At 64.9% G+C, this 44296-nt stretch carries 51 protein-coding genes and 2 tRNA genes; 26 read left to right on the forward strand and 27 right to left on the reverse strand.

Going from position 1 to position 44296, the window contains the following annotated elements; genetic code table 11:
* From BMI87_RS19245 to BMI87_RS19255, 3 genes are all read left to right on the forward strand, one after another.
* Positions 1 to 77, forward strand: a tRNA-Asp gene (locus BMI87_RS19245).
* Between the two features lie 82 nt (positions 78 to 159).
* Positions 160 to 420 (forward strand): RND transporter, encoded by a 261-nt coding sequence (locus BMI87_RS19250; protein ID WP_078523129.1) that lies wholly within the window; start codon positions 160 to 162, stop codon positions 418 to 420.
* Entirely contained in the window at positions 417 to 1682 is a 1266-nt protein-coding gene (locus BMI87_RS19255) for a glutamate-5-semialdehyde dehydrogenase (RefSeq protein ID WP_078523130.1), read from the forward strand. The genes BMI87_RS19250 and BMI87_RS19255 overlap by 4 nt, the downstream gene beginning before the upstream one ends.
* 24 nt (positions 1683 to 1706) lie before the next feature.
* On the opposite strand, the gene BMI87_RS19260 is transcribed toward BMI87_RS19255, so the two are convergent.
* On the reverse strand, positions 1707 to 2321 hold the full coding sequence (locus BMI87_RS19260) for a histidine phosphotransferase family protein (RefSeq protein WP_078523131.1): 615 nt from the start codon (positions 2319 to 2321) through the stop codon (positions 1707 to 1709).
* A gap of 25 nt (positions 2322 to 2346) precedes the next feature.
* Between BMI87_RS19260 and BMI87_RS19265 the strand changes: the two genes are divergently transcribed.
* From BMI87_RS19265 to BMI87_RS19275, 3 genes are all read left to right on the forward strand, one after another.
* On the forward strand, positions 2347 to 2526 hold the full coding sequence (locus BMI87_RS19265) for a DUF3553 domain-containing protein (RefSeq protein WP_093477165.1): 180 nt from the start codon (positions 2347 to 2349) through the stop codon (positions 2524 to 2526).
* 165 nt (positions 2527 to 2691) lie between these two features.
* On the forward strand, positions 2692 to 3468 hold the full coding sequence (locus tag BMI87_RS19270) for a GNAT family N-acetyltransferase (RefSeq protein ID WP_246832746.1): 777 nt from the start codon (positions 2692 to 2694) through the stop codon (positions 3466 to 3468).
* The gene (locus tag BMI87_RS19275; RefSeq protein ID WP_246832747.1) at positions 3465 to 4292 is read left to right on the forward strand and encodes a 1-acyl-sn-glycerol-3-phosphate acyltransferase; all 828 of its coding nucleotides are present in this window, start codon (positions 3465 to 3467) and stop codon (positions 4290 to 4292) included. The genes BMI87_RS19270 and BMI87_RS19275 overlap by 4 nt, the downstream gene beginning before the upstream one ends.
* On the opposite strand, the gene BMI87_RS19280 is transcribed toward BMI87_RS19275, so the two are convergent.
* The 3 genes from BMI87_RS19280 to tyrS all read right to left on the reverse strand — a co-directional run bounded on the left by BMI87_RS19280 (position 4268) and on the right by tyrS (position 5996).
* On the reverse strand, positions 4268 to 4492 hold the full coding sequence (locus tag BMI87_RS19280; RefSeq protein ID WP_078523132.1) for a ribbon-helix-helix domain-containing protein: 225 nt from the start codon (positions 4490 to 4492) through the stop codon (positions 4268 to 4270). The two genes, BMI87_RS19275 and BMI87_RS19280, sit on opposite strands and share 25 nt — an antisense overlap.
* On the reverse strand, positions 4489 to 4623 hold the full coding sequence (locus BMI87_RS19285; RefSeq protein ID WP_371326894.1) for a DUF4169 family protein: 135 nt from the start codon (positions 4621 to 4623) through the stop codon (positions 4489 to 4491). Before BMI87_RS19285 ends, BMI87_RS19280 begins: the two co-directional genes overlap by 4 nt.
* A gap of 122 nt (positions 4624 to 4745) precedes the next feature.
* A complete protein-coding gene (tyrS, locus tag BMI87_RS19290; RefSeq protein ID WP_078523134.1) occupies positions 4746 to 5996 on the reverse strand; it encodes a tyrosine--tRNA ligase in 1251 nt (416 codons plus the stop codon).
* A gap of 59 nt (positions 5997 to 6055) precedes the next feature.
* Between tyrS and BMI87_RS19295 the strand changes: the two genes are divergently transcribed.
* Together BMI87_RS19295 and BMI87_RS19300 are read left to right on the forward strand one after the other, a co-directional pair.
* Entirely contained in the window at positions 6056 to 7165 is a 1110-nt protein-coding gene (locus BMI87_RS19295) for an anhydro-N-acetylmuramic acid kinase (RefSeq protein ID WP_078523135.1), read from the forward strand.
* Between the two features lie 78 nt (positions 7166 to 7243).
* A complete protein-coding gene (locus tag BMI87_RS19300) occupies positions 7244 to 7690 on the forward strand; it encodes a DUF4405 domain-containing protein (RefSeq protein ID WP_078523136.1) in 447 nt (148 codons plus the stop codon).
* Here BMI87_RS19300 and BMI87_RS19305 read toward each other — a convergent pair whose 3' ends face one another.
* The 7 genes from BMI87_RS19305 to BMI87_RS19335 all read right to left on the reverse strand — a co-directional run bounded on the left by BMI87_RS19305 (position 7691) and on the right by BMI87_RS19335 (position 14618).
* On the reverse strand, positions 7691 to 8119 hold the full coding sequence (locus tag BMI87_RS19305; protein WP_078523137.1) for a cupin domain-containing protein: 429 nt from the start codon (positions 8117 to 8119) through the stop codon (positions 7691 to 7693).
* Positions 8116 to 8847 (reverse strand): haloacid dehalogenase type II, encoded by a 732-nt coding sequence (locus tag BMI87_RS19310; RefSeq protein WP_246832748.1) that lies wholly within the window; start codon positions 8845 to 8847, stop codon positions 8116 to 8118. Before BMI87_RS19310 ends, BMI87_RS19305 begins: the two co-directional genes overlap by 4 nt.
* A gap of 83 nt (positions 8848 to 8930) precedes the next feature.
* Positions 8931 to 10205, reverse strand: a complete 1275-nt coding sequence (gene eno, locus BMI87_RS19315; RefSeq protein WP_078523138.1) for a phosphopyruvate hydratase — start codon at positions 10203 to 10205, stop codon at positions 8931 to 8933.
* 104 nt (positions 10206 to 10309) lie between these two features.
* On the reverse strand, positions 10310 to 11206 hold the full coding sequence (locus tag BMI87_RS19320) for a DMT family transporter (protein ID WP_078523139.1): 897 nt from the start codon (positions 11204 to 11206) through the stop codon (positions 10310 to 10312).
* Between the two features lie 64 nt (positions 11207 to 11270).
* Positions 11271 to 11990 (reverse strand): endonuclease/exonuclease/phosphatase family protein, encoded by a 720-nt coding sequence (locus BMI87_RS19325; protein WP_078523140.1) that lies wholly within the window; start codon positions 11988 to 11990, stop codon positions 11271 to 11273.
* A gap of 27 nt (positions 11991 to 12017) precedes the next feature.
* Entirely contained in the window at positions 12018 to 13448 is a 1431-nt protein-coding gene (locus BMI87_RS19330; RefSeq protein ID WP_078523141.1) for a YdiU family protein, read from the reverse strand.
* Positions 13449 to 13517: 69 nt separating this feature from the next.
* Positions 13518 to 14618 (reverse strand): AI-2E family transporter, encoded by a 1101-nt coding sequence (locus BMI87_RS19335; protein WP_078523178.1) that lies wholly within the window; start codon positions 14616 to 14618, stop codon positions 13518 to 13520.
* Between the two features lie 179 nt (positions 14619 to 14797).
* On the opposite strand from BMI87_RS19335, the gene BMI87_RS19340 reads away from it, so the two are divergent.
* Positions 14798 to 14887 (forward strand) — tRNA-Ser (locus BMI87_RS19340).
* A gap of 122 nt (positions 14888 to 15009) precedes the next feature.
* Here BMI87_RS19340 and BMI87_RS19345 read toward each other — a convergent pair.
* On the reverse strand, positions 15010 to 16212 hold the full coding sequence (locus BMI87_RS19345; RefSeq protein WP_078523142.1) for a M24 family metallopeptidase: 1203 nt from the start codon (positions 16210 to 16212) through the stop codon (positions 15010 to 15012).
* A 348-nt stretch (positions 16213 to 16560) separates the two neighbouring features.
* Here BMI87_RS19345 and BMI87_RS19350 point away from each other — a divergent pair, with 348 nt between their 5' ends.
* From BMI87_RS19350 to BMI87_RS19365, 4 genes are all read left to right on the forward strand, one after another.
* Positions 16561 to 18219: a BCCT family transporter gene (locus BMI87_RS19350; protein WP_078523143.1), complete on the forward strand. Its 1659-nt coding sequence runs from the start codon at positions 16561 to 16563 to the stop codon at positions 18217 to 18219.
* A gap of 143 nt (positions 18220 to 18362) precedes the next feature.
* Positions 18363 to 19187 (forward strand): glycosyltransferase family 2 protein, encoded by an 825-nt coding sequence (locus BMI87_RS19355; RefSeq protein WP_078523144.1) that lies wholly within the window; start codon positions 18363 to 18365, stop codon positions 19185 to 19187.
* A 64-nt stretch (positions 19188 to 19251) separates the two neighbouring features.
* The gene (gene aroQ / locus BMI87_RS19360) at positions 19252 to 19689 is read left to right on the forward strand and encodes a type II 3-dehydroquinate dehydratase (protein ID WP_078523145.1); all 438 of its coding nucleotides are present in this window, start codon (positions 19252 to 19254) and stop codon (positions 19687 to 19689) included.
* A 161-nt stretch (positions 19690 to 19850) separates the two neighbouring features.
* Positions 19851 to 20450: a DUF2927 domain-containing protein gene (locus BMI87_RS19365; RefSeq protein ID WP_078523146.1), complete on the forward strand. Its 600-nt coding sequence runs from the start codon at positions 19851 to 19853 to the stop codon at positions 20448 to 20450.
* Here BMI87_RS19365 and BMI87_RS19370 read toward each other — a convergent pair whose 3' ends face one another.
* The 3 genes from BMI87_RS19370 to BMI87_RS19380 form a co-directional block, all read right to left on the reverse strand.
* Positions 20451 to 21188, reverse strand: coding sequence for a sulfite exporter TauE/SafE family protein (locus BMI87_RS19370; RefSeq protein ID WP_078523147.1), 738 nt, complete (start codon positions 21186 to 21188; stop codon positions 20451 to 20453).
* Positions 21189 to 21254: 66 nt separating this feature from the next.
* Positions 21255 to 22208, reverse strand: coding sequence for an aldo/keto reductase (locus BMI87_RS19375; RefSeq protein ID WP_078523148.1), 954 nt, complete (start codon positions 22206 to 22208; stop codon positions 21255 to 21257).
* Between the two features lie 19 nt (positions 22209 to 22227).
* Positions 22228 to 22938, reverse strand: coding sequence for an SDR family oxidoreductase (locus BMI87_RS19380; protein ID WP_078523149.1), 711 nt, complete (start codon positions 22936 to 22938; stop codon positions 22228 to 22230).
* A gap of 227 nt (positions 22939 to 23165) precedes the next feature.
* Between BMI87_RS19380 and BMI87_RS19385 the strand changes: the two genes are divergently transcribed.
* A complete protein-coding gene (locus BMI87_RS19385) occupies positions 23166 to 23837 on the forward strand; it encodes a phosphoribosyltransferase (RefSeq protein WP_078523150.1) in 672 nt (223 codons plus the stop codon).
* A gap of 13 nt (positions 23838 to 23850) precedes the next feature.
* Here BMI87_RS19385 and BMI87_RS19390 read toward each other — a convergent pair whose 3' ends face one another.
* Together BMI87_RS19390 and BMI87_RS19395 are read right to left on the reverse strand one after the other, a co-directional pair.
* Complete coding sequence (locus BMI87_RS19390; RefSeq protein WP_078523151.1) at positions 23851 to 24276, reverse strand: DUF2267 domain-containing protein; 426 nt, start codon at positions 24274 to 24276, stop codon at positions 23851 to 23853.
* 38 nt (positions 24277 to 24314) lie between these two features.
* Complete coding sequence (locus tag BMI87_RS19395; RefSeq protein WP_078523152.1) at positions 24315 to 24737, reverse strand: cytochrome c; 423 nt, start codon at positions 24735 to 24737, stop codon at positions 24315 to 24317.
* 369 nt (positions 24738 to 25106) lie between these two features.
* Between BMI87_RS19395 and BMI87_RS19400 the strand changes: the two genes are divergently transcribed.
* The 9 genes from BMI87_RS19400 to BMI87_RS19440 all read left to right on the forward strand — a co-directional run bounded on the left by BMI87_RS19400 (position 25107) and on the right by BMI87_RS19440 (position 32400).
* Positions 25107 to 25946, forward strand: a complete 840-nt coding sequence (locus BMI87_RS19400; RefSeq protein ID WP_078541306.1) for a universal stress protein — start codon at positions 25107 to 25109, stop codon at positions 25944 to 25946.
* A gap of 8 nt (positions 25947 to 25954) precedes the next feature.
* Positions 25955 to 26389, forward strand: coding sequence for a host attachment protein (locus tag BMI87_RS19405; protein WP_078523154.1), 435 nt, complete (start codon positions 25955 to 25957; stop codon positions 26387 to 26389).
* A gap of 108 nt (positions 26390 to 26497) precedes the next feature.
* A complete protein-coding gene (locus BMI87_RS19410) occupies positions 26498 to 26863 on the forward strand; it encodes a hypothetical protein (RefSeq protein ID WP_078523155.1) in 366 nt (121 codons plus the stop codon).
* Between the two features lie 743 nt (positions 26864 to 27606).
* The gene (locus tag BMI87_RS19415; RefSeq protein ID WP_078523156.1) at positions 27607 to 27963 is read left to right on the forward strand and encodes a hypothetical protein; all 357 of its coding nucleotides are present in this window, start codon (positions 27607 to 27609) and stop codon (positions 27961 to 27963) included.
* Between the two features lie 93 nt (positions 27964 to 28056).
* Positions 28057 to 28470: a hypothetical protein gene (locus BMI87_RS19420; protein WP_078523157.1), complete on the forward strand. Its 414-nt coding sequence runs from the start codon at positions 28057 to 28059 to the stop codon at positions 28468 to 28470.
* Positions 28471 to 28543: 73 nt separating this feature from the next.
* Positions 28544 to 28945 (forward strand): curli-like amyloid fiber formation chaperone CsgH, encoded by a 402-nt coding sequence (csgH, locus tag BMI87_RS19425; RefSeq protein WP_078541297.1) that lies wholly within the window; start codon positions 28544 to 28546, stop codon positions 28943 to 28945.
* 136 nt (positions 28946 to 29081) lie between these two features.
* Complete coding sequence (locus BMI87_RS19430; protein ID WP_078523159.1) at positions 29082 to 30221, forward strand: helix-turn-helix transcriptional regulator; 1140 nt, start codon at positions 29082 to 29084, stop codon at positions 30219 to 30221.
* Positions 30208 to 31554: a hypothetical protein gene (locus BMI87_RS19435; RefSeq protein WP_078523160.1), complete on the forward strand. Its 1347-nt coding sequence runs from the start codon at positions 30208 to 30210 to the stop codon at positions 31552 to 31554. The genes BMI87_RS19430 and BMI87_RS19435 overlap by 14 nt, the downstream gene beginning before the upstream one ends.
* Before the next feature lie 132 nt (positions 31555 to 31686).
* Positions 31687 to 32400: a response regulator transcription factor gene (locus BMI87_RS19440; protein ID WP_078523161.1), complete on the forward strand. Its 714-nt coding sequence runs from the start codon at positions 31687 to 31689 to the stop codon at positions 32398 to 32400.
* Here the strand turns inward: BMI87_RS19440 and BMI87_RS19445 are convergent.
* From BMI87_RS19445 to BMI87_RS19455, 3 genes are all read right to left on the reverse strand, one after another.
* Positions 32375 to 34333: a PAS domain-containing sensor histidine kinase gene (locus BMI87_RS19445; protein WP_078523162.1), complete on the reverse strand. Its 1959-nt coding sequence runs from the start codon at positions 34331 to 34333 to the stop codon at positions 32375 to 32377. The two genes, BMI87_RS19440 and BMI87_RS19445, sit on opposite strands and share 26 nt — an antisense overlap.
* Positions 34334 to 34492: 159 nt before the next feature.
* Entirely contained in the window at positions 34493 to 34927 is a 435-nt protein-coding gene (locus BMI87_RS19450; RefSeq protein WP_078523163.1) for a hypothetical protein, read from the reverse strand.
* Positions 34928 to 35059: 132 nt separating this feature from the next.
* Positions 35060 to 35935 (reverse strand): Crp/Fnr family transcriptional regulator, encoded by an 876-nt coding sequence (locus BMI87_RS19455; RefSeq protein WP_168175242.1) that lies wholly within the window; start codon positions 35933 to 35935, stop codon positions 35060 to 35062.
* Positions 35936 to 36585: 650 nt separating this feature from the next.
* Here BMI87_RS19455 and BMI87_RS19460 point away from each other — a divergent pair.
* Positions 36586 to 36909, forward strand: a complete 324-nt coding sequence (locus tag BMI87_RS19460; protein WP_078523165.1) for a hypothetical protein — start codon at positions 36586 to 36588, stop codon at positions 36907 to 36909.
* A gap of 16 nt (positions 36910 to 36925) precedes the next feature.
* Here the strand turns inward: BMI87_RS19460 and speB are convergent, their stop codons facing one another.
* The 6 genes from speB to BMI87_RS19490 are packed head-to-tail and all read right to left on the reverse strand — an operon-like array spanning position 36926 to position 42118.
* A complete protein-coding gene (speB, locus tag BMI87_RS19465) occupies positions 36926 to 37894 on the reverse strand; it encodes an agmatinase (protein WP_078523166.1) in 969 nt (322 codons plus the stop codon).
* A gap of 13 nt (positions 37895 to 37907) precedes the next feature.
* Entirely contained in the window at positions 37908 to 38639 is a 732-nt protein-coding gene (locus BMI87_RS19470) for an SDR family NAD(P)-dependent oxidoreductase (RefSeq protein ID WP_078523167.1), read from the reverse strand.
* Positions 38636 to 39403: an SDR family NAD(P)-dependent oxidoreductase gene (locus BMI87_RS19475; RefSeq protein WP_210402497.1), complete on the reverse strand. Its 768-nt coding sequence runs from the start codon at positions 39401 to 39403 to the stop codon at positions 38636 to 38638. The genes BMI87_RS19470 and BMI87_RS19475 overlap by 4 nt, the downstream gene beginning before the upstream one ends.
* Positions 39400 to 40194: an ABC transporter ATP-binding protein gene (locus BMI87_RS19480; protein ID WP_078523168.1), complete on the reverse strand. Its 795-nt coding sequence runs from the start codon at positions 40192 to 40194 to the stop codon at positions 39400 to 39402. The genes BMI87_RS19475 and BMI87_RS19480 overlap by 4 nt, the downstream gene beginning before the upstream one ends.
* Positions 40191 to 40997, reverse strand: a complete 807-nt coding sequence (locus BMI87_RS19485; protein WP_078523169.1) for an ABC transporter permease — start codon at positions 40995 to 40997, stop codon at positions 40191 to 40193. The genes BMI87_RS19480 and BMI87_RS19485 overlap by 4 nt, the downstream gene beginning before the upstream one ends.
* Before the next feature lie 59 nt (positions 40998 to 41056).
* Positions 41057 to 42118 (reverse strand): ABC transporter substrate-binding protein, encoded by a 1062-nt coding sequence (locus BMI87_RS19490; RefSeq protein WP_078523170.1) that lies wholly within the window; start codon positions 42116 to 42118, stop codon positions 41057 to 41059.
* Between the two features lie 137 nt (positions 42119 to 42255).
* Between BMI87_RS19490 and BMI87_RS19495 the strand changes: the two genes are divergently transcribed.
* Together BMI87_RS19495 and BMI87_RS19500 are read left to right on the forward strand one after the other, a co-directional pair.
* On the forward strand, positions 42256 to 42888 hold the full coding sequence (locus BMI87_RS19495) for a TetR/AcrR family transcriptional regulator (RefSeq protein ID WP_078523171.1): 633 nt from the start codon (positions 42256 to 42258) through the stop codon (positions 42886 to 42888).
* A 12-nt stretch (positions 42889 to 42900) separates the two neighbouring features.
* The gene (locus BMI87_RS19500; protein WP_078523172.1) at positions 42901 to 43761 is read left to right on the forward strand and encodes a polysaccharide deacetylase; all 861 of its coding nucleotides are present in this window, start codon (positions 42901 to 42903) and stop codon (positions 43759 to 43761) included.
* 112 nt (positions 43762 to 43873) lie between these two features.
* Here BMI87_RS19500 and BMI87_RS19505 read toward each other — a convergent pair.
* Positions 43874 to 44296 (reverse strand): autotransporter outer membrane beta-barrel domain-containing protein (locus tag BMI87_RS19505; RefSeq protein ID WP_146681685.1); only part of this gene is annotated, 423 nt, incomplete at its 5' end.

Consider the following 44296-nt stretch of genomic DNA (forward strand, 5'->3'; position numbering starts at 1 on the left):
GCGGTTGTAGCTCAGTTGGTTAGAGTACCGGCCTGTCACGCCGGGGGTCGCGGGTTCGAGCCCCGTCAACCGCGCCACTTTCCCCTCCTTTACGGTAAAGTTGCGTTTGTGAAACGCGCATCTGTCGCTTATATCCGGGCGAAGTTTCGGGAGGAGCGTATGCGCTGGATCAAACAGGTTTTCGACCACATCACCCTGCTGCAGGCGGTGCTTTTCGCAGCACTGCTCGGTCTCGCACCATTCACCCCAGAGCCACATATCTGGGAAAAGCTGAAGATGTTGATGGCGGGTACGCTGGTGCGTCCGATCGACTGGTTCGATCTGGTGATGCACGGGCTGCCGTGGATCGTGCTGGCGGTGAAGCTGGCGCAATGGGTGAAGACGGGACAGACCGGGAAATCCGGTAGAGGTGCGCAATGAAAGACGACATGGACGCCAAAGGGCTGATCGAGACGATGGGCGCGGCCGCGCGTGCGGCGGCGGCGGAGCTGGCCTTCGCCAGCGCTGAGGTGAAGAAAAAGGCGCTGGAAGCGGCCGCCGATGCGGTGCTCGCGCGCAAGGGCGAGATCATTACCGCCAATGGCGAGGATATGGCCTACGGCGCGGAGAAGGGGCTGAGCCCCGCGATGATGGACCGGCTGATGCTGGACGACGCGCGGATCGAGGCGATCGCCAAGGGTCTGCGGGCGGTGGCTGCGCAGCGCGATCCGGTGGGCGACACGATCGCGGAATGGGACATGCCCTCGGGGCTGCATATCAAGCGCGTGCGCACGCCGCTTGGCGTGATCGGCGTGATCTATGAATCACGGCCCAATGTGACCGCGGATGCGGGCGCGCTGTGTCTGAAATCGGGCAATGCGGTGATCCTGCGCGGCGGCTCGGAGAGCTTCCATTCCAGCCGCGCGATCCATGCCTGCCTGCTCGAAGGTCTGCGCGCCGCGGGGCTGCCCGAAGCGGCGGTCCAGCTTGTGCCCACCCGCGACCGCGCCGCCGTGGCCGAGATGCTGCGCGCGACCGAATACATAGACGTGATCGTGCCGCGCGGGGGCAAGGGGCTCGTCGGGCTGGTGCAGGCCGAGGCGCGCGTGCCGGTCTTCGCGCATCTCGAAGGCATCTGCCATATCTATGCCGACGGGGCTGCCGATCTGGAGCGGGCGCGGGCCGTGGTGGTGAACGCCAAGACCCGGCGCACCGCGATTTGCGGTGCGATGGAATGTCTGCTGATCGACCGCGCCTTCTGGGAGAAACATGGAGGCGTGCTGATCGAAGATTTGCTCAAGGCTGGCGTCGAAGTGCGCGGCACGGGCGATCTGCTGCAAATCGAGGGCGTCATCGAGGCGAGCGCGGAAGATTTCGGGCGCGAGTTCCTCGATATGATCTGCGCGGCGAAGATAGTCGATGGCGTGGATGGCGCGATCGAACATATCCGCCGCTATGGCAGCCAGCATACGGAATCGATCCTGACCGAGAATGACGCCGCTGCCGACCGCTTCTTCGAGCGGCTCGACAGCGCGATCCTGATGCGCAACGCCTCGACCCAGTTCGCCGATGGCGGCGAGTTTGGGATGGGCGCAGAGATCGGGATCGCGACTGGCAAGATGCATGCGCGCGGCCCGGTGGGTGCCGAGCAACTGACGTCGTTCAAATATCTAGTGACGGGGCATGGCACGGTGCGCCCTTAAGGCGCACCGAACATCCCTGAGACCTCAGAACGCGATCGTGCCGCCGTCGGCGTCGACCGACCAGTCGAGCCTGCGGCCCTGCCGCGATGCCTCGCGCGGTAGAATCGCGAATTGCACCCGCGCGGGCGTCAGTTCCATCTGGGCCCCGTCGAGCACGGCGAAAAACTCCCGGTCAGGCCGCGCTTTCTCGGACCGCGCGGTGATCATCCAGCCATCGCCGCAGGGCAGCGCGCGTAGCGTGCCGCCGAAGGGCAGCGCGGTCTCCAGGCAGAGCATCGCGAGAAACGCCAGCTTCACCTCGGCGCGCGGTGCATCGCCCGGCACTTTCCACTCGTAGTCCAGACGGCTCTGCGCCGATAATTCGCCCAACATTCCGGCGACTTCCGCCTCGCCAAGCTGTTGTTCCGCGCCGGCTCGCCCGAAGGCCACCCGGAAGAACTTGACGCGCGCATTCGCCGCCGCCACGCTTTGGGCGATCAACTCGACCTCGGGCCCGGGCGCATCGCTCGTCATGGTGAGCAATTCGACCCCATTGCCGATCGCCCCGATCGGGCTGATAAGGTCATGACACAGGCGCGAGCCCACAAGGGCCGTCAAATCATCGTCGTCCGTACCGGCATTGGCGGTCTCGAATGGCATTAAACTCTCCAATAGGTGAAATGTGATCTATGAAATTCTCGAACCCGGCATGCTGGTCAGAAACCCGGCCCAGCCCGACTGGGGCACCGGACAGGTTCAATCGCGTATCGGCGAAAAAGTGACGGTAAATTTTGAGCATCAAGGCAAGCTTGTCCTGGACGGGCGGCGGGTCGCGCTGGAATTGGTTTTCTCTGAACAAAGTTGACGAATGGTTAACAGCTTCGTGAGGTCGTGTGGGAAACCTTCAACCTTGGGATGTGGCGATTGAACCCTCCGTGATGCGCCGATGACACGGCGCGCACCGCGCGATATTGCCAATCCGGGCGCGGCTTTCTAAACCGGGCCAGCGAAGATCGGCAGGAGGACGCCCGTGATCGACAGCGCCGCATTCGAAATCAGGCTGGCCCGTGATGCCGCCGATCTCGTGGCGTCGCAGCGGCTCCGCTACCGCGTTTTCGTCGAAGAGCTCGGCGGCGGCGGTGAGACGGTCGATCACGAAAATCGTCTGGAAAGCGACCGGCTCGACCCGGTCTACGATCACCTGCTGCTGGTCGATCCCGCACGCGCGGAAGGCGAGCATGTGGTGGGCGCCTATCGGCTTCTGCCCTCGGATCGGCTGGAGCGCGCGGGGCAATTCTATTGCGACAGCGAATACGATCTCTCGCCGCTGATCGGCACGGGCCGCAAGCTCTTGGAACTTGGCCGCTCCTGCGTCGATCCGGACTATCGCGGCGGGGCGGCGATGCTGCTGCTGTGGAACGCGCTCGCCGATTATGTGCTGGCCCATGACATCGAGATTCTCTTCGGCGTGGCCTCCTTCCACGGCACCGATGCCGAGATACTGAAAGCGCCGCTCTCCTGGCTGCATCACCATCATCTTGCGCCTGAACATATGCGCCCACGCGCACGGCCCGAAGCCTATCAGCCGATGGACCTCGTGCCCGAGGAGGCGCTGGATCGGCGCGCGGCTCTGGCTCAGATGCCCAATCTGATCAAGGCCTATCTGCGGCTTGGCGGTTTCGTGGGCGAGGGAGCTTTCATCGACCGTCCCTTCAACACCACCGATGTCCTTTTGCTGATGGATACCAAAGCGATGAGCGACAAGCATCGCAGCTTCTACACCCGTCGTTTCGAGGGCCGCGCGTGAGCTGGATCGAGGACGAGCCCGATCCCAAACCGCTTGGCGCGCTCGATTGGACGCGGGCTGTGTTGCGCGGTCTGATCTGGGGGCTGATGCTGCTGATCGGGCTGATCGTGCTGCTGCTGGTGCGGCTGGTGGAGCGCCCGGTTCACGGGCTGGCGCGGCCCTGGACGCCGTGGATCACGCAGGCGGTGTGCCGGATGAGCTTCCCGATCCTCGGGCTCTCATACAGCGTCACCGGGCGTCCGATGACCAAGATCGGCGCGGTGGTCGCCAATCACGGGTCGTGGCTCGATATCTTTGCGCTCAACGCCTGCCAGCGGGTTTATTTCGTCTCCAAGGCCGAGGTCGCCAATTGGCCCTTCGTCGGCTGGCTCGCCCGCGCAACGGGCACCGTCTTCATCAAGCGCGACCCGCGCGAGGCCAAGACGCAGCAGGAGCTGTTCGAGGAACGCATCCGCGCGGGCCATCACCTGCTGTTCTTCCCCGAGGGCACCTCGACCGATGCGCGCCGAGTGCTGCCCTTCAAGCCGACGCTGTTTCAGGCCTTCTACAGCCACGGGCTGGAGCGCGTGATGCAGATCCAGCCGGTCACCGTCGTCTACACGCCCCCCGCGGGCGAGGACGTGCGGTTCTATGGCTGGTGGGGCGATATGGGCTTCGGGCCGCATCTGATAAAAGTGCTGGCCCAGAAGCGGCAGGGCGCGGTCGAGGTGGTGTTTCACACGCCGCTCTCCGTCTCCGACTATCGCTCGCGCAAGGAGCTTGCTTGGGCGGCGGAAAGTGCGGTGCGTCGGGGCCTGCCTTACGAGATCGCGCGCGCCCGGTAATAGGCCAGAACGTAGAGGCGGATGGCCGTGGCAAGGCCCGTCTCGGTGCCGCGATCCACATCAATTTCGGCTGCCAACTCGTTGAGGCCAAGGTTCTTTTCGGTCGCGATGTCGCGGAAGGCACGCCAGAATTCATCCTCCAGCGTGACCGAGGTGCGATGCCCGCCCAGCGTCAGGGAGCGTTTCTTCGGTCGGCTCATTCGTCGTGCTCGCGCTGATGCCCGTCGAGATCGCGCCGCTCTTTCGTGGCGCGGCTTTCCTGAAGCGTCTTCTCTGCCTTGCTACGTCCGAATTTCTCAGCGTTCACAGAGCCTTGCTCACGTTTCTTCACGCGGGCCTGCTGTTTGCGAAACTGATTGAGATTGGTGACCTTGCTCATAAGCAAAGAGTGCCACAGCCGATCGGATCGGGAAAGGGGCTTGGGCGCGCCTGCATGAGGCGCGCCCGAAGGGTTTATTCGACTTCGACCAGCGCGTGGCGCTTCTTACCCGCGCTCAGCTTCACCGGGGTCTCCAGATCGGCGGCGGTGAACATACGGCCCGGATCGGCGCAGGTCTCGTCATCGACCTTGAGCGCGCCTTCCGCGATCAGCCGCTTGCCGTCCTTGCCCGATTTCGCAAGGCCCGAGCGCACGACGAGCTGTGCAAGGCTGATCCCGTCGCCCAGTTCCTCGACCGTCAGCGTGAGCGTCGGCAGGTCGTCGCCCACGCCACCTTTCTCGAAGACTTCGCGCGCGGTCGCCTCGGCGGCATGCGCCGCGTCCCAGCCGTGGCAGAGCGCTGTGACCTCGTTGGCCAGACGCACCTTCGCCGCGTTGATCTCGGAGCCTTCCAGCGCGCCCAGACGCTCGCATTCTTCGACCGGAAGCTCGGTGTAAAGCTTCAGGAAACGGCCCACATCGGCATCGGTCGTGTTGCGCCAGAACTGCCAGAACTCGTAAGGGCTCAGCATGTCCGAGTTCAGCCAGATCGCGCCGCCCTGGCTCTTGCCCATCTTGCGGCCGTCCGAGGTGGTCAGAAGCGGCGAGGTCAACCCGTAGATCTCGTGATCGAGCACACGGCGCGTCAGGTCGATCCCGTTGACGATATTGCCCCACTGGTCCGAGCCGCCCATCTGCAGCAGGCAGCCGTAGCGGCGGTTCAGTTCGAGGAAGTCATAGGCCTGCAGGATCATGTAGTTGAATTCGAGGAAGGACAGCGATTGCTCGCGATCCAGCCGCGATTTCACGCTCTCGAAGGACAGCATCCGGTTGACCGAGAAATGCCGCCCGATATCGCGTAGAAATTCGAGGTAGTTCAGCCCGTCGAGCCATTCCGCGTTGTTCAGCATGAGCGCATCGGTCGGTCCGTCGCCGTAATCGAGGTATTTCGCGAAGACCTGCTTCATCCCGGCGATGTTTTCGTCGATCGCTTCGGGCGTCAGCAGCGGGCGCTCATCGGAGCGGAACGACGGATCGCCGACCTTCGTGGTGCCGCCGCCCATCAAGGTAATCGGCTTGTGGCCGGTCTTTTGCAGCCAGCGCAGCATCATGATGTTCAGCAGGTGGCCGACATGCAACGACTTCGCCGTCGCATCATAGCCGATATAAGTCGGCACGACCCCCTTCGCCAAAGCCTCGTCCAGCCCCTGATAATCCGTGCAGTCGGCCAGAAAGCCCCGCTCGATCATCACGCGCATGAAGTCTGATTTCGGATGGTAGGTCATCGTGCTTGTTCCTTTCGTCTGAGCGTGCGTATATCGGGGCAGGCGACGAGAGGGAAGCCATGTTGAAATCCGGGCCGGTCTGGGCAGTTGGCGCCATGTCGGGCACGTCCTTGGACGGGGTGGACGCGGCGCTCGTTTTGACCGACGGAACCCGCATTCTCGATTTCGGCCGCAGCGACTACCGCCCCTATACCGAGGCCGAGCGTGCGACGCTCCACGCAGCTCTCGGGCATTGGCCCGGAGAGGCGGGTGTGGAAGAGGCCTGCGAGGTGGTCGAGACCGCCCATGCGGAACTGCTCAGCGGATTGGGAGAGGCGCAGGTCGTGGGGTTTCACGGCCAGACGCTCGCCCATGATCCCTACGGGATGCAGGGCCCGCGCCGCACCCATCAGGCAGGCGACGGCTCGGTTCTGGCCGAGGTGCTGTCGCGCCCGGTGGTCTGGGATTTCCGCTCCACCGATGTGGAGATGGGCGGGCAGGGCGCGCCGCTCGCGCCGTTCTTCCATTTCGCCTGCGCGAAATACGCCAAGCTCGATGCGCCGGCGGTGTTTCTGAACCTCGGCGGCGTCGGCAATGTCACCTGGGTCGATCCGCGCCAACCTTCGGCAGAGGTGCCCGGTGCGGTTCTGGCGTTTGATACCGGCCCTGCCAACGCGCCGATCAACGACTTGATGCGGCTCCGGCGCAAGGCCGAGTTCGATGCGGGCGGCGAACTGGCGCTGGCGGGCACGGTCGACAAGGCCATGGTCGAGGCCTTCCTGACGCATCCCTATTTCCTGAAAATGCCGCCGAAATCGCTCGACCGGAACGATTTCCATGACATCCTGACCCGCGTGGCGGAGCTGGATGATGCGGATGCGGCAGCCACGCTGACAGCCTGTGCGGCTGCTTCGGTCGCGCGCGCGGGCGAGCATTACCCGACGCCGCCCAAGGCGATCTATGTCTGCGGCGGCGGGCGGCTCAACACCGCGCTGATGGTGGCGTTGCAGCGGCGCATGAACGTGCCGGTGCAGCCGGTGGAGGATATCGGGCTCGACGGCGACATGCTCGAGGCGCAGGCCTTCGCCTATCTCGCGGTGCGGGTCGCGCGCGGCATGGCGACCTCGGGACCCTCCACGACCGGGGTTCCGGCGCTGATCGGCGGCGGCAAGGTCTCGCGGCCCGGCTAATTTCGCATCACTTGACGCCGATCATGCCGCGCCGCGGCGGACGGCGCTAGGATCCGCCTCAACGCAGAGGGTAATTCGATGTCTCAAACTCCAACCGATCCCTGTCCCACGCCGCAGGCGCGCAAGCAGGCCCCGTTCTCGAACCGGGCCGCGGCGGTCTTCCTCGCGGGGCTCAGCTTCGTCGTCATGGTCGTCTCCGGCCTCGTCGTCAGCATCGCGCCCTCGGGCCGGGTGGCGCGGGATATCGACTGGTCGCTCCTCGCGCTGAACCGCGCCGATTGGGAGCTGTTGCACCTCGCGATGGGGGTGCTCTTCATCTTCGCCGGGGTCTGGCACATCAAGCTGCATTGGCCGGTGATCCGCAACCTGCTCTGGTCGGCGGCGGCGCAGACGCTGTGCCACCGGCGTGAACTGGCGCTGGCGGTCGGGCTGGTCGTCGCGGTGATCGTGCTGACGCTGCTCTGGTGGCCGCCGATCAGCTGGCTCGATCAGCTCTCGCGTTGGGCGAGCATCGGGCTCTGGTGATCAGCGGGGGATGTCGAAGCCTCTCGGGGCCAGTTCGAACCCCTCGAAGCGAAAGCCCGGCGAGACGGTGCAGCTGACGAGGCTCCACGCCCCGGTCGAGCGCGCCGATTGCCACTGGCCCGCGGGCACGATCCCCTGCGGTTGATCGCCGCCAAGCACGTCGGGCCCCAACAGCAGTTCCAGCACCGGCCCCGCCTCCTGCGGCGCGATATCGAGCTGCACCGGCGCGCCTGCGTGGAAATGCCAAATCTCGGTCGCGTCCACCCGGTGCCAATGGCTGCGCTCGCCCGCCTTGAGCAGGAAGTAGATGCAGGTGCCCGCCGGGCGCGCGCCATCTGCGGCCTCGGCTTCCCAGGTCTGGCGGAAATGCCCGCCCTCGGGATGGGGCGCGAGGCCGAGGGCTTCGATGATCGCGTCGGCCTCACTCATGCGAAAAGCTCCTTCGCCAGCGTCTCGAAATCGGGCGCGATCGCATCCCATTCCTCGCTCGGCACAAGGTCCTTGTCCTGAGCGGGCCCGTATTCGGTGGGGCGCGGCACGAAAGCGGTCTGTAGCCCCAGCGCCCGGGCCGCTGCGAGGTCGTCGTTATGCGCGGCCACCATCATCACCTCTTCGGGCGGCAGGCGCAGCGCGGCGCAGGAGGCAAGATAGACCTCAGGCTTGGGCTTGTAGTCGCGCGCGATATCCGCGCCCAGGATGCAATCCCACGGCAGCCCCGCATGGCGCGCAAGCCGCGTCATCAGCGCGATGGACCCGTTGGAGCAGGGCGCGATGATCGCATGGCGCTTGAGCGCGTGAAGACCGCTGACCACATCGGGCCAAGGGTTGAGCCGCTCCCAGACATGCGAGAGGCTATCGGGCGCCGAAACCGCGAAGCGCTTGGCCACCCGGTGTAGGTTCTCGCGATGCAGATCATCGAGCGCCACGTAGCCGCGCCCGCCGTCGCGAATGCGCCGCATCGCAGGATCGTATTCGGCGCGCCACGCATCGGCGAAGGCAAGGGAATCGATCCCGGGAAAGGCGATCTCCACCTCATGCGCGACCGAGTTGCGCCAATCGACACAGGTGCCGAACACATCGAAAATCAGAGCCTTGATCATGGCCCGACAGTGACGCGGATCGCGGCGCGGCGCAATCGCCCCTTCGGCTTGGCTCAAATATCCTCGCCGAAGGCGAAACGAAAACCCCCGGCGAAGCGCGTGCTCCGCCGGGGGCTTGGGTGTCTCAATTCAAGGTACGCTTAGCGCAGGATCGAACGCCCCGCATATTCCGCGGTCTCGCCCAGCGATTCCTCGATACGGATCAGCTGGTTGTACTTCGCGAGCCGGTCCGAACGTGCCAGCGAGCCGGTCTTGATCTGACCGCAGTTGGTGGCCACCGCGAGATCGGCGATGGTCGCGTCCTCGGTCTCGCCCGAACGGTGGCTCATCACATTGGTGAAGCCCGCGCGGTGCGCCATATCGACGGCCTGCAGCGTTTCGGTCAGCGTGCCGATCTGGTTGACCTTAACCAGCATCGAATTCGCGACGCCCTGCTTGATGCCATCGGCCAGACGCGTCGGGTTGGTCACGAAGAGATCGTCGCCCACCAGCTGCACCTTGTCGCCCAGACGCTCGGTCAGGAGCTTCCAGCCTTCCCAGTCGTCTTCGGCCATGCCGTCTTCGATCGAGATGATCGGATAGGCGCCCAGCAGCTTCTCGAGATAGTCGACATTCTCTTCCGAGGTCAGCGACAGGCCTTCGCCCTTCATCTCGTATTTGCCGTTCTTGTAATACTCGGTCGAGGCGCAATCCATCGCGAGGTAGATGTCCTCGCCCGGCTTGTAGCCCGCTTTCTCGATCGACTTCAGGATGATGTCGAGCGCGGCGGTGGTCGAGCTGAGTTCCGGAGCAAACCCGCCCTCATCGCCCAGACCCGTCGTCATGCCCGCCGCCGAAAGCTCTTTCTTCAGCGTGTGGAACACTTCCGAACCCATGCGCACCGCGTCGCGGATATTGCCCGCCGAGACCGGCATGATCATGAATTCCTGGATGTCGATCGGGTTGTCGGCATGCTCGCCGCCATTGATGATGTTCATCATCGGCACCGGCAGGACGCGGGCCGAGGTGCCGCCGACATAGCGATAAAGCGGCAGCGTCGAGAAATCGGCCGCCGCTTTCGCGCAGGCGAGCGAGACGCCGAGGATCGCGTTGGCGCCGAGGCGGCCCTTGTTCTCGGTGCCGTCGAGCTCGATCATCGCGCGGTCGATCTCGACCTGCTCGGTGACGTCCTCGCCGACGAGGTTTTCCGCGATCTCGCCGTTCACGGCCATCACCGCTTCCAGAACGCCTTTGCCCATGTAGCGGGCCTTGTCGCCGTCACGGCGCTCGACCGCCTCATGCGCGCCGGTGGAGGCGCCCGACGGCACGGCCGCACGGCCCATCGTGCCGTCTTCGAGGATCACGTCGACTTCGACGGTGGGGTTGCCACGGCTGTCGAGAATCTCGCGGGCGTGGATGTCGATGATGGTGCTCATGGGGGCGCTCTCCTCGGGCTCCGGTTGATGCTTGGCTAGGTGCATACACCCGTGCTGCGCCTGCGAAAAGGCCGTAAGGGCGATTTCTGGAAGAAATGTTACCGCTAACGGCGGTCTTCACGACGCAATTTGGCCTGCCGCCACAGCGCGTAGAGGCCAGAGCCCACGATCACCGCCCCGCCGATCAGCGTCCAGCGATCCGGCGGCTCGGCGAAAACGACGGTCGAAATCACCACGGCGAAGGCGAGGCGCGAATAGCGAAACGGCATGATGACCGCGATCTCGCCCAGCCGCACCGAGGCGATCAGCGCGTAATAACCCACCGGCCCGATCGCGAGCGCGCCCAGCAGATAGAGCCAATCCATCGGCGCGGGCGTGACGATCGGCTCGGGGAGCACGGCCAGCAGCACCAACCCCAGCGGCAACACGCAGAAGAAGCCCAGCGTCGCCACCTGCAGCGAGGTCACGTCGCGCGGCACGCGTCGCGTGGTGACGTCGCGCATCGACAGGCCGATGACCGCGCCGACCGCGAGAAGCGAGAGCATCGAGAATTCCTCGGTGCCGGGTCGGATCACGACCAGCACACCCAGAAAGCCGATCAGAATGGCCGAGAGCCTGCGCCAGCCGACCCGCTCCTTAAGGAAGATCGCCGCGCCAAGTGTGGTCGCAAGCGGCGTCGCCTGATGGATCGCAGTCGCCTGGGCCAGCGGGGTGAAGGCCACGGCGGACACGAAGAAGCCGGTGCCGACGATCTCGCCAACGTTGCGCAGCCAGAGCGCCGAGGACAGCAGCGAGCGGGTGAAGATCCGTTCGCCTTTGAGCTTGGCGATCACCGCGAAGATCGTCGCGCCGCCAAGCCCCACGGCGGCGAGAATTTGCCCTACCGGCCAGTCGCCCGCGAGCATCTTGATGAACATGTCCTCCAGCGCAAACCCCGCCATCGCAAGGATCATCAGCATCGAGCCGCGCAGGTTGTCGTGGTCGGTGGGTTCGGGTGTCATGGGGCGCTCCTGACCGGATGGTCAAGGCCCACCTAGCGCGGGCGTGATCGGCCTTCAAGGCGCGTCACGAACTGGGATGCGCGCGGGTGACGATGCCGCCGATATCGGCCCAGATCGGCAGATGATCCGAGGCCACCCGCGCCAGCGGCGTATCCAGTACGCCCTTGCGCACCACCCGCAACCCCGGCGAGGTCACGATCCGGTCGAGTTGGCCGATCGGCGCGCGCGAGGGGTAGGTCGCGCCCGGCGCGTGGATGTGAAACCCGGTCAGCGCCTCGAACCCGTGCCGCGCGCGCCATTCGTTGAAATCGCCGATGGCGAGCGCGGGGTGCGGCTTCACCCCGGCCATGATCTCCGCGATCCGCGCCCATTGCGCGCGCCGATCCGTGCGCCGCAGCCCCAGATGTGCCGCGATCAGCAGGAAGGGCGCGCCGCTGTCGGGGGCGATATTCACCGCGATGGCGCCGCGTGGCTCGAGGCCGGGCAGGGTGACCGGCTCGACCCCCAGCACCCGCGAGCCGCGCCGCACCAGCACGACCTGCCCATGCCAGCCCAACGAAGCGGCGGTGGTGCGGGGCATGTCGTGGCGGATGAAGTCGGTTTCTTCCTCGATCAGCTTTTGCGGCAGCGCCGCCGGTCGCTCGCCCATGCGCTTGTCGACCTCCTGCAAGGCGATCACATCCGCGTGCAGCGCATTGATGACATTCACGACCCGCGCCGGATCGTGCTTGCGGTCGGTCCCCACGCATTTGTGCAGATTGTAGGAAGCGATCCGAAGTGTCATTTTTATGAGTGCCTTACAGGGTGATCTTCATGTGCCGCAGAAGGTCCGATACACCCGTTCATCGGATTTCGGCGCGGCTTCATACTCGGCGTAACGCGGATCTTCCGCATAGGGGTCCGCAAGCGCGTCCATGAGAGTGTGAAGCGGGCCGTCATCGCCCTCGACAGCCGCCGCGATCATTTCCTCGATCCGGTGATTGCGCGGGATGCGCAGCGGGTTCGCGGCGGCCATGACGGAGTGCGGATCATCCTCGCTGGCGATCCGCTTTTCCCAGCCCTCGCGCCAGAGATCAAAGGCCATCGGCTCGGTGAATTCCTTGCTCGCTGCCTTAGGATCGCGCCGCAACGCACTGAACACGCGCGTGAAATCGGCTTTCTCGGTCGACATGCGGTTCAGCAGATCCTCGATCAGTGGCAGATCGTCCTCGGTCGCTTCCGCGATGCCGATCTTGCGGCCCATCAGTCGCAGCCACTCGCGCTGATAGACGCCGATGAAGCTGTCGACCGCGGCGCTCGCCTGTTCGATGGCGGCATCATCGTCACCGATGAGCGGCATCAGGCAGGTCGCGAATTGCGCGAGGTTCCAGACCGCCACTTGCGGCTGGCGCGCATAGGCATAACGCCCTTGTTGGTCGATGGAAGAGAAGACGCGCCCCGGATGGTAGTGGTCCATGAAAGCGCAGGGGCCATAGTCGATCGTTTCTCCCGACAGCGCCATGTTGTCGGTGTTCATCACGCCATGGATGAAGCCGATCGCCATCCATTTCGCGACCAGCTCGCCTTGCTTTGCTGCGACCGCTCGCAGCACCTCAAGTGGTGTTTCGCAATCGGGATAGTGGCGCTCTATCAATGTGTTGAGGAGCGTTCTTAATCCTTCTCGGTCATTGCGCGCCGCGAAATACTGGAAGGTGCCGACGCGGATATGGCTGCGCGCGACGCGGGTCAGGATCGCACCGGGGCGGCCCGAGGCATCGCGCACCACCGTCTCTCCCGTGCGCACGGCGGCCAGCGCGCGCGTCGTCGGAACGCCCAGCGTCGCCATCGCTTCGCTGAGCACATATTCGCGCAGCACCGGGCCGATCCACGCCCGCCCGTCAGAGCGGCCGCGCGAAAACGGCGTCCGGCCCGCGCCTTTCAGCTGAAGATCGAACCGCGCGCCGTCCGGCGCCACGATCTCGCCCAGCAGCACCGCGCGCCCGTCGCCCAGACGCGGCACGAAGCCGCCGAACTGATGGCCCGCATAGGCCTGCGCGATCGGCTCGGCGCCTTCGGGCATCGTATTGCCCGCGAGCATCGCGAGACCTTCGGGGCTTTCCAGCCAATCGGCATCGAGCCCCAAACGGTCGGCAAGGTCACGGTTCAGCAGAACCAGTTCCGGCGCTTTCACCGGTTGGGGCGGCTGACGCTCGAAGAAGCTGTCGGGCAGGCGGGCATAGCTGTTGTCGAAGGGAATGGTCATGGGGTCTCCTTGCCTCCCTATCTAAGCCATGTGCCGGTCAATCCAATCCCCGCGCGCGACCCGCAGCCCTCAATGGTCCATATCGGGCAGACCTTCGCGCGATAGCAGCACCGCCAGGGGCCTCAGGCGCGGGCTTTGCGCGCAGATGATCATCAGCGCCACCATGATCGGCACGGCGAGGAACATCCCCGGCAGCCCCCAGACCGCGCCCCAGAAGGCGAGCGAGATGATGATCCCGAAGCTCGACAGCCGCAGTGCATGGCCCATCAGCATCGGGTCGATCACGTTGCCGATCACGAATTGCAGGATGCCGACCGCGACCAGCACCGTGCCCGCGGTATAGGGGTTCTGGGTCAGCACATAGACCGCGAGCGTCGCGATGACGGTTGCGATGATCGAGCCGATCGAAGGGATGAAGTTCAGCGCGAAGGTGATGATCGCGACGGGCAGCGCCAGATCGAACCCGCCCACGGTGAAGACGCCATAGACCGCGACGGCGGTGACCGCGCTGACGATGGCTTTCACGAGAAGGTAGTGGTTCACCCGGCGCATGATCGTGCCGACCATTCGCGCGATCCGCTCGGCGCTCTCGGAATCACCCATCAGCGAGTTGAGCTTGGCATCGAACCAGATCCGCTCGGCAAAGAGGAAGCCCACGAAGAGGATGATCAGGATTGTGGCCGACAGCAGGTTCGAGGCCTGACCCGCCAAGGTGGTCAGATAGCCCGCCACCTGAATACTCTGCATCGATTCCAGCACCGATTGCTCGACCTCAGGGCCCATCCAGCCGAAGAGCTGCGCGATCGCCTGCTGCGCGGGGCCCGCATAGTTCAGCACCATCGTCACGACTGTGTTCACCTGAGAGATGAGCACCGCGCTCAGCGTCAGCAGCCCGCCCGCGATCAGCGCCAGCGCCACCAGCGAGGCCAGACGCGGCGGAATCGAGACCGGCCCGATGCGCAGCCGCCCGACCGCGTTGATCGCCTCGGAGGTCAGCGAGAACAAGATGATCGCGATGGCCAGAGAGATCAGGATGAACTTCGCCTGCACCATCAGGAACAGCGCCAGCGCGAAGGCGATGATGCCCAGAAGCACATTGGTGAGCGCACGCGGCTCGAACGCGCGCCCATCGATCAGGGCAGGGTGGCCCTCATCGGGAGTGTCCTTCATCTTCATCATCTTCCTGTGCCTGACCCTGACGGGGTCGTAACCGGTTTTTCTTATGCTAGGAGCCGCCGCGCAGGCGCGCAAGCGCCGAACCCGCGTGATTTAAGGGCTTTTTCATGACCTGCGCATTATTCCGGATCGGGTCTTGCATCCCGCCCGGATTTGCGGATAAACCCGCCGGCGGAGCGGTGGCCGAGTGGTCGAAGGCGCACGCCTGGAAAGTGTGTAGGCGGGGAACCGTCTCGAGGGTTCGAATCCCTTCCGCTCCGCCATTACCCCCAGTATTCGCCAATAATACCCGCTTTGCGCAGGCCGCGCGCGATCTCTTTTCGGTCATGTCCACGCGGTCTCGTAGTCACGCGGGCAGGCGGGCCGCCCGCGTGTTCGGGTCACCTCAGCCTACCACGTTGAACGCGGGGCCGTAGGGATAGCCGGTGATGTCCTCGCCGCCATCCTCGGTGATCACGAGGATGTCGTGCTCGCGGTAGCCGCCCGCGCCGGGCTGGCCCTCGGGGATCGTCAGCATCGGCTCCATCGAGATCACCATGCCGGGCTCCAGCACCGTGTCGATATCCTCGCGCAGCTCCAGCCCCGCTTCGCGCCCGTAGTAATGCGAGAGCACCCCGAAGCTGTGGCCATAGCCGAAGGTGCGGTATTGCAGCAGATCACGCTCGGCGAAGAAGGCGTTGATCTTCTCCGTCACCTCCGCGCAGCTCGCACCGGGCTTCAACAGGCTCATCCCGTATTCATGGGCGGCGACATTTGCCTCCCAGATCGTGCGCGAGGCGTCGTCGACCTCGCCCACGAAGAGCGTCCGTTCCAGCGCCGTGTAATAGCCCGAGATCATCGGGAAGGTGTTGAGCGACAGGATATCGCCGCGCTGCAACACGCGCCCCGTCACCGGGTTATGCGCGCCGTCGGTGTTAATCCCCGACTGGAACCAGACCCAGGTGTCGCGATACTCGGCCTCGGGAAAGCGCTTGGCGATCTCCAGCTCCATCGCGTCGCGGCCCGCCATCGCGACATCGATTTCGCGCACACCTTCGCGGATCGCCTCGCGGATCGCATAGCCGCCCACATCCGCGACGGCCGCCCCTTGCCGGATCAGGGCGATCTCGGCGGGCGATTTGTGCATCCGTTGCCGCATCGTGGCGGGGGCGATGTCATGCGTCTGCGAGGGCTCGAGGAAATCCTGCAGGAGCGCCGCCTGCGCAAGCGTCAGGTGATCGGATTCGACGCCCAGCACGCGGCGTTTGCCCGTGACCGACGCGATCGCGCGCCAGTAATTGTTCCGCGCCCAGTCGGTATAGGTGATGTTATCGCCACGGCAGCGCCGCCACGGCTGCGCGGCGTCGATCCCCGCCGAGATCGTCACGCTGTCGGTCGGCGTCACGACCAGCGCATAGGGCCGCCCGAAGGCGCAATACAGAAAGCCCGAGTAATAGGCGATGTTATGCATCGAGGTGAACAGGCAGGCATCAATGCCCGCCTCGGTCATCGCCGCGCGCAGACCCGCGAGCCGTGCGTCGTATTCGGTGGCGGCGAAGGGCAGGATGCGCTCGCCTTGGTGAAAGCGGTAAAAAGCAGGACGGTCCATCGGCACTCTTCCTTATCAGAGGCCACAGCGCGCCGAGGGACGATCTTCCCCCGTCGCGCGCTGCGACAAAGCAAGATCCCGGCGTGCAGGATGGGTGAGACAGGGCGGGCGCAAGCTGCGCCGGCGACGCCATCGCCTTCAGCCCTGCGCGGCAGATTGGGCGAAAATCTCCTCGCTGCCAAGCCCCTCCATTCCGTCGCGTGCGATTTGCTTTTTCACAAATCGGCGGAACCCGGCGCACGCATGGAACATTGATCGATCCGAGGGAACCCTGCCGAGACGTGCGGGGATTGGGCGCCCAGTCTCGTCAACCGACGCGATCCGGCGCACCAACAGAAAGGGAGACCAATGCACGATAAGATGCCGCAAGAACGGCTGTTCATATTCCCCAAGGTCCACAAGACGGTGTTCCTCGTCTCTGCGGTCCTCATCATTGGGTTCATCATCTTCGGCGCCATGTTCAGCGATCAGGCCAAGGCGCTCTTCACCGGCTTGCAGGACTGGCTCGCCACCAACCTCGGTTGGGCGCTGATCGTCGAGGTGAACCTATTCCTTGCCGCAACCGTCTTTCTCGCCTTCGGACCTTATGGCGATATCCGACTGGGTCGCATGACCGACAAGCCCGCTTACGGGCTTTTTTCATGGACGGCGATGCTGTTCTCGGCGGGGATCGGGATCGGTCTGATCTACTGGGGCGTGGCAGAGCCGCTCTATCACTTCTTCGCCCCGCCCGTCGGCGAGGCGGAAACCCAAGCCTCCGCCCGGCAAGCGATGACCATCGCCTTCATGCACTGGGGCTTCCAGGCCTGGGCGATCTATGCGGTCGTGGCGCTGGCGCTGGCCTATTTCCACTTCCGCAAGGGCCTGCCGCTGACGATCCGCTCGGCGCTCTATCCAATTCTGGGCGAGAAGATCTACGGGCCGTGGGGCTCCGCGGTCGATATTCTCGCGGTCTTCGGCACCATGTTCGGCATCGTGACCTCGCTGGGTCTGGGCGCGATGCAAATCAATTCGGGCCTCGGCACCGTCTTCGGCATCGACCAATCGCCCTTCGTGCAGATCATCATCATCGCCTGCATCACGGCGGCGGCGACCCTGTCGGTCGTGGCGGGCCTCGATGGCGGGATCAAGCGGCTGTCGAACCTCAATATCGGCCTTTCGATCGTGTTCCTCGCCTTCATGGTGATCGTCGGCCCGACCATCTTCATCTTCGACCTCTTCGTCCAAAGCTATGGCGATTACATTGCGGAGCTCGTCAGCTGGGGCTCCTGGACCGAGGCGTGGCAGAAGGACGGCTCGTGGCAGAATAGCTGGACCATCTTCTACTGGGCGTGGTGGATCTCCTGGTCGCCCTTCGTGGGCGTCTTCATCGCGCGCATCTCGAAAGGGCGCACGATCCGCGAATTCGTGGTGGGCGTGATGCTCTTGCCGACGACGATCATGTTCTTCTGGTTCTGCGCCTTTGGCGGCACCGCGCTCGACATCTCGCTGGGCGGTGACAGCACTATCGTGGATGCGACGAAGAATGCCTATGGCGATGCGATGTTCGCGCTGCTCGAACATTTCCCGGCGGCGAAGGTGATGTCGGGCTTCACGGTGATCCTGATCGTGATGTGGTTCGTGACCTCCTCGGATTCGGGCTCCTTCGTGATCGACATGCTGACCGCGGGCGGCGATGCCGATCCGCCGAAGGTTCAGCGGATCTTCTGGGCGATCACGGAAGGCGCGGTGGCCTCGGTGCTGCTGCTCGCAGGCGGTCTGAACGCGCTGCAGGCTGCGGCGGTCGTGGCGGGCTTCCCCTTCGCGATCGTGTGCTTCTTCATCCTCGTCGGATTGCTGAAGGCGCTGCGATGGGACCCCTTGATGCTCTATCGCCACAACCAGCGCTACCAGAGCGACGAGGAGGCCGATCACGCGATGCCCTCCGAATTGCCGGGCGATCTCTACGGGGCCGATCCGACCCCGCCGCCGGCACCGCAAGGGGCGCAAGCCAACCCTGCCGAGTGATTGCAAGATCGAAGACGAGAGAAGGCCGGGCCACAGCGCCCGGCCTTTTCATGCGGCGCGCTGGCGGGGCCAGAGTGGCGTTAGGGATTTCTTAATCGTGTTGACGCAGCGTTAGGTGAATTCCTAACGGATGGGTAAGGTCGATGAAGATTTCCCTGATTACTGCGGTCTATGACGCTGAGGACACCGTCGGCGATGCCATCGCCTCGGTCGCACGGCAGAACCACCGCGATCTCGAGCATCTTATCATCGAGGGGTGCTCGCGCGACGGCTCCCTCGCGGCGATCGAGGCTGCGCGCCATTCCCGGATGATAGCTTTTAGCGAGGCTGATGCGGGCCTCTACGATGCGCTCAACAAGGGTATCGCGCGGGCCACGGGCGAGGTCGTCGGCTTCGTTCATGCCGATGATATGCTGGCCCATCGTGATGCGCTGGCCCATGTCGCCGCCGCCTTTGCGGATCCACAGGTCGAGGCCGTCTTCGCCAATCTCGATTATGTCCTGCGCGGCGACCCTGATACGGTGATCCGTCACTGGGCCAATGGCGGCTTCACCCCGGCCAAGCTGCGCCGGGGCTGGGCGCCTGCACATCCCACGCTTTACCTGCGCCGCGCTACCTATGCGCGGCTGGGAGGCTTTAACACCTCTTACCGGATCGCGGCGGATTACGACTTCATGCTGCGTGTCTTCAGCGCGCTCCAAGGTCGCGCGGTCTATCTGCCCGAGCTTCTCTACAAGATGCGGCTGGGCGGCGTCAGCAACCGCTCGCTCGCGCATCTGCGGCGCAAGATGGTCGAGGATTATCGGGCGATCCGCGCCAATCATCTGGGTGGGCCAGTCTCGGCGCTCGGCGTGCTCGCGCGCAAGAACCTCTCCAAGCTGCGCCAGTTCGTCGAGCGTGACCAAGGCGCCACCACACCTGCCGATCACGCCCTTTTGCTGGACGTGAACCCGCGCAAGGTCCTATAGCTTGGGGAAATGATCCGCGCTGGGGGCAGGGCGCGCCCGTCCCACGCGCCATCCGGAGCGCAGAATGTCGAAGACCATCCATATCCTCAACGGCCCGAACCTGAACCTTCTGGGCAAGCGCCAGCCCGAGATTTACGGCTCGGACACGCTCGAGGACGTGGAGCGGATCTGCCGCGAGGAGGCGCAGCTCAGGGGCTTCGAGGTCGAGCTGTTCCAGTCGAATTTCGAAGGCGAAATCGTCGAGCAGATCCACCGTGCGCGCGACGCGGCCTGCGCGATCGTGATCAACGCCGGCGCCTATACCCACACCTCCGTCGCGATCCTCGATGCGCTCAACACGTTCGAGGGGCCGGTCTTCGAAGTGCATATTTCGAATGTTCACAAACGCGAAAGCTTCCGCCATCATTCCTTCATCTCGCAGCGGGCGGAGGGGGTTCTGGCGGGCTTCGGGATCGAGGGTTACGCCCTCGCCACCCGCCGCGCCTGTTCGGTTCTGAGTTAAGAGGGGGCTTTAAGATCGGTCTTCAACTGTTTGATAAATCAATAAGTATTGCCCGCGGCGTCGCCCCCGGCGCGACCTGCCTTGCGCTTGCACTCAGCCTCGCGCTCCCCGCGCAGGCGCGCGACACCGCCGCCGATCGCAACATCGCCAATTCCGGCAAGATGAGCGATCGGGACTTCTACCGGGCGATGGCCTGCGCCGCGCGACCCGGGGGCGCCTGCACCTTGCCCTATCGCCGATGGGCCGCGAGCAAGTGCAGCGATCTCACGGTGGGCATCGCCTTCCGCTCGAAGCACTTCCCCGCCAAGCGCGCCCATGCCATCGAAGAGGCCGCCCGCGCGGCTATCGACCAGATCAACAAGACCGGCGCCGCGCTGCATCTGAGCTATGCCGGGGCGCGTCCCGCCGACATCAATCTCTATCTGACCGATACGCCCGTGGGCGGCACCGTGCGAGGAACGCCGTCGATGCGCCTCAACGGCAGGCGGTTAGGACCGGGCACGGTCGCGAAAGTTACCTTCTACTGGCAGACGAATACGGGCCGGATCACCGATGCCGATATCGCCTTCAGTCGCGACATCCAGATGCGCGACATCCGCTCGGTCGTACTCGAGGAAATCGTGCAATCGCTGGGCTTCTCGACCGATCTGGAAGACCCGTACTATACGCAAAGCTCGATCTTCTCGGAAAACGGGAACTCGGTCACGCGGCTGATCGGGCAGGACGCGATGACGCTGCGCAGCCATTACCCGCCGCGCTGATCACATCACCTGCATCCCGCCGCGGATCAGCAGCAGAACCGACAGCACCGCCAGCATGATCTGGATGACCCGCATGTAGAGCTGCTGCGACAGCCGCGCGGTCAGCCAGCGCCCCGCAACGGTGCCCGCGATCCCCGCCACCGCAAGTCCCGCGACGAGCGACCAGTTCAGCCCGTCGAGTTGCCCGATCACCCAATAGGCAGGGAGTTTCACGATATTGCCGATCGCGAAGGCGATGGCGATGGTGCCCGCGAATTCGAGCTTCGGCAGCTTTTGCGGCAGGAGGTAAGCCTGCACCGGCGGCGCGCCGGAATGGGTGATGAAGCTCGCGATCCCGGTCAGTGTCCCCCAGAACAGCCCCGGCACGATACGGGCCTCGGCTTGGCTATCGTCATGCCGCTTTAACCACGCCCGCGCGACATGCCAGATCCCGATCAGCCCGGTGAAGATCAGCAGCGCCCATTCGGGTGTGTAGGGCGTGATGAGCGTCGCGATGGCGACGCCCGCGAGGATCGCAGGCACGAGGATGAACAGGTTCCGCTTCGAGAAATGGTGGCGGTAGAGCCAGACGCCCACCCAATCGGTCACGATATAGACCGGCAGCAGCGTCGCCGCCGCCTTCACCGGGTTCATGAACAGCGCCAGCATCGGCACCGCGATGGCCGCGGCGGTCGAAAGCCCACCCTTCGACATCCCGACGATCAGAGCCGCCACGATCAGCAATACGGTTTCATACATGTAAACGGCGTCCGGTCGGGAGGGGAGGATCGGGCGGCCCGGCGGCCACCCGAGTGTTAGGAAAGATTAAGCGCCCGCATCGGTCAAGCGGCGCATCTCTTCGTCGGTCAGGCTCATTTCGACGGCTTTCGCGAAGCTTTCCACTTGCGACAAGCTGGTGGCGCTCGCGATCGGGGCGCTGACGCCCTCGCGGTTGATCAACCATGCAGTCGCGACCTCGGCCGGTTTCGCGCCTTTTTGGCTGGCGACATCTTCGAGCACGCCGAGGATCGCCATGCCGCGATCGGTCAGGTATTTCTCGACCATCCCGCCGCGCTTGCGGCCCTCCAGATCGGCTTTCGAGCGGTATTTGCCCGACAGGAACCCGGCGGCGAGCGAGAAATAGGTGACGACGCCGATATTCTCGCGCAGGCACAGATCGCGCAGCGGCCCGTCGAAACCGTCACGGTCATAAAGGTTATATTCCGGCTGGATCACCTGATAGCGCGGCAAACCTTCTGCATCGGCGGTCTCCAGCGCCGCCGTCAGCAGATCGGCATCGTAATTCGACGCCCCGATCGCGCGCACCTTGCCTGCCTTCAGAAGCTTGTCATAGGCGGCCAACGTCTCGGCATGGCTGACGCTGTCATCGGGCCAATGCGAGAAATAGAGATCGACGTGATCGGTCTTGAGCCGCTCCAGCGAACGGTCGATGGCTTTGGAAATCCACTCCGCGCCGAGGCCCTTTTCGCCCGGCCCGCCCATATCCGAGCCGACCTTGGTGAACAGCTTCACCTTGTCACGCATGCCCGGTCGCGCCTCGAACCAGCGGCCCAGAACCGTCTCGGATTCGCCGCCCGAATTGCCCTCGGCCCATTTCGAATAGACATCGGCGGTGTCGATCGCATCGAACCCGTGGTCGATGAAGGCGTCGAGGATGCGAAAGCTCTCGGCCTCGTCCAGCGTCCAGCCGAACACGTTGCCGCCGAAAACGATGGGGGCGATCTCAAAGCCTGTCGTGCCCAAGGGGGTGCGTTTCATGGGAGGTCCTTTCGCTTGCTCAGACCAGCAACCCGCCGCCTTCGACAAAGACGGTGGAGCCGGTCATGTAAGGGTTGTCCATCAGGGCGAGCGCCTGAATGGCGATATGTTCGGGCAGGCCGACCTGACCCACGGGCAGACGCTCGGCCGCATTGTCGAACATCGCGCGGCGTCCATCGCCCTCGAGCGTGTCATACATCTCGGTTTTCACCAGCCCGGGAGAGATGCAGTTAACCCGCACCGGCGCGAATTCCAGCGCGAGGCCACGGGTCAGCCCTTCGAGGCTTGCATTGATCGCGCCCTGGATCGCCGCGCCGGATTTGGGCCGTTGCGACAGAAAACCCGAGGTGAAAGTGAGCGATCCGCCTTCCGCGACCTTGGCCGCGCGGGCGAGGCGGTAAGCGCCCCAGAATTTCGACTCGAAAGAGGCTTGTGCGTCTTCCAGCGGCAAATCCTTCACCGCGGCGACCTTGGTGCTGGCCGCCGAGCAATAGATGTGGTGCCACTCGGGGCGCTCGTCGAAGAATGCCTCCAGTGCGGCGGCATCGCCGGTGTCGAGCGTCACGCCCTCGACGGAACCGCCCAGCCGTTCGCAGGCCTCGTCGACCTTCTGCGCCGAGCGCGAGGCGATTGTGACCCGTGCGCCGCGCGCGAGCGCCGCCTGCGCCACGCCGAAGCCGATGCCCGAAGAGCCGCCCACGACGAGAATACGGTTATCTTTCAAACTCATGGCGAAGGTCTCCTGCTTTGGACCCGCAGCGTTCGAGCACGCCACAGCCGCTCCAAATCGACATAGGGCCGCGGGTGCGGCGGTCCCGAATTTCTTTTCACTTTGTGCGGAGCAAGGCGCAGTTAGGCGGCGATTGCGTCGGTGTCCCGTTGTTGAAGATCAATGCCGCGCCCTCGATGGCACGGCACTCTGGCTTCCGACCGCGTCCATGGGCAGGGGAGGCCCGCATGAGTGATCTCGAAGGCTATACCGACCGGACCGAGGCGGGGATCGTCCTCGCGCGTCAGCTTGAAGCTTATCGCGGGCGCGACGCGGTGGTGCTTGCGTTGCCGCGTGGCGGGGTGCCGGTCGCTTGGGAGGTGGCCGAGCGGCTGGATCTGCCGCTGGATCTTGTCTTCGTGTGCAAGCTCGGCGCGCCCAGCAATCCCGAAGTGGCGCTTGCGGCGATCGCGGGGCTGCGTGGCGAGGTGCTGGTGCGCAATGCCGATGTAATCCGCGCGAGTGGCTGCGATGCGGCCACGCTGGAGCGCCTCGCCGCCCGCGAGCGCGAGGTGATCGCGGACCGGATCAAGCGCTACGGCGCACCGGGGCTGCCGCTGGCCGGGCGGGTCGCGATCCTCGTGGATGACGGGGTGGCGACGGGGGCTACGATGCGCGCGGCGCTGCGGGCGGTGCGGGCCGCCGGTCCCGAAGAGCTGGTCTGCGCGATCCCGGTCGCGTCAGAGGACGCTCTGGAGGCGATCCGCACCGAGGCCGACCGGGTGATCTGCCCGCTGGTACCGTCGTATTTTGGGGCGGTCGGGGCCTATTACACCTATTTCGGGCAGGTTCCCGATGCGGAGGTCGCGCAAATCCTCGCCACGGCGCAGGCGCGACCGTTAGGCAAGGATCGGGCGTAGCAGCCCCTCTCGGTCAAGCGAGCAGGCTGCGCAGCGAGTGGCGCATCGCTTGCGTCACCTGCCGATATTCGCCCTCGGAAATCCGCTCATGCAGCAGATCGAACACCGCCGCCACTTCCGCTTCGGGATCGTCGAGCGGTCGGTCGGCAAACGCCTCCGCCACCCGGCCGACAAAAGCGTCGCGATTGCGCGGATGGGCGGGCTGGCGCGAGGGTACGAAGCCGTCGTAGTAAATCCCGCGCAGCAGCACCGGAAGCTGCGCCCCGAGATCGGCAGCTTCCGCGGTGGTCAGGAAATCGCGGATCGCGTGCAAGGTCGTGCGCAGCAGCAGATAGGCGTGGCTGCGGTCCTTGTTGTCCAAGCGATATTCCAGATCGTTGAGCCATTCCGCCACGATCTGCGGAGCGTGGTCGATGGCACTCAGGCCGGTCACTTTCATCGGTCAAACCTCCCGAATGGATGGCTGAGGACGCTGCCTCAGCTTTGGATGCTTGCGAGATATTCCGCGATCAGCAGAATCTGCCCGCGCGTGTAGACCTCCGCGTTGAGCGCACCGACCGTGCCTGCGGTCTCCTCCATCATCGTCGGGCCGAAGCTGGGCATCGCGCCCCGGTGGAAGGGCATCTGCTGGCCGCCGTCGATCAGATGCACGACCCGCGCGAGCGGGAATTCACCATTATTATTCGCCGAAAGCTGGGTCAGTGCCGGCACCTGAGTGGTGAAATATTCGCTGAGCGGCCCGTCGCCCGCAGCGCTCTTGCCATGGCAGGTGGCGCAGCAGTTCTGGTAAAGATCGGCCCCCATCTGCGCCGCGGTCATTGGGCTGCTGGAGGTCTCTTCCGCAGTCGCGGGCAGGGCCCATGCGAGGGCTGCGAGGGTTGCAAGAATGGCTCTGGTCATCGGACTGTCCTTCCGGTTCAGGGGGCGGCCCGTCGCGCTGACAGTTCGGGGCGCGAAGGGCCGCCCGGGTGATGCGCGCTCACCGCGCCTTGACGTCGTTGCGGCGATCTTTCTCGCGCGCTTCGGCGGCTTTCGGCAGGGTCACGGTCAGGACCCCGTCGCTCAGACATGCTGGATCTCCCGTGCGAAGTGTCTCGGTGGAACGAGTTCAAGCCTCTCACGACCGGCGCGGCACCCGCATTGACGGCGCGCATAGCGGCGGCCAGCGGCCCGAGGCGCATGAACCGCTTGGACGTTGCGCGTGATCAATGCCGCCGCGCGGGCAGCGGCGCAGTCTTGGCGCGATGCCACCCACTCAGGAGCCCCAAGATGATTCCGCGAACCCTCGCCGCAGCCTTTCTTGACACAGACGAAGCCCGCTGGCTCGCCCCGATGGCGGCCGCGCTGTGTCGCCGCTTCGAGGCGCATCTGATCGGGGCGCATGGCGTCGAGCCGTTGCCGCTGTTGGGCGGCGATCTGGCGAGCGATCCGATCGTCTATCCAGAATTCGTCGACTGGCAGCGCAAGGAGGCGGCTGAGATCCGCGAGACGTTTGAACATGCGCTCAAGGCCGAAGATGTGCAGGGCGAATTTCGAACCCCCAGTGGTGTGCGTGACGCGCTGATCGATTTTCTCGTCGATAGCTGCCGCGCCGCCGACCTCGTCATCTCTGCCCGGGTGCCGGCCCATTCCGGGCGCGCGGGCGATGTGCGTATGCAAGAGCAGCTGATCCGCCAGGCCGGGCGTCCGGTGCTGGTGGTGAGCGAGGCTGCGCAACTGAACAACCCCGCGCAGCATATCCTCGTCGGCGTTTCGTGCAGCCGCGAGGCGATGCGGGCGGTGCATGACATGCTCTATCTTGCGGCGCATGGTGCGCGGATCGATCTGCTTTCCGTGTCGCCGTCGGAAGGCGAGCGGGAGGCCGTGGACGATCTGCGCGACGACCTCGCGGCGGCGCTGGACCGGCGCGGCTTCGATGTAACCCTTCTGGATCGGATGAAGACGACCTCGGAAGCGGGCGATGCGTTGCTCCATACCGCGCGCGAACGCGGGGCCGAGATGATCGCCGTCGGCGCTTACGGTCATTCGCGGCTCTATGACTTCGTGATCGGCGCGGTGACCACGCGCCTGTTGGAAAAATCCCACCTGCCGGTGCTGTTCTCAAAATAGGTGAGCCGATGCGACAGCCGAAGAAAACCGAATGGATCGTGGTGATGAACGCCGCCAGCGCGCATGTGCTGGCCGATGCCGAGGGAAGCAAGGCGGTCTTCGAGCTGGAAGCGCCGCATGAGAGCCCGCGAGATAAGGCGGGTCGCAGCTTCTCGAGCGGGTCGCCCGGGCGGCGGGCCACGATGGCGCCGCATGGCGATCCGGACCACGCGCCGGAGATCGCTTTCGCGCATCAGCTGTGTGAACGTCTCGAAGAGAGCCTCGGGCGAGAGCAATTCGACACGCTCGTCCTCGTCGCGCCGCCGCGGATGCTGGGCGCAATGCGCGACGCCATGTCCGCGGCTCTGGCGGCGCGGGTGAGCCGGGAGATCCACTCCAACCTCGCGAGCCTCTCGCCGCGCCATTTCCGTGAGAAGCTGCAAGAGGCGCTGAAGGTCACGTGAGCCGCGCCTTTGCATTTTGCAGTGACGGCGATCAATGCGGAATGCCTTGCGGCTTTGCATCCTGCCTACCTGTCGCTCGGTTCAAAACCGGATCAGAGGAGAAACGCCATGGCCAAGACATCCAGCGACGCTGCACACGAACGCGCCGATATCGAGGATCGCGAGCGCCACGCCGTCGAGGCGATCCGCTCCGATCTGGAAGAGCTGCGCGACGATGTGACGGAGTTGGCGCAGGCGTTGCGACGTCATGGTCGGCTGCGGGCCAGCGACCTTGGTGCGGAGGCGACGCGGCGGGGTCACGATCTCGTGGAGGATACCCGCGACGCGGTGCTCGAAATGCGCCACTCGCTGGCAGAGGCGCAGCATGACTTGCGTCGAAGCGTTCGCAGCCACCCCGTGCCCTGGGCCGGGGTGCTTCTTGGTATGGTCGGAACCGGCCTGCTGGTCGCGCTGCTGATGGAGCGTCGCAATTGAGGGGAACTGGCATGTGTGTGGGGGCAGACCGCGCGGGCGGTAGGGGTCGATAAAGAGACACCGCTTGCAGAGTCTGTCAGGGGGGAGTGGCGCGCGTTTCCGTATCGGGAACGCGCGCTGCGCATTTCGGGGGCGCGTCGCCGCGTGGTCCTTGTAAGTTTTCCACAGTTCCCTCCGGCCTGAGTCGCGCGGTTCTCTCCATAAGCACGGCCAGAGCCGCCGGTATCAACCGAACAGCTCCGGGACATTCGCAATTTCCGGCTTCGCGTAGATTCAAGCGGTGGGCTTTTCCAACCGTGTCTTGTCGCGCGTCAATGCGCTGACATGCGGAGCCATCGTCGCCGCCGATCTGCCTCCGCTTGGCGGCCTGCGTCTCACGCAGATGGCCTTCCGTCATTGCGCGGGCGCAAGCGAGACCGCCATGGCTCGCGCCCCATCCGCCGCAGCCCGTCCTGCGCCCGCGTCACGCGCTGACCCGTTCGGGGCAACTGCGCGGCCATATGCGCGCAGTGGGCAAGGATATCGCGTCTGGCGCACCACTTGTGCCGGTGCGTGAACTATCGCGGGCGGTCCGCGGTCGGACGGTGCCGAAGGGGCAGCGTTCAGGCCGAAGCGCATGGCGATCGGGGCGTCTTCGATGATGTTTGCGTCCCCGATCCCGGCGCAGCTCCGGCGTAGCGTGGAGGAACGATCGGGACGCGGATCCGGATCGATCAACATTCTTTAGTCTGGAGACCATCACCATGAAACATCTGCTTCTCGCCGCCGCTGTCGTTCTCTCCGGCGCCGGAGCCGCCCTCGCAGGCGGTAACGTGTCGCTCACCGACCAGATGGGCTGGTTCAATGGGTCGAGCACGACGCAGCTTGGCATGAACAACTCGGCCATCACCGTGCAGCGCGACTACGGCAACACCAGCACCACGGTGCAACGTGGGATCGCCAACTTCTCGGGCACCGGTCAGACCGGCGCGTTCAACAACTCGATCACCGATCAGCTGGGCCTCGGGAACTACTCGTCCACCATTCAGGGCAATGTCGGCAACTCGTCGGCCACGGTCCAGACCGGTGTCGGCAACGTGTCGAGCACCGTTCAGAACTGACGTCCCATGGTTGATCGGGCGGGCTGCGATCCGCCCGATCAACGTCTTGAAGGCGGCTGCTGTGCCGTCGCGACAGCAACAAGGAGAAAGGTTATGAGTTTCGCAACACAGATGAGAGCCCCCACGGCGCCCCCCGCGATCCTCGCGACCGGGCTTTTGGCCGCTCTCGCATTCGGCGTTTTCGCGAAGGAAGCTGCGGCGCAGAGCCGGCCTTTCTATGATCCGAGTAGCGCCCCCATCGCATCCATCGCCCCGCAACCTTCACGCGGCAATGTGGCCGTCACGCAGCAGCAGGGCAGCTTTAATGACGCCTCAACCACGCAGAGCGGGCACAACAATGTCGCGGGCACCGTCCAATCGGGCTCTGGTTTCGGCAGCTCGATCTCTCAGCTCGGCAACTACCAGACGGAGACCCATTTCCAGGGTGAGACCCGGCTGGGTGTGACCCGCAGCGGGACCAGCGTTGGCGGAAACGGCTCGATCGGCATTCAGTTCGAGCTGAAATGAAACCGATAGCCGTCCGTTCAGCCCCGCCCGTCGCAACGCGTGCGGGGCAGGGGGACGAGAAAGGAGGCACACCATGCCTCGGAACCTGCAAATGCTCGACTACCTGCGTCGCGGAGGGCTGCTTGTCCTCATCGGAGGGATGCCATTCGGAATGGCGCTCGCGATGAGCGCGCAAAGCTCACAAGGCGCAGCCCCTCTCAGCTGCGAGATCGCAGAGCGCCCCGCAGCTCCGCATCTCGAGCTGACCGCGCGGGTGCAATCGGCGCGCGCAATGCGCGGGCGCTACTCCTTCACCGTGATCTCGAGCGGTGCGGGCGGCACCTCCAGCACCACGCAGGGCGGCGCTTTCGCCACCCGCGCGGACGAGGCGCAGACGCTGTCCAAGGTCTATGTCTCCGCCGGTCCACATGCCGTCGTCTCGGCGCGACTGGACGTCGAAGGCGAGGGTGGCGTGACCTGCAGTGCAAAAAAGTGATCGTCGGGACCCGCTGATTCCGCCTTTGCACGCGCCGCACATTGTCGGCGCGCATAGGCAGGCTTGATGACTGTCATTGTCGAAATTTCTCCGTGGCGGAGGATTTCCTTAATCAAAGGGTTAAGGGGATTTCGCCATGTCTTTGAGCATGCACGCTGAGAACGGCGCAGCGGTCGATCAAATTTTCACATCTGCCATCGAAGGGGATCTATTTCGCTCCGTGCTCGCGGTCGTCGCGATGAATTTTCCCGAAGCGACGCCGATGATTGTCGGGCTGGAACGGATGCAGGGCGCAGGGAACTTCCTGCTTCTCGATACGCCGAACCCGGAATTGCGCCGGGCCTTTGCCGAGGAGATGCGCGCCCCCGATGGCTGGGCGCACAGTCTGCACGGGCAGGAGATCGGCCGGGTCTATGACGACGGCGATCTCGGTGCGGATACGGTGAATGGCGGGCAGATGGGGCAGGTGCTGCGCCGGACGAGCCCGCCCAAAACCTGTCTCGCCGGTGTCCTGTTCGATCGTGGCGAGCGTCATCTTCTGGGGATCGAACTGCGCTATCCGCGCCATCTGGAGGCGGAGCTGCGGCGGCCTTTGAAGGACTTCCTGACCCGGCTCGCGCGGCAGCTCGATGTGGCGACGCGGATCATGGAGGTGCGCCAACGGCTCGACGCGGCCGAGCGTCTGAGCGGTAATCTTCTGGAAATTCTGCCCTTCTCGGTGGTGCTGTGCAACGAGCGGCGCAACGTTTCGCGGATGAACGGGCGGGCGCGGGCAATCCTGCGCAATGGCCGCGCGCTGCAGGTTTCGCCAGATGGAACATTGCGGCTGTCCGATCCCGTCGTAGACGACGAATTTGCGACCCAGATCCAATCGCTGCAAGGCAGCCTGCGTCAGCGCGTCGCGATCATGTCCGTGCCGCGAAATCGCGGTGAGCCGCGCGAGATCCTCACAATCATCCGGCTGGCCGCGGGCGAGGCGGTTGGCCTGCCGGGCGCCGGGCCGAATTTCGCGGTGATCTACGAAGACCTCGATATGCCGCTCGAACTGGATCAGGATTTTCTCTGGCGGCTCTTCGGCATGAACGCGAAGGAGGCCGATCTCGCCCTGGCGCTGCTGGCGGGGGAGTCGATCGGCGAGCTGGCCTCGCGCCGGCGGATGTCGAAGGAAACCTTGCGCAATCAACTCGCGGCGGTGATGCGCAAGACCGAAACGTCGCGCCAACAGGAGCTGGTGGCCCTTCTGAGCCGCCTTGCTACGATCAATGCGACGGCGTGAGCGCATATTCCACCCCCTCGGGTTCGCCCTCGGCGGGATGGTCGCGCTGGCCGCTCTGACGCCTCCGGTTCAGGCGCAGCCGCCCTCGATGTGGCAGGGCTGGTCGCTCGCGCCGCCCCAACGCGGACCGTTCGTGCCGGGGCTGGGCTCTCAGATCACCGGAGACGAGGGGCGCGGCGTGGAGTTCGGGCTGCAAGGCCCCATGCGCCCTCTGCAAATCCTTCCGCAGGCGGGCTGGACCCCGGATTTCTCGACCCGGCCTCAGCTCGGTCTGAGCTTCGGGCGCGGCTCCGGTTTCGCGCAGGCGCAAGCTGTCTCGGGGCTGCCGAGTTCCGGTACGCTCCTTCTGACGGGGCCGCGCACGGGGCAGGGCAATATCGCGATCGATCTGAACCCGATGCTTGGCGCGGGGGGCACGCTGTCGGGGGCAAATGCGACAGCCTCGCTGTCCCTTCCCGACGGGCAGGGCGGCACCGTTCATATCGAGCAACAGTCCTTCTCGCCCGCAGTCATCGGCAATCGCATCGAGACCTACGCGTTTTCGCCTGGCGCAGGCGGGGGCGGCTTCGCGGCGCTCAGTCTCGATGGCGCTACCGGAGAGGCCACAGCTCTGGCGGCGGTGTTCGATCCGGGCGGGTTTTCCGTTATCGGTCTCGGTGCGCCGGACAGCGTGAAGGTCGCGCAACGGGTCAGCGCCCATAGCCGGGTGCGCGAGCTGGGCGGCGTTATCGCGAGCCCGCTGGGGCACAGCCGCGACTGGAGCTGGGGCCCGCGTCTCGGCTTCGGGGATCTGTCGCGCCACACGGGCGAGACCTACACGACGACGGCCTCTCTCACGGCGAGCCGGGCCATCCCGGCCATCGAGAGCGCCCGCCGCACGCGCCTGCACGAGCGCAGCCAGAGCCTCACCGTGGGGCTGGGCGGGCGGCGTCTGGTGACCAGCGACCTGTCCTTCGGCCTCTATCTCGACCTCGGCGCAAAGGCGGTGTCGGCAAGCGGTCGCAGTGAGGAAACCCTCTCGATCCCGGGGCTCGCCTCGGCCAGCAACGCGCCCGAGCGGTCCCGATACTCCCGTGTGGAACCGGTCCTGCGTGCGGGCATGGTGTTCGAGCAGCAACTCGGTCGGAACAGCGCCTTCGCCGTCTCTCTGGGGGTGCAGGAAACGGGTCAGGCGTCGCTCATTTCGCGCTCTTCGGGGACGACGACGGTGGGCTCCGGGTCGGCCTCGGCGGCGGCGCTCTCGACTGCGGGCGAGACAATCCGGCACGACGAAATTCGGTGGCGGCACGGGTTTGAGGGAACGATCACGTTTAATTTCCTGTACCGTTTCTGACGCTTGATCACCATCAAAGACAGGGCGGACAGGGGGCGCCGATCATGACATAATTCGGGACAGGGGTTTGCGGTGCCATGAAAAGCGCCGCGACGCTCCCGATAGGTGCGGAGGGGATAGGAGGTCGCGCCTGTGGAACAGCAGACAATTCTCGTCGTCGAAGATGATCCTTCCGTGCGCGGAGCGCTGCGGGACTGCCTTGAGGCGGAAGGCTGGTCGGTGCGCGAGGCATCGGACGCCACTGGCATGATGCAAGAGATCGAAGCGGGCGACGTCGATCTCGTGACACTCGATCTGGGGCTGGGCGCGGATGACGGGCTCGCACTCGCGCGTGTCCTGCGCGGGCGCAGCAATATTCCCGTCATCTTCATCACCGGGCAAGGGCAACCGCTCGACCGGGTGCGCGGTCTGGAGGCGGGGGCGGATGACTACATCGTCAAACCCTTCGCCGCGCGCGAGGTCGCGATCCGCATCCGCAGGGTGCTCGATGGCTATCGGACCCGCAACGTGCCGCGCAAGCGGCTGCGCATCGATCACAGCAGTATCGACCTGCGTCACGGCGTGATCGAGCATAATGACGGTCGCCGTGAGGATCTGACCGGAACGGAGGCGAAACTGCTTGAGTTATTCCTCAGCCGCCCGGAGCAGGTCCTCTCGCGCGACGACATCAACCGGGTGCTCCACGGGCGCGACTGGTCGCCCTATGACCGGACCATCGATACCCATATTGCCCGGCTTCGGCGCAAGATCGAACCGGCGGATGATGCCAATCGGATGATCCGATCCGTGCGCGGCGTGGGCTATGTCTTCACCGGCCAGATCACGGGGGAGGTCCCTCCGGCTTGAGCGCACGCGCGACCGCCGCACTCAACGTCGAGAGAGAATAGGGCTTCGTGAGCAATTCCACCTCGCGTTCGGCTTCGGGGCGCCCGGAGAAATGCTCGGACGTATGGCCAGAGGTCAGAAGGACGGGCAATGCGGGATCGCGGGCGCGGGCGCGATCGACAAGGTCGAAGCCCGAAAAGGTGCCGGGCAAGACGACGTCGGAAAACAGCAGCTCGACCGGCTCGCCCGCCTCGATCTGTTCCAGCGCCTCGGATGCGTTCGCGGCCTCGATCACCGCGTAGCCAAGTGCTTCCAGCCGGTCGAGAACCGCCTCGCGCACGAGCGGATCGTCCTCGACCACCAGCACCAGCTGACCATCTCCCATTCGCAGTGCGTCGTGATGGTCGGCAGGCGCGGGTGTGGGCTCCCCCTCGGTCTCGGGCAGATAGAGCGTGATCGTGGTGCCTTTGTCGGGGGCCGTGTCGATATGCAGGAAGCCGCCCGCTCGCGCGACCGAACTCGCCACGCTGGTCAGGCCGAGCCCGTTCCCGACATGCGCATGTTTGGTGGTGAAAAACGGATCGATAGCCTGCCTGCGCACCTCGGGCGTCATGCCCTGTCCGGTATCGGTCACGCTCACCGTGAGGAAACAGCCCGGCCGCGCGCCGTCGATCTCGGCGGCCTGATGCGCGTCAAACCGTGCGCAGCCGGTCTGAATGGTGATCGTACCGGTGGCCGTCATCGCGTCGCGCGCATTGATGACGAGATTGAGCAGTGCGCCGTCCAACTCCCCGCGATCCATGTAGATCTGGCCATGATCGGCGCCGGGCAGGAGACGCAGATGCACCTGTTCTCCGAGCACCCGCTCGAGCAACGTCCAAGTCTCGGCGAGCTGCGCATCGAGGCCGAAGCGCACCGGTTTCGGCGTCCGCGCTCCGGCAAGCGCCAGAAGCCGCTGATTGAACCCCGCACCGATCTGCGTCGCGTCGATCGCGCGTTCCAGGTGGTCGCGCGCGATCTCGGCCATCTCGGCGCGCGATGCGAGCTCCAAATTGGACAGGATAACGGTCAGCAAGTTGTTGAAATCATGCGCAATAAGGCCCGCCATTCGGCCCACGGTTTCCAGCCGCTGCGCCTGTACCAACGCCTCCGATATCCGCGCGCGTTCCGTGCGATCGAGGATCGCGCCGACGACGCCCAGCGGACGGGGCGGATCGCAGGTCTCATCAAACCGGATATTGCCGCGCAACTCGATCACTTTGGGCTCGGCGCTATCGGCAAGCTTGAACTCGATCGAGAACTTTCGGCTGCCGGTGGGGTCCAGCGCCGCGCGATAGACCGCGTCGAACTGCGCACGATCCTCCGGCGCGGCGAGGGCGAGCCATTTCTCGTAGCTGTCGGGCACCTCCTGCGTTTCCAGAAGCTGCCGGGCGGATCCGGTCGCGAGGAACGCATCACGGTCGAAATCCACCTCGAACAGGGCGATCCCGGCGGCATCCATCGCCTCGGCGATCCGTTCCGCGCGCAGAGCGGTCGGAGGCTGCGAGTCCTTCCCGGCGCTGATATCCTCGATGATGAGGATAATCCCCGCGACGCCGCCGTCGCGGTGGATCGGTGCGGTAATCCAGCGGTTCCGGATCACACGCCCATCGGGGAGCGTCGTCCGGGTCTCGTCGCATTGCACGACTTCTCCGGTAAGCGCTTTATCGCGCGCGACGGGGTAGCCCTCCGGTAGCCAGGGCAGCAGGTCGCCGTCACCCGGTTCGCTCGCGCCGGAGAGATCGACGCCGTAGCTCTCCTGAAACGCCGCCGAGGTCGCAACCAGACGCGTCGCGGTGTCGAACACCGCGACCGGGATCGGCATCAGAGAGATCATGTCTCCCAGACCATCGGCAAGCGCCGCGCGCGAGGCACGCGTCTTCGGTCCGGTGTCTTCGCGTTTGGAATTTACCACTGGCGCCACCTCATTTCGCGCTTGGCACCACGCCCTGATCACTCATGAAATCATACTCGGTCTCGTGTCCCACCGTGGAGGAAAGACGAAAAATCGCACAAAACTATACCTGCCGGGCCCGCCGTTGAGAGGCAGATCCGACCTTCCCATTGCGGTCGCTCAGACCGGCGTCGCGTGGCGGTGCTCGCCGAAACCCGCCCCTTGCAGGGAGGTCATGAACAGGTCCCGCGCCTGTTTCTGGCTGTCGAACACCGCCTCCGTCATCTCCTCGGCATATTGCCCCCAGAGGCGGCGATAGAGCGCGGAGTAATCGTCGATCGCGCCGGAGAAGAACTCCGACCAGGCGGAGGCGAGCGCGGCGGGATCGCCGGGATTGGACAGGCTGGCGAGCAGGGCGCGGTCGCAGGTGATGCGATCGGTGGTGAAGCGCAGCCATTCCTGATTGCGCTGCAACATTCGATCGGCCGCTTGAGTTTGCATCGCGACGATCGGGCCAAGCAGTGCCGGGTCCGGCCCGTCGGGCGGAAGCAGGCGTTTCACGAGCTCAGCATAGCCCGCGCTGGTGCGGGCGGTCGCGTCGGATTTGCGTGGCATAGGGGCCTCCCGGGATGTGATCTGACACATCGCGAGCTTTGCCGCGCGTGAGGTCACGCGCATTGACCACGATCAATGCATGCCGGGCGATGTGTGATACACGGCCACACCCCGAAGCGATGCGTCCTCGTTCTATCGGCGCGCCCCGCGTGCGGCGAAGTCCGGCGTGCGTCCGGGCGCATATCCTTCGGACCCGACCCGCGAGACGGGTGCTTTTCCGCCCCTGGACCATCTCTCGCGTTGAGACAGGCGCGGTGCGGGATCGGGCTCGGCAAGGGCCGCGCCGATCCGCTCATTCTGGTATTTCGCAAGCCGACGCAGTCGTCCGAGATCCCTGACTTCGAGATGGTCGGGCGCAAGCAGGCGGATCGCGCCGCGCTCTTCGATCTGGTGCAGCGCCCGGCACAGGGTCTCCACCGTCATGTCCAACAGCGACGCCAGATCGCGCCGGGTCAGCACGATGCGAATTTGCGGTGTGCTGCCGTCGGGCGCACCGGGGAGCTGTTCGATCAGCCAAAGCGCGAGCCGCTGCACGGTGCTGCGCCCGCGCATTTTCACGACGCTCAACTGCAGCTCCTCGAACTGCCGGTTCAGCGCCGACAGACAGCCGCGGAAGATCTGCGGATGCGTTTGCAGGAAATTGTGCCATGTCTGGCGCGCCATCCAGCAGATCGCGGTGTCGGTGGCGGCCTCGCTGGAAAACCCGTTCACCTCGCGGTCCGGATCCCCGATCAGGTGCCCCGCGCGTAGGATTTGCAGAACGTATTCGTCCCCGCCTTCGGTCAGAACGACGACTTTCACCAGCCCGGAGGCGACGATGCCGACCCGTTCCGCCACTTCGCCCTGAGCCGCGATCTCGGCCCCCTGGTGATAGGTTTCACGGTAGCTGCGATGCGCAAAATCGAGGAGCGCTTCGCTCTCAAAGGCGCTACAAAGTCCTGTCTGGCGCGCGATGCAGTCCTCGCATTTCGCGTCGACTTGCGGCCGTATGGCCTGAGTATTGAACATATTCCCCCCCTTTATGCCCCCCGATCGATGGCAGTGGTCGGGCAACACGCGTCTTTTGTGACTGCAGGAATCTTGCCGCTTCAGGGGCCATCTGTCAGGCGAGAAATTGTAGAGAAATGTAGATTTCCGAAATATGAGAGGCATTTCGCGCAATAATATTGCGTAGCGTGGCGCACTCACTGACCTGCAGTGCGCCATCGGCGGAGTTTTGAAACGCGCATGAAAACGGCCCCGCCGGCCGAGCCTTGGGGACAGACGCGCGGTGGCCGGCGGGTTTCGCGAAAGGCTCTTCGAGCAGACTCGAACGGGTGAGGTAGCCCCAACCCTCCGCGAATATCCAAGTATACGCCCGCGCGGCGCGCGTGGCATTATTGGGCGTCAATCGCAGCCATGACCGCGCAGGCTGCGGCCCTTGTCGCAGGTTGCGCATCAGCGCTCGGGTTTCGGTCCGCGCTCCGACCCAATCCAGTGCCGGAACAGTGAAAAGACGTGTTGCCCCTCCGGGCGCCCTGCGTGGATTGGCAAAACCCCGCCCAGAGAGCGCACCGAACCGGGTCTGCGCGGTTCGCATTGACGGCGGTCAATGGCGCGGCGGGCACGATGCGGTTTAGCTGAACGGGCCTCATAGCCAAGCTCGAAGGAGTGTGCGGATGTTTCGTTGGATCACCCCAGAAAACAGCCCTGACCTTCTACCGCTGCCGCGTAAGCCACGGCAGGACAGCCGCGCGACGAAGACCATTCCCTGGCCTTTGTCGGGCGCGCGCGCTGAGGAAACGGGACCGGATCGCGCGCTGGAAGTCTCGGCGCTGAGCGATCTCGGGCTCTCGACGCAGGAAATCGCGCGCTATCTCGGCCTCGCCCTGCAGGAGGTCGCCCGGCTGCAAGAGTCGGATCTCGACCTCGGCGCAAGCCTCGACAACAACATGACCCCGGTCTATCGCACCCACGCGAAAGATATGCGCCGCGTGGGCTGAGCGGGCGGCGCGGCGATCACCCGCGGGTCATGCGCACCGCCATCTGGCAGAGGATCTCGAACATCACCGAGACGCCGAGGAAAGCGGTCGCGCCGGACGGGTCGAAGGGCGGGGAGACCTCGACCAGATCGGCGCCGACGATGTTGACCCCGTCGAGCAGGCGGATCACCTGCAGCGCCTGATAGGAATTGGGGCCGCCGACTTCGGGTGTGCCGGTGCCGGGGGCGAAGGCCGGGTCGATGAAGTCGATATCGTAGGAGAGATAGGTGGGCTTGGTGCCGACGATCTCGCGCGCTTCCGCCATCACATCCTCGACGCCGCGGGCATGGAATTCCTCGATCGGGATCACGCGCACGCCGACGCTATCGGCGAAATCGCGGTCCTCGCTGTCATAGGTCGAGCCGCGAATGCCGATCTGCACCACGCGTTTCGGGTCCAGGAGACCCTCTTCGATGGCGCGGCGGAACGGCGTGCCGTGGGTGTACATGTTGCCGCCGAAATAGCTGTGGAACAGGTCGGTATGGCTGTCGAAATGCACCAGGCCGAGCGGCTCGGGCGTGCCCAGCGCGCGCAGGATCGGCAGCGAGTTGAGGTGGTCGCCGCCTGCCGTGATCGGGCGGATGCCATGGGCGCGGACGGTCTCGAAGAACCGGGTGATCCGGTCCATCGCATCCTGAATGTCGGCGGGGTTCGGGGCCACGTCGCCGAGGTCGGCGCAGTTGACCATCTCGAAGGGGCGCACGCCGGTCGCGCCGTTCTGCGCCCGGATCATCGTCGAGAGATCGCGCAGCTGGCGCGGCCCGTGGCGCGGGCCGGGACGGTTGGTGGTGCCGGAATCCCAGGGGCTGCCGATGAACCCGACCTGCACATCCTTCAGGCGCGGATTGTCGAGTTCGACATGCGGCAGGCGCATGAAGGTCGGCACGCCCGCAAAGCGCGGCAGATCGAAGCCGGAAACCGGGTGGAAATAGGAATCGCTGGACATGGGGTCGCTCCTGTCAGGTCATGACACTGCCACCGTTCACGCCGAAGCATTGACCGGTGATGAAATTGCTCTGCGGGCCTGCGAGATAGCAGGCCATCGCGGCGATATCTTCGGGCTGACCGAACCGGGCGAGCGGCGTCGCCATGTCGATTGCCAGCTGTTCGGGGCTCATCGAGGCGGGGCTCGTCATATCGGTCTCGATCGAGCCCGGCGCGATGGCGTTGACGAGGATCTTCGGCGCCAGCTCGCGCGCCAGCGTCCGGGTCAGCGCGATGATCGCGCCTTTCGAGGCGGTATAGGCGGACATTTCCTCGCGACCCAGAAAGCCCAGATCGCTCGCGATATTGATGATCCGGCCGTCCTCGGTACGGCGCACGAAGGCGCGCGACGCAAGGAAAGTGCCGCGCAGGTTCACCGCGATCACCCGGTCGAATTCGTCGATCTTCGTCTCGGAAATCGGGCTTTCGCGCAGGATGCCCGCGTTGTTCACGAGGATGTCGATCCGCCCGAAGCGGGACATGACGGCGTCGAACATCCCCTCGACCTGCGCCTCGTCGGCGACATCGGCGGGCAGGGATTCCGCCTCGGTCAGCTTTTGAAGCTCGGCCAGCGTGTCGTGCGCCTGCGCGTCGTCGGGATGACAAAAGGCGACTTTCGCGCCCTGTTCGGCCAGCGCGAGCGCTATGGCGCGCCCGATCCCGCGCGAGCCGCCGGTGACCAGCGCGACTTTTCCCTGAAGGCTCATGACATTACCTCGCCGCGGTCGACGTTGAGCGCCTGACCGGTGATGTTCGCGCCCGCGTCGGACGCGAGAAACATGTAAGGATCGGCCATATCGGCGGGCACCATCAGCCCGTCGATCGCCTGCGCGGCCATGATCTCGGCTTCGACCTCGGCCTCGCTGCGCCCGCTGGATTCCGCCAGTTCCCGCAGCGAATTTGCCGCCGGGCCGGTTTTCACCCAGCCGGGGCAGATCGCGTTGACGCGGATGCCGCGGGGGCCCAGTTCCTGCGCCCATGTCCGGGTCAGGCCCAGAAGCGCGTGTTTGCTCGCGACATAGGCCGAGAAGCCCGGCACGGCGGTGCGCGCCCAGATCGAGGCGGTGTTCAGGATGCGCCCGCCCTCGGGGATGCGCGAGATCAGCGCGTCGGTCACGTTCTGCGTGCCGGTGATGTTGATCGCCACGATCCGCTCGAAGGTCGCGTTGCCCAACGGGTTCGCACCGTTGAGCGGGGTGGGGCGTTCGAGGCCTGCATTGTTCACCAGCACATCGACGCGTTCGATATCGGCCAGCACCTCGGTCACCATCGCGGCGTCTGCGATGTCGCAGCGGATCGCGCGGACCTTGCCGGGCAGGCTTTCGGCGGCGTCATAGATAGTCTCGGTCTCGGACAGGATGATCAGATCGGCGCCGGCGCGCGCGAAGCCTTCGGCAATGCCATAGCCGATCCCGCTCGAAGCGCCGGTGAGCAGAACGGTCTTGCCGGTGAAGTCGAATGTCACGCTCATTCCTTGCCGCGTCCTTCCTCTCGCATCAGCCGCATCAGATGGGCCTCCAGATCGGAGTAGCCGTCGAGTTTCACGGCCCTTTCCTTGTCGGCGATGCGGGTGCCTTTCTTGAATTCCGGCACGATCACCTCTTTCACGCGGCCCGGATGGCTCGAGAGAAAAACGATCTTGTCGGCGAGGAAGATCGCCTCCTCCAGATCGTGGGTGACGATCACCATCGTCGTGTTGGTCTTCTCGGCGACGTCGATCATCAGCTCCTGCATAAGCCAGCGGGTCTCGGCATCGAGCGCGCCGAAGGGCTCGTCCATCAGCAGCACTTCCGGGTCGTTGGCCAGCGTGCGCGCGATCGCCACGCGCTGGCGCATCCCGCCCGAGAGCTGCGACGGGTAGGCCTCGGCGAATTTCCCGAGCCCTACGAGATTGATGAAGCGTTCCGCGCGTTCGCGGCGCTCGGCGGCCGGGACGCCGTTGATCTGCATCCCGAACTCGACATTCTTGCGCACCGTCAGCCAGTCGAAGGAGGTATAGGCCTGAAAGACCATGCCCCGGTCGCGGCCCGGTCCCTCGACGCGGCGACCGCCGATGACGATCTCGCCGCCGCTCGGGGTCTCAAGCCCTGCGATCATGCGCAGGATAGTCGATTTCCCACAGCCCGACGGGCCGAGCAGGACACAGATCGAGTTGCGTTCGACTGTGAAGCCCGCGCCCTCGACGGCGACCAGCTTACGCCCGCCCGAGAGCTCGAATTCCTTCGAGATCTCGCGGATTTCCAATGCGGTTTCGGCACTCATGGTCTCGCCTTTCTCAGATAGGGGAAGGCCCAGCGGTGCAGGGCGGAGAAAGTGAGGTCGAAGAGCAGCCCCAGCACGCCGATCACGACGATCCCCGACAGGATTTCATCGGTGTTCAGGAAGCGTCGCGCGCGCATCATCATCGCGCCGATACCGGTGGTGGAGGCGACGATCTCGGCGATCACCAGATAGGTCCACGTCATCGCCAGCATCTGGCGCATCGCGGTGACGATATCGGGCAGCACGGCGGGGAAGATCACCCGGGCCACGACCTTGTGGCGCGGTGCGCCCAGCGTCAGGGCGGTCTCGACCAGTTCCTCGCGCACATTCTTGGTGTGGTCCATGATCAGGGTGATCAGGAAGAAGATCACGCCGAGGAACAGCAGCGCCAGTTTCGGCGCCTCGCCGGTCCCGAACCACATCAGCAGGATCGGGATGAAGGACGGCGCGGGGAGGTAGCGCCAAGCCGAGACGAAGGGGGCGAAGAAAGCCTCGATCGCGGGGAAGGAGCCCATCATCACGCCCAGCGGCACCGCCACGGCACTTGCCAGCGCGAAGGCGATCAGCACGCGGCTGATGGAGATCAGGACGTCGCTGCCGAACCCGCGGCTGAAGAACAGATCGAAAGTGGTCGCGAAGACCTGCTGCGGGGCGGGTACGAGAAGCGGGTTCACCAAGCCGCTGGCCGAGGCGACGATCCAGATGCCGAAGAACAGCACCCAGATGGCGAGCGCGGAAAGCAGCTTCTGACGGCGGCTCACGGGCTTGCGCAGCTGGAGAAAGGGAGTGGGTCGGGCGCTCAAGGTAGATGCTCCGGCTTGGGGGAAGGGAAGCGCCGGGGATCGGCGCTTCCCGAGGGGGGTCAGTGTGCGGTCAGGCTCTGGCGGTAACCGGCTTCGACCAGATCGCCCATCAGCGAGCAGTCGATGCCTTTCGACGCGTCGATCTTGTTTTCCATCAGACCGAGCTTGATCCACCAGTCATTGGTCATCGCGATCGAGTCGACCATCGAACCGTTGGCCATCCCGAGCGGGCCTTCGCCGTCGAGTACGCCGCACAGGCGGGCGGATTCGTCGAAATCCATCATGTAGATGCCGCCCTCGAAGGACTTGCCGTTGGTCCCGATGACGTAGCCGATATCTTCCTCGGGCCATTGCAGGAACGATGCGAGCATCTTGTTGGTCTCTTCGGTGTGCTGGTTCCAGTAGGCCAGCCCTTCCCAACGCGCTTTCAGCACAGCCAGCGCCGCCTCGCGGTCATTGGCGATGAAGTTCTTGTTCATATACAGAGCATCCATGAAGATCCCGGTCTTCAGCATCTCCGGATCGGCGGTGTTCACGATGGACCGCGCGCCGGGCTTTGCCTCCAAGACCTTGGAGATCCACGGCTCGTACATGTAGGCAGCCGACAGATCGCCCGACATCATCGGACCGACGGCTTCATCGGCATTCAGGTTCACCCACTCGACCTGATCGGGGGTGATGCCCTCGGAATCGAGCCAGATCCCCATCAGCAGCTGACCGATATAGGCCTGCGGGGCCGAGACCTTCTCGCCGGGCAGGTCGGCGGGCTCGGTCTCGGGCGCGAGGATGACGTGATCGACCCCGTAGGAGGGGTTGAGCTGGGCCACGTTCACCACATCGGTGCCGCGATCCACGACCAGCGGCGTGTAATCGGCGGTGCAGCCATAAACGTCGAGCTGACCCGCAGCGAGGGCGGCATGACCGCCCAGCGGATCCTCGAAGATCGTGATGTTCAGGTCGTAATCGGGGATCAGGTTCTTTTCCTTGGCGACTTCGAGCATGGCATAGCCCGGCCAGGAGACGCAGACCCCGACATTGACGGTTTCAGCGGCGGCAGCGGAGAGGCTGCCCGCGGAGAGGGCGACCGCGGAGGCGGCGGCGAGTTTGAGTACGGAGCGCATAAGCGGACCTCGCTGTTGGTATGGATTCTTGATCTTGTACAAAAACTTTATTCGATAAAAACTTTTATGCAATAAAAAATTGTCTTGACCAAAGATGAGCAATTGCCGAAAACTGTTCGCAACCCTAGGAGGACTTAGTGAGCAACCTGCGCGCCCAACAAAAACAAGACCGTCGCAATCGCATCGTCACATCGGCCAAAGAGCTTTTTCGCGAGAAGGGCTATGACAAGACGACGATTGAGGCGATCGCGGTGGCGGCCGGCGTCTCGGGCGTGACGGTCCATAACTACTACGGAACCAAGGCCGGGGTGCTGCTCGCGCTGGTGATCGAAAGCGACAAACAGCTGCTGGAACGGCTCGATTCGACGCTGCCCGGACCGGAGGCCGAGCTCGTCGAGCTGACGGTGGCCTTCGCGCACGAGATCATGGTTCACGCGATGCAGACGCTGGAGAAAGACATCTGGCGTCAGGTCATCGCGGCGGTGACGATCGAGGCGGGGACGCAGCTTTCCAAGGCCTATTTCAAGCTCGACGAACAGCTTGCCTCGGTGCTGGTGCGCCGGATCGAGGCGATGCAGCGGGACGGGCGGCTCAGCGCCGATCTGAACCCGCTCCATCTGGGCCGGGCGCTGTTCCAGCTGCAAAACGCCCGTTTCATCCAGTTCATTTCCACCGACGCCGCGCGCCGGGACGAGATCGAGACCTGGCTGCGCAACGATCTCGTGGCGCTGTTCTCGGTGACGCTCCCGGTGCCTGCCGATCCTTCCTGAGCGGAGAGTGACATGTTTCTCAACCCGATCACCTGGCCCGAGGGCAAGCGCAGCGCCGCCTGCGTGACCTTCGATATCGACGCGGATTCGCTGATCCGCACCGCCCGTCCCGAGGACGCCGAGCTGCGCCTGCAGCCGATCTCGATGGGCCGTTACGGGCCGACGGTCGCCGTGCCGCGCATCCTCGAGACCTATCGTCGTCTGGGCCTGACCCAGACCTTCTTCATGCCCGCCTGGGTGATGCAGAACTACCCCGAGACGGTCGAGGCGATCCTGAAAGCGGGGCACGAGATCGGGCATCATTCGTGGATGCACGAAGACCCGATGGAGCATTCCGACGAACGCGAGGCGGAGCTGTTCGAACGCGCGCTGGAGGTCCATGTCGCGATGACGGGCCGCAAGCCGCGCGGCTATCGCGCCCCGGTCTATTCCTTCACGCCTGCGATGCTCAACCGGCTGATCGAGCACGAGTTTCTCTATGACAGCTCGATGATGGCCGACGAGTTGCCCTATCTGGTCGAGACGCCGAAAGGCAGCCTGATCGAGGTCCCGCCGCATTGGGGTACTGACGATTGGCCGCCCTTCGCGCATTTCGGCGAGATCGACTACCTGATGCCGATCCGCGCGCCCTCGGACGGCATCCGTGCCTTCGCCGAGGAATTCGACGCGATGCACGAGGCGGGCGGGTTCTGGATGCCGGTTCTGCACCCGTTCCTGACGGGCCGTCTGGCGCGCTGGCGCGAGATGGAGCGTCTGCTGGAGCGCGCCGTGGAGGCGGGCGACGTCTGGTTCGCGCCGATGGAAGAGATCGCCAGCCATGCGAAATCCGGAGCGGCGACGCTGCGCCTGGAACGGATCGGGATGGAGGGGTAACGCCCGATCGGCCGGGGAAAACCGTTATCGACCTGCGAATATAGATGCACCGCGGCGCCGAAAAGCGCCGCGGTGTCTTCGTTTAGGCCTGTGAGCGCTCAGAACTTCGCGCTCAGAACTTCGCGTTGAAGGAAACCTGCAGCGCGTGGCTCTCATAGTCGCTCGAGAAGGTCCCCGAGATCCCGGCATGCACGCTGGAGGAGAACGTTCCGGTCTGGCTGAGCGGCACGTCGATCCCGACATCCGCCGTCACCCAGTTCATGTCGAAGCCGTCGACCGGGGTTGCGCTGGAGGGCAGCCCGACGAAAGCGGTCTGAACGAGCTGATCGTCGCCGCTGACCTTGTTGTACTTGATCGCACCGGACAGGGTCGGGGCCTGTGCGCTGGAAGACAGCGCATATTGGCCACGCATCCCGGCGGAGGCGACGGTCACGGTCCCGGATTGATCCCCGACGGACAGGTTCCACGCGCCCGCGCCGGTTTCGTCGAAGCCGTCCACCGAGAGGTGATACATCTCAAGTGAACCCGTCGGGCC

It is taken from the genome of Thioclava sp. F28-4 (assembly GCF_002020045.1).
Classification (GTDB): domain Bacteria; phylum Pseudomonadota; class Alphaproteobacteria; order Rhodobacterales; family Rhodobacteraceae; genus Thioclava; species Thioclava sediminum.

Bases quoted from the DNA above. Each gene is read 5' to 3' on its own strand.
- BMI87_RS19430 (WP_078523159.1), top strand. From the start codon at position 29,082: ATGTCTTTGAGCATGCACGCTGAGAACGGCGCAGCGGTCGATCAAATT.
- BMI87_RS19295 (WP_078523135.1), top strand. From the start codon at position 6,056: ATGTTGAAATCCGGGCCGGTCTGGGCAGTTGGCGCCATGTCGGGCACG.
- BMI87_RS19320 (WP_078523139.1), bottom strand. From the start codon at position 11,206: ATGACACCCGAACCCACCGACCACGACAACCTGCGCGGCTCGATGCTG.
- BMI87_RS19385 (WP_078523150.1), top strand. From the start codon at position 23,166: ATGAGTGATCTCGAAGGCTATACCGACCGGACCGAGGCGGGGATCGTC.
- BMI87_RS19475 (WP_210402497.1), bottom strand. From the start codon at position 39,403: ATGAGCGTGACATTCGACTTCACCGGCAAGACCGTTCTGCTCACCGGC.
- csgH (WP_078541297.1), top strand. From the start codon at position 28,544: ATGCCTCGGAACCTGCAAATGCTCGACTACCTGCGTCGCGGAGGGCTG.
- BMI87_RS19460 (WP_078523165.1), top strand. From the start codon at position 36,586: ATGTTTCGTTGGATCACCCCAGAAAACAGCCCTGACCTTCTACCGCTG.
- BMI87_RS19400 (WP_078541306.1), top strand. From the start codon at position 25,107: ATGATTCCGCGAACCCTCGCCGCAGCCTTTCTTGACACAGACGAAGCC.
- BMI87_RS19335 (WP_078523178.1), bottom strand. From the start codon at position 14,618: ATGAAGGACACTCCCGATGAGGGCCACCCTGCCCTGATCGATGGGCGC.
- BMI87_RS19345 (WP_078523142.1), bottom strand. From the start codon at position 16,212: ATGGACCGTCCTGCTTTTTACCGCTTTCACCAAGGCGAGCGCATCCTG.
- BMI87_RS19330 (WP_078523141.1), bottom strand. From the start codon at position 13,448: ATGACCATTCCCTTCGACAACAGCTATGCCCGCCTGCCCGACAGCTTC.
- BMI87_RS19405 (WP_078523154.1), top strand. From the start codon at position 25,955: ATGCGACAGCCGAAGAAAACCGAATGGATCGTGGTGATGAACGCCGCC.
- BMI87_RS19455 (WP_168175242.1), bottom strand. From the start codon at position 35,935: ATGTTCAATACTCAGGCCATACGGCCGCAAGTCGACGCGAAATGCGAG.
- aroQ (WP_078523145.1), top strand. From the start codon at position 19,252: ATGTCGAAGACCATCCATATCCTCAACGGCCCGAACCTGAACCTTCTG.
- BMI87_RS19250 (WP_078523129.1), top strand. From the start codon at position 160: ATGCGCTGGATCAAACAGGTTTTCGACCACATCACCCTGCTGCAGGCG.
- eno (WP_078523138.1), bottom strand. From the start codon at position 10,205: ATGAGCACCATCATCGACATCCACGCCCGCGAGATTCTCGACAGCCGT.
- BMI87_RS19450 (WP_078523163.1), bottom strand. From the start codon at position 34,927: ATGCCACGCAAATCCGACGCGACCGCCCGCACCAGCGCGGGCTATGCT.
- BMI87_RS19260 (WP_078523131.1), bottom strand. From the start codon at position 2,321: ATGCCATTCGAGACCGCCAATGCCGGTACGGACGACGATGATTTGACG.
- BMI87_RS19255 (WP_078523130.1), top strand. From the start codon at position 417: ATGAAAGACGACATGGACGCCAAAGGGCTGATCGAGACGATGGGCGCG.
- tyrS (WP_078523134.1), bottom strand. From the start codon at position 5,996: ATGACCTACCATCCGAAATCAGACTTCATGCGCGTGATGATCGAGCGG.
- BMI87_RS19380 (WP_078523149.1), bottom strand. From the start codon at position 22,938: ATGAGTTTGAAAGATAACCGTATTCTCGTCGTGGGCGGCTCTTCGGGC.
- BMI87_RS19470 (WP_078523167.1), bottom strand. From the start codon at position 38,639: ATGAGCCTTCAGGGAAAAGTCGCGCTGGTCACCGGCGGCTCGCGCGGG.
- BMI87_RS19490 (WP_078523170.1), bottom strand. From the start codon at position 42,118: ATGCGCTCCGTACTCAAACTCGCCGCCGCCTCCGCGGTCGCCCTCTCC.
- BMI87_RS19415 (WP_078523156.1), top strand. From the start codon at position 27,607: ATGAAACATCTGCTTCTCGCCGCCGCTGTCGTTCTCTCCGGCGCCGGA.
- BMI87_RS19300 (WP_078523136.1), top strand. From the start codon at position 7,244: ATGTCTCAAACTCCAACCGATCCCTGTCCCACGCCGCAGGCGCGCAAG.
- BMI87_RS19365 (WP_078523146.1), top strand. From the start codon at position 19,851: ATGAGCGATCGGGACTTCTACCGGGCGATGGCCTGCGCCGCGCGACCC.
- BMI87_RS19375 (WP_078523148.1), bottom strand. From the start codon at position 22,208: ATGAAACGCACCCCCTTGGGCACGACAGGCTTTGAGATCGCCCCCATC.
- BMI87_RS19305 (WP_078523137.1), bottom strand. From the start codon at position 8,119: ATGAGTGAGGCCGACGCGATCATCGAAGCCCTCGGCCTCGCGCCCCAT.
- BMI87_RS19435 (WP_078523160.1), top strand. From the start codon at position 30,208: ATGCGACGGCGTGAGCGCATATTCCACCCCCTCGGGTTCGCCCTCGGC.
- BMI87_RS19500 (WP_078523172.1), top strand. From the start codon at position 42,901: ATGTTTCTCAACCCGATCACCTGGCCCGAGGGCAAGCGCAGCGCCGCC.
- BMI87_RS19410 (WP_078523155.1), top strand. From the start codon at position 26,498: ATGGCCAAGACATCCAGCGACGCTGCACACGAACGCGCCGATATCGAG.
- BMI87_RS19350 (WP_078523143.1), top strand. From the start codon at position 16,561: ATGCACGATAAGATGCCGCAAGAACGGCTGTTCATATTCCCCAAGGTC.
- BMI87_RS19420 (WP_078523157.1), top strand. From the start codon at position 28,057: ATGAGTTTCGCAACACAGATGAGAGCCCCCACGGCGCCCCCCGCGATC.
- BMI87_RS19325 (WP_078523140.1), bottom strand. From the start codon at position 11,990: ATGACACTTCGGATCGCTTCCTACAATCTGCACAAATGCGTGGGGACC.
- BMI87_RS19280 (WP_078523132.1), bottom strand. From the start codon at position 4,492: ATGAGCCGACCGAAGAAACGCTCCCTGACGCTGGGCGGGCATCGCACC.
- BMI87_RS19390 (WP_078523151.1), bottom strand. From the start codon at position 24,276: ATGAAAGTGACCGGCCTGAGTGCCATCGACCACGCTCCGCAGATCGTG.
- BMI87_RS19395 (WP_078523152.1), bottom strand. From the start codon at position 24,737: ATGACCAGAGCCATTCTTGCAACCCTCGCAGCCCTCGCATGGGCCCTG.
- speB (WP_078523166.1), bottom strand. From the start codon at position 37,894: ATGTCCAGCGATTCCTATTTCCACCCGGTTTCCGGCTTCGATCTGCCG.
- BMI87_RS19370 (WP_078523147.1), bottom strand. From the start codon at position 21,188: ATGTATGAAACCGTATTGCTGATCGTGGCGGCTCTGATCGTCGGGATG.
- BMI87_RS19355 (WP_078523144.1), top strand. From the start codon at position 18,363: ATGAAGATTTCCCTGATTACTGCGGTCTATGACGCTGAGGACACCGTC.
- BMI87_RS19480 (WP_078523168.1), bottom strand. From the start codon at position 40,194: ATGAGTGCCGAAACCGCATTGGAAATCCGCGAGATCTCGAAGGAATTC.